General features: G+C 63.6%; 56 protein-coding genes, 2 tRNA genes and 1 pseudogene (1 of these 59 running past the window's edge). 34 read left to right on the top strand and 25 right to left on the bottom strand.

Annotation, left to right across the window (positions count from 1 at the left end):
* A protein-coding gene (dapB, locus tag EG244_RS14755) for a 4-hydroxy-tetrahydrodipicolinate reductase (protein WP_124965796.1) crosses the window boundary here: on the bottom strand, window positions 1–735 show its 5' portion. It extends 75 nt beyond the left edge of the window; 735 of the gene's 810 nt are visible here — the first part of the coding sequence; the start codon lies at window positions 733–735; the stop codon falls past the left edge of the window.
* A gap of 111 nt (window positions 736–846) precedes the next feature.
* Between dapB and rbfA the strand changes: the two genes are divergently transcribed.
* A complete protein-coding gene (gene rbfA / locus EG244_RS14750) occupies window positions 847–1,293 on the top strand; it encodes a 30S ribosome-binding factor RbfA (protein WP_124965794.1) in 447 nt (148 codons plus the stop codon).
* Entirely contained in the window at window positions 1,265–2,041 is a 777-nt protein-coding gene (locus EG244_RS14745) for a phosphodiester glycosidase family protein (protein WP_407644047.1), read from the top strand. Before rbfA ends, EG244_RS14745 begins: the two co-directional genes overlap by 29 nt.
* A 5-nt stretch (window positions 2,042–2,046) precedes the next feature.
* Here the strand turns inward: EG244_RS14745 and dalA are convergent, their stop codons facing one another.
* A complete protein-coding gene (dalA, locus tag EG244_RS14740; protein ID WP_233589028.1) occupies window positions 2,047–2,598 on the bottom strand; it encodes a divisome-associated lipoprotein DalA in 552 nt (183 codons plus the stop codon).
* Between the two features lie 209 nt (window positions 2,599–2,807).
* Between dalA and EG244_RS14735 the strand changes: the two genes are divergently transcribed.
* Window positions 2,808–3,422, top strand: coding sequence for a L,D-transpeptidase (locus EG244_RS14735; protein ID WP_124965790.1), 615 nt, complete (start codon window positions 2,808–2,810; stop codon window positions 3,420–3,422).
* A gap of 144 nt (window positions 3,423–3,566) precedes the next feature.
* Entirely contained in the window at window positions 3,567–3,743 is a 177-nt protein-coding gene (locus tag EG244_RS20695; protein ID WP_164888727.1) for a hypothetical protein, read from the top strand.
* A gap of 97 nt (window positions 3,744–3,840) precedes the next feature.
* Here the strand turns inward: EG244_RS20695 and hemH are convergent, their stop codons facing one another.
* On the bottom strand, window positions 3,841–4,905 hold the full coding sequence (hemH, locus tag EG244_RS14730) for a ferrochelatase (RefSeq protein WP_124965788.1): 1,065 nt from the start codon (window positions 4,903–4,905) through the stop codon (window positions 3,841–3,843).
* 94 nt (window positions 4,906–4,999) lie between these two features.
* A complete protein-coding gene (locus EG244_RS14725; RefSeq protein WP_124965786.1) occupies window positions 5,000–5,839 on the bottom strand; it encodes a methyltransferase domain-containing protein in 840 nt (279 codons plus the stop codon).
* 24 nt (window positions 5,840–5,863) lie between these two features.
* Here EG244_RS14725 and EG244_RS14720 point away from each other — a divergent pair, with 24 nt between their 5' ends.
* The gene (locus EG244_RS14720) at window positions 5,864–6,616 is read left to right on the top strand and encodes a ComF family protein (protein ID WP_124965784.1); all 753 of its coding nucleotides are present in this window, start codon (window positions 5,864–5,866) and stop codon (window positions 6,614–6,616) included.
* An 8-nt stretch (window positions 6,617–6,624) separates the two neighbouring features.
* On the opposite strand, the gene EG244_RS14715 is transcribed toward EG244_RS14720, so the two are convergent.
* The gene (locus tag EG244_RS14715) at window positions 6,625–7,179 is read right to left on the bottom strand and encodes a YqgE/AlgH family protein (RefSeq protein WP_124965783.1); all 555 of its coding nucleotides are present in this window, start codon (window positions 7,177–7,179) and stop codon (window positions 6,625–6,627) included.
* Between the two features lie 126 nt (window positions 7,180–7,305).
* Here EG244_RS14715 and EG244_RS14710 point away from each other — a divergent pair, with 126 nt between their 5' ends.
* Window positions 7,306–8,118 carry a protein-disulfide reductase DsbD domain-containing protein gene (locus EG244_RS14710; RefSeq protein ID WP_124965781.1) on the top strand — a complete coding sequence of 271 codons (813 nt, stop codon included), beginning with the start codon at window positions 7,306–7,308 and terminating at the stop codon, window positions 8,116–8,118.
* 3 nt (window positions 8,119–8,121) lie between these two features.
* On the opposite strand, the gene moaB is transcribed toward EG244_RS14710, so the two are convergent.
* Window positions 8,122–8,649, bottom strand: a complete 528-nt coding sequence (moaB, locus tag EG244_RS14705) for a molybdenum cofactor biosynthesis protein B (RefSeq protein ID WP_124965779.1) — start codon at window positions 8,647–8,649, stop codon at window positions 8,122–8,124.
* Window positions 8,646–9,488: a uracil-DNA glycosylase gene (locus EG244_RS14700; protein WP_124965777.1), complete on the bottom strand. Its 843-nt coding sequence runs from the start codon at window positions 9,486–9,488 to the stop codon at window positions 8,646–8,648. The genes moaB and EG244_RS14700 overlap by 4 nt, the downstream gene beginning before the upstream one ends.
* Before the next feature lie 169 nt (window positions 9,489–9,657).
* Here EG244_RS14700 and EG244_RS14695 point away from each other — a divergent pair, with 169 nt between their 5' ends.
* The 7 genes from EG244_RS14695 (at window position 9,658) to EG244_RS14670 (ending at window position 14,946) form a co-directional block, all read left to right on the top strand.
* Window positions 9,658–10,623, top strand: a complete 966-nt coding sequence (locus EG244_RS14695) for an aspartate carbamoyltransferase catalytic subunit (RefSeq protein ID WP_124965775.1) — start codon at window positions 9,658–9,660, stop codon at window positions 10,621–10,623.
* Window positions 10,616–10,738, top strand: coding sequence for a hypothetical protein (locus tag EG244_RS21315; protein ID WP_267900284.1), 123 nt, complete (start codon window positions 10,616–10,618; stop codon window positions 10,736–10,738). Before EG244_RS14695 ends, EG244_RS21315 begins: the two co-directional genes overlap by 8 nt.
* Complete coding sequence (locus EG244_RS14690) at window positions 10,735–11,178, top strand: hypothetical protein (protein ID WP_233589027.1); 444 nt, start codon at window positions 10,735–10,737, stop codon at window positions 11,176–11,178. The genes EG244_RS21315 and EG244_RS14690 overlap by 4 nt, the downstream gene beginning before the upstream one ends.
* 78 nt (window positions 11,179–11,256) lie before the next feature.
* On the top strand, window positions 11,257–12,534 hold the full coding sequence (gene pyrC, locus EG244_RS14685) for a dihydroorotase (protein ID WP_124965773.1): 1,278 nt from the start codon (window positions 11,257–11,259) through the stop codon (window positions 12,532–12,534).
* Window positions 12,527–13,135, top strand: a complete 609-nt coding sequence (plsY, locus tag EG244_RS14680; protein ID WP_124965771.1) for a glycerol-3-phosphate 1-O-acyltransferase PlsY — start codon at window positions 12,527–12,529, stop codon at window positions 13,133–13,135. The genes pyrC and plsY overlap by 8 nt, the downstream gene beginning before the upstream one ends.
* Window positions 13,136–13,163: 28 nt before the next feature.
* Entirely contained in the window at window positions 13,164–14,054 is an 891-nt protein-coding gene (locus tag EG244_RS14675) for a LysR family transcriptional regulator (protein WP_124965806.1), read from the top strand.
* A gap of 1 nt (window position 14,055) precedes the next feature.
* The gene (locus EG244_RS14670; protein WP_233589026.1) at window positions 14,056–14,946 is read left to right on the top strand and encodes a DMT family transporter; all 891 of its coding nucleotides are present in this window, start codon (window positions 14,056–14,058) and stop codon (window positions 14,944–14,946) included.
* Here EG244_RS14670 and map read toward each other — a convergent pair.
* The 4 genes from map to EG244_RS14650 all read right to left on the bottom strand — a co-directional run bounded on the left by map (window position 14,939) and on the right by EG244_RS14650 (window position 18,851).
* Window positions 14,939–15,763, bottom strand: a complete 825-nt coding sequence (gene map / locus EG244_RS14665) for a type I methionyl aminopeptidase (protein WP_124965770.1) — start codon at window positions 15,761–15,763, stop codon at window positions 14,939–14,941. The genes EG244_RS14670 and map overlap by 8 nt on opposite strands.
* 93 nt (window positions 15,764–15,856) lie before the next feature.
* Window positions 15,857–17,386: a putative bifunctional diguanylate cyclase/phosphodiesterase gene (locus EG244_RS14660; RefSeq protein ID WP_124965768.1), complete on the bottom strand. Its 1,530-nt coding sequence runs from the start codon at window positions 17,384–17,386 to the stop codon at window positions 15,857–15,859.
* Between the two features lie 71 nt (window positions 17,387–17,457).
* On the bottom strand, window positions 17,458–18,348 hold the full coding sequence (gene ttcA / locus EG244_RS14655) for a tRNA 2-thiocytidine(32) synthetase TtcA (protein WP_124965766.1): 891 nt from the start codon (window positions 18,346–18,348) through the stop codon (window positions 17,458–17,460).
* Between the two features lie 77 nt (window positions 18,349–18,425).
* Window positions 18,426–18,851, bottom strand: coding sequence for a type 2 periplasmic-binding domain-containing protein (locus tag EG244_RS14650; protein ID WP_124965764.1), 426 nt, complete (start codon window positions 18,849–18,851; stop codon window positions 18,426–18,428).
* Here EG244_RS14650 and EG244_RS14645 point away from each other — a divergent pair.
* The 3 genes and pseudogenes from EG244_RS14645 to EG244_RS14635 all read left to right on the top strand — a co-directional run bounded on the left by EG244_RS14645 (window position 18,850) and on the right by EG244_RS14635 (window position 22,582).
* A complete protein-coding gene (locus tag EG244_RS14645) occupies window positions 18,850–19,665 on the top strand; it encodes an HAD family hydrolase (RefSeq protein WP_124965762.1) in 816 nt (271 codons plus the stop codon). The genes EG244_RS14650 and EG244_RS14645 overlap by 2 nt on opposite strands.
* Window positions 19,666–20,003: 338 nt before the next feature.
* Window positions 20,004–20,712, top strand: a pseudogene (locus EG244_RS21650) (D-alanyl-D-alanine carboxypeptidase family protein); the annotation flags it as partial.
* A gap of 1,186 nt (window positions 20,713–21,898) precedes the next feature.
* Complete coding sequence (locus EG244_RS14635; RefSeq protein ID WP_124965761.1) at window positions 21,899–22,582, top strand: fumarylacetoacetate hydrolase family protein; 684 nt, start codon at window positions 21,899–21,901, stop codon at window positions 22,580–22,582.
* A 42-nt stretch (window positions 22,583–22,624) separates the two neighbouring features.
* On the opposite strand, the gene EG244_RS14630 is transcribed toward EG244_RS14635, so the two are convergent.
* Window positions 22,625–23,329 (bottom strand): winged helix-turn-helix domain-containing protein, encoded by a 705-nt coding sequence (locus tag EG244_RS14630; protein WP_124965759.1) that lies wholly within the window; start codon window positions 23,327–23,329, stop codon window positions 22,625–22,627.
* Window positions 23,301–23,591 carry a hypothetical protein gene (locus EG244_RS14625; RefSeq protein WP_124965757.1) on the bottom strand — a complete coding sequence of 97 codons (291 nt, stop codon included), beginning with the start codon at window positions 23,589–23,591 and terminating at the stop codon, window positions 23,301–23,303. Before EG244_RS14625 ends, EG244_RS14630 begins: the two co-directional genes overlap by 29 nt.
* A 238-nt stretch (window positions 23,592–23,829) precedes the next feature.
* Between EG244_RS14625 and EG244_RS14620 the strand changes: the two genes are divergently transcribed.
* The 3 genes from EG244_RS14620 to EG244_RS14610 all read left to right on the top strand — a co-directional run bounded on the left by EG244_RS14620 (window position 23,830) and on the right by EG244_RS14610 (window position 26,092).
* On the top strand, window positions 23,830–24,216 hold the full coding sequence (locus tag EG244_RS14620; RefSeq protein ID WP_124965755.1) for a hypothetical protein: 387 nt from the start codon (window positions 23,830–23,832) through the stop codon (window positions 24,214–24,216).
* A 46-nt stretch (window positions 24,217–24,262) separates the two neighbouring features.
* Entirely contained in the window at window positions 24,263–24,901 is a 639-nt protein-coding gene (locus tag EG244_RS14615) for a ribonuclease HII (protein WP_124965753.1), read from the top strand.
* An 87-nt stretch (window positions 24,902–24,988) separates the two neighbouring features.
* Window positions 24,989–26,092: a site-specific DNA-methyltransferase gene (locus tag EG244_RS14610; protein WP_124965751.1), complete on the top strand. Its 1,104-nt coding sequence runs from the start codon at window positions 24,989–24,991 to the stop codon at window positions 26,090–26,092.
* Between the two features lie 128 nt (window positions 26,093–26,220).
* Here the strand turns inward: EG244_RS14610 and EG244_RS14605 are convergent, their stop codons facing one another.
* On the bottom strand, window positions 26,221–27,393 hold the full coding sequence (locus EG244_RS14605) for a MalY/PatB family protein (protein WP_124965749.1): 1,173 nt from the start codon (window positions 27,391–27,393) through the stop codon (window positions 26,221–26,223).
* A gap of 212 nt (window positions 27,394–27,605) precedes the next feature.
* Between EG244_RS14605 and def (EG244_RS14600) the strand changes: the two genes are divergently transcribed.
* From def (EG244_RS14600) to fmt, 4 genes are all read left to right on the top strand, one after another.
* Window positions 27,606–28,124, top strand: a complete 519-nt coding sequence (gene def, locus EG244_RS14600) for a peptide deformylase (RefSeq protein ID WP_124965747.1) — start codon at window positions 27,606–27,608, stop codon at window positions 28,122–28,124.
* 152 nt (window positions 28,125–28,276) lie between these two features.
* On the top strand, window positions 28,277–28,780 hold the full coding sequence (gene def / locus EG244_RS14595; RefSeq protein WP_124965745.1) for a peptide deformylase: 504 nt from the start codon (window positions 28,277–28,279) through the stop codon (window positions 28,778–28,780).
* A 10-nt stretch (window positions 28,781–28,790) separates the two neighbouring features.
* Window positions 28,791–29,288, top strand: coding sequence for a peptide deformylase (gene def / locus EG244_RS14590; RefSeq protein ID WP_124965743.1), 498 nt, complete (start codon window positions 28,791–28,793; stop codon window positions 29,286–29,288).
* Window positions 29,289–29,293: 5 nt separating this feature from the next.
* Window positions 29,294–30,196 (top strand): methionyl-tRNA formyltransferase, encoded by a 903-nt coding sequence (gene fmt / locus EG244_RS14585; protein WP_124965741.1) that lies wholly within the window; start codon window positions 29,294–29,296, stop codon window positions 30,194–30,196.
* Here fmt and EG244_RS14580 read toward each other — a convergent pair.
* The 3 genes from EG244_RS14580 to EG244_RS14570 are packed head-to-tail and all read right to left on the bottom strand — an operon-like array spanning window position 30,193 to window position 34,843.
* The gene (locus EG244_RS14580) at window positions 30,193–32,472 is read right to left on the bottom strand and encodes an aldehyde dehydrogenase family protein (protein ID WP_124965739.1); all 2,280 of its coding nucleotides are present in this window, start codon (window positions 32,470–32,472) and stop codon (window positions 30,193–30,195) included. The two genes, fmt and EG244_RS14580, sit on opposite strands and share 4 nt — an antisense overlap.
* Window positions 32,473–32,481: 9 nt before the next feature.
* The gene (gene deoC, locus EG244_RS14575; RefSeq protein ID WP_124965737.1) at window positions 32,482–33,423 is read right to left on the bottom strand and encodes a deoxyribose-phosphate aldolase; all 942 of its coding nucleotides are present in this window, start codon (window positions 33,421–33,423) and stop codon (window positions 32,482–32,484) included.
* A gap of 19 nt (window positions 33,424–33,442) precedes the next feature.
* The gene (locus EG244_RS14570) at window positions 33,443–34,843 is read right to left on the bottom strand and encodes an aldehyde dehydrogenase family protein (protein WP_124965735.1); all 1,401 of its coding nucleotides are present in this window, start codon (window positions 34,841–34,843) and stop codon (window positions 33,443–33,445) included.
* 97 nt (window positions 34,844–34,940) lie between these two features.
* Between EG244_RS14570 and EG244_RS14565 the strand changes: the two genes are divergently transcribed.
* Entirely contained in the window at window positions 34,941–36,185 is a 1,245-nt protein-coding gene (locus tag EG244_RS14565; RefSeq protein WP_124965733.1) for an aminopeptidase, read from the top strand.
* A 187-nt stretch (window positions 36,186–36,372) separates the two neighbouring features.
* Here the strand turns inward: EG244_RS14565 and EG244_RS14560 are convergent, their stop codons facing one another.
* Entirely contained in the window at window positions 36,373–37,875 is a 1,503-nt protein-coding gene (locus EG244_RS14560) for an AMP-binding protein (RefSeq protein WP_124965731.1), read from the bottom strand.
* A gap of 63 nt (window positions 37,876–37,938) precedes the next feature.
* Window positions 37,939–38,853: a tRNA pseudouridine(55) synthase TruB gene (truB, locus tag EG244_RS14555; RefSeq protein ID WP_124965729.1), complete on the bottom strand. Its 915-nt coding sequence runs from the start codon at window positions 38,851–38,853 to the stop codon at window positions 37,939–37,941.
* A 378-nt stretch (window positions 38,854–39,231) separates the two neighbouring features.
* Between truB and rplS the strand changes: the two genes are divergently transcribed.
* From rplS to EG244_RS14520, 7 genes are all read left to right on the top strand, one after another.
* The gene (gene rplS, locus EG244_RS14550) at window positions 39,232–39,600 is read left to right on the top strand and encodes a 50S ribosomal protein L19 (RefSeq protein WP_124965727.1); all 369 of its coding nucleotides are present in this window, start codon (window positions 39,232–39,234) and stop codon (window positions 39,598–39,600) included.
* 11 nt (window positions 39,601–39,611) lie between these two features.
* A complete protein-coding gene (gene rpmE / locus EG244_RS14545) occupies window positions 39,612–39,833 on the top strand; it encodes a 50S ribosomal protein L31 (protein ID WP_124965725.1) in 222 nt (73 codons plus the stop codon).
* Between the two features lie 181 nt (window positions 39,834–40,014).
* Entirely contained in the window at window positions 40,015–41,253 is a 1,239-nt protein-coding gene (locus EG244_RS14540; RefSeq protein WP_124965723.1) for a glycosyltransferase family 4 protein, read from the top strand.
* Between the two features lie 42 nt (window positions 41,254–41,295).
* Complete coding sequence (locus EG244_RS14535) at window positions 41,296–42,105, top strand: division plane positioning ATPase MipZ (protein ID WP_124965721.1); 810 nt, start codon at window positions 41,296–41,298, stop codon at window positions 42,103–42,105.
* Window positions 42,106–42,225: 120 nt separating this feature from the next.
* A complete protein-coding gene (locus EG244_RS14530) occupies window positions 42,226–43,389 on the top strand; it encodes an acyl-CoA dehydrogenase family protein (RefSeq protein ID WP_124965719.1) in 1,164 nt (387 codons plus the stop codon).
* Window positions 43,390–43,391: 2 nt separating this feature from the next.
* A complete protein-coding gene (locus tag EG244_RS14525; protein ID WP_233589029.1) occupies window positions 43,392–44,480 on the top strand; it encodes a CaiB/BaiF CoA transferase family protein in 1,089 nt (362 codons plus the stop codon).
* A 90-nt stretch (window positions 44,481–44,570) separates the two neighbouring features.
* Window positions 44,571–45,287, top strand: a complete 717-nt coding sequence (locus EG244_RS14520; RefSeq protein ID WP_325050393.1) for an alpha/beta fold hydrolase — start codon at window positions 44,571–44,573, stop codon at window positions 45,285–45,287.
* A gap of 54 nt (window positions 45,288–45,341) precedes the next feature.
* On the opposite strand, the gene infB is transcribed toward EG244_RS14520, so the two are convergent.
* The 6 genes from infB to dapF all read right to left on the bottom strand — a co-directional run bounded on the left by infB (window position 45,342) and on the right by dapF (window position 53,120).
* The gene (infB, locus tag EG244_RS14515) at window positions 45,342–47,882 is read right to left on the bottom strand and encodes a translation initiation factor IF-2 (protein WP_124965714.1); all 2,541 of its coding nucleotides are present in this window, start codon (window positions 47,880–47,882) and stop codon (window positions 45,342–45,344) included.
* Window positions 47,879–48,523 (bottom strand): RNA-binding protein, encoded by a 645-nt coding sequence (locus EG244_RS14510; protein WP_124965712.1) that lies wholly within the window; start codon window positions 48,521–48,523, stop codon window positions 47,879–47,881. The genes infB and EG244_RS14510 overlap by 4 nt, the downstream gene beginning before the upstream one ends.
* A gap of 26 nt (window positions 48,524–48,549) precedes the next feature.
* Window positions 48,550–50,160 carry a transcription termination factor NusA gene (nusA, locus tag EG244_RS14505; protein ID WP_124965710.1) on the bottom strand — a complete coding sequence of 537 codons (1,611 nt, stop codon included), beginning with the start codon at window positions 50,158–50,160 and terminating at the stop codon, window positions 48,550–48,552.
* Window positions 50,161–50,172: 12 nt separating this feature from the next.
* A complete protein-coding gene (rimP, locus tag EG244_RS14500) occupies window positions 50,173–50,802 on the bottom strand; it encodes a ribosome maturation factor RimP (RefSeq protein ID WP_124965708.1) in 630 nt (209 codons plus the stop codon).
* A 216-nt stretch (window positions 50,803–51,018) separates the two neighbouring features.
* The gene (gene mtaB / locus EG244_RS14495; protein WP_124965706.1) at window positions 51,019–52,272 is read right to left on the bottom strand and encodes a tRNA (N(6)-L-threonylcarbamoyladenosine(37)-C(2))-methylthiotransferase MtaB; all 1,254 of its coding nucleotides are present in this window, start codon (window positions 52,270–52,272) and stop codon (window positions 51,019–51,021) included.
* Window positions 52,269–53,120: a diaminopimelate epimerase gene (gene dapF, locus EG244_RS14490; protein WP_233589024.1), complete on the bottom strand. Its 852-nt coding sequence runs from the start codon at window positions 53,118–53,120 to the stop codon at window positions 52,269–52,271. The genes mtaB and dapF overlap by 4 nt, the downstream gene beginning before the upstream one ends.
* A gap of 85 nt (window positions 53,121–53,205) precedes the next feature.
* Here dapF and EG244_RS14485 point away from each other — a divergent pair.
* The 3 genes from EG244_RS14485 to EG244_RS14475 all read left to right on the top strand — a co-directional run bounded on the left by EG244_RS14485 (window position 53,206) and on the right by EG244_RS14475 (window position 54,855).
* Window positions 53,206–53,281, top strand: a tRNA-Lys gene (locus EG244_RS14485).
* A 148-nt stretch (window positions 53,282–53,429) separates the two neighbouring features.
* Window positions 53,430–53,505 (top strand) — tRNA-Lys (locus tag EG244_RS14480).
* A 723-nt stretch (window positions 53,506–54,228) separates the two neighbouring features.
* Window positions 54,229–54,855: a thermonuclease family protein gene (locus tag EG244_RS14475; protein ID WP_124965705.1), complete on the top strand. Its 627-nt coding sequence runs from the start codon at window positions 54,229–54,231 to the stop codon at window positions 54,853–54,855.
* Window positions 54,856–55,058: the final 203 nt, after the last annotated feature.

Genomic DNA, 55,058 nt, shown 5'->3' with positions numbered 1-55,058 from the left:
GCCGCGCGCAAAGACGGCGCGGTCGGTTGCCAGGTGGCGAAGCACGATCCGCTCGCCTTCGGTGGCGAACAGCACATCATGCTCGCCCACGATATCGCCGCCGCGGATGGCGGAAAAGCCGATGTGACCAGCCTCACGCGCCCCGGTGATGCCGTCGCGGCCCCGGTCCGAGACATCTGCAAGAGCGACGCCCCGGCCCTCTGCTGCCGCTTCGCCCAGCATCAGCGCGGTGCCCGAGGGGGCATCGACCTTGTGGCGGTGGTGCGCCTCGATCACTTCGATATCCCAGTCGGTGTCCAGCGCCTGAGCCACCTTCTTCGTCAGCTGCACCAGAAGATTGACCCCGAGGCTCATATTGCCGGCGCGAATGATGGTGGCGTGACGCGCGGCGGCGGCGATCTTTTCCAGATGCTCTGCCTCAAGGCCGGTGGTGCCGATGACATGCACGGCCCGCGCCTGGGCGGCGAGGGCGGCAAATTCAACCGTCGCCGCAGGCGCCGTGAAATCGATCACCGCCTGGGCTTTGGCAAACACCTCAACCGGATCGTCGCTGACCAGAACGCCCGCAGGCTGACCACCCAGGCAGACCCCGATATCCTGACCGACCCAGGGGTGGCCCGCACGCTCCAGGCAGCCCGTCAGACGCAGCTTCTCAGAGGCAAGCGCGAGACCGACCAGCATCCGGCCCATCCGGCCCGAAACCCCTGTGATTACAATTCCCGGCAGATCCGACATGGCACCCTCATCTTCGGCAGCGTCTTTTAACCTGGGCCCCTTCTAAACGTCGCAGGCCGGGGTGCAAAGCCGCCCGTTGCGGCAGAGGCCCAAAGCGCCTATCTGAGAGGCATGGCAAAGAACAGCATCTCTTCGGGCGCCGGCCCCTCTCAACGTCAGCTTCGCGTGGGCGAACTGATCCGCCGCACTCTGTCGGACGTGCTTGCGCGCGCGGATGTGCATGATCCTGACCTGAACCGCCACTCGATCACCGTGGGCGAGGTCAGCCTCTCGAACGATCTGAAGGTGGCGACGGCCTATGTCATGACGCTCGGCGGCAGTGACTCACAGGCGGCGATCACCGCGCTTGCGCGCAACAAGGGCGAATTGCGCCATTTGATCGGCAAGAAACTGACGCTGAAATATGCGCCGGATCTGCGCTTCCGTCTGGACGAAACCTTTGATCGTCTGGATGAAACCCGCCGCCTCTTCGCGGATGAGCGGGTACAGCGCGACCTTGTGGCCCGCGATGACGACGAGGATGCAGGCGATGCGCCTGCCGGGGACAATGATCGCTGAAAAGCTGATCCGGGCGGCGGCGGCTTTGCTGCTGTCGGCCACGGGCGCGTTTGCAATGGATGCGCCCCCCGCCTGCCGTGAGATCCCCTTTGAGGGGATCCGGCACAGCGTCTGCGAAGTGAGGGCGGGGGCCGATCTGCGGCTGTTCCTGCGCGACGAAAGCGGCGCGACCTTAGGCAGTTTCTCGCGAATCGATCAGATCCTGGCCCCTGAGGGTCAGGCTTTGCGCTTTGCGATGAACGCGGGGATGTATCATTCCGACCGCAGCCCGGTGGGGCTGCATATTGAGGGCGGCCGCGAACTTGCGCCCATCGTCACCGCCTCGGGCCCGGGGAATTTCGGCATGACGCCGAACGGGGTCTTTTGCGTGACGCCTGAGGGCAGCTTTCAGATCCGGGAGTCGCGCAGCTTTGCCAAAGAGCGTCCCGACTGCCGCTTTGCCACCCAGTCGGGGCCGTTGCTGCTGATTGAGGGCGCGCTGCACCCGCGTTTTTTGCCTGATTCGACCTCGCGCTATACCCGCAACGGGGTGGGCGTCAGCGCCGATGGCAGTCGCGCATATTTCGTGATTTCCGGCGGGCGGGTGAGTTTTCACCAGTTTGCCCGCTTTTTCCGCGATGCGCTTGGGCTGCAACAGGCGCTCTACTTCGACGGGAATATCTCGCGGCTCTATGCGCCCGATCTCGGGCGCAATGACTTTGGTTTTGCCATGGGTCCGGTGATCGGACTGGTGGAACCCGGCCGCTGAGCGGCTCAGACCACGCCGTAGCCCGCGCCTGCGCCGGTCACGAGGCACCACCAGATTTTGCCGCTGCTTTCCTGGAAGAACGAAAAGCCGATCTCGCGCACATCCGCCTGCATCAGCACGTTGCGGGTGTCAGCATCGGCCATCCAGGCAGCCAGGGTCTCGGTCTCATTTTCATAGGTCTCGGAGATCAGCTCGCCCAGAACCTGGCCGCGATAGCCCACGCGCTGCGCGCGCTGCAGCGGCGATGAGCCGTCCGAGCCGAAGTGCCAGGGCCGGTTCTGCACCGACATATCGCGGGCATGGGTGGCGGCTGCGGCATTGAGTTCTGCACTCAGCTGCACCGGGGCCTGGCCACGCGCCTGGCGCAGAGCATTGACCGAATCAACCATCCGCAGCTGCAGACGCCCCTCATCCGCGGGGCTCAGACGCAGCAGTTGCGGCAGCGGCTTTCCGTCCGGGCCCAGACGCCCGGCACCGCCGCCGCCGATCGTCTGACCGCAGGCGGCAAGCGCAAGCGTGGAGAGAAGCGAGACGAGCAGTTGACGACGCTTTAGCACGAAGACCATCCTCTGAAAGTGGCGCAGGACGCGCACAGGCTGCAGGCCAGTAGCATGAAACGGCCCCTTTCTGTCAATTCCACCCCGTCCGACCCGGCTTTTTCCTGCCTGGAGCGGCGGTTTGACAGCCGTTTGATTTGCGCAGGCGGGGCGGCGGACGTAAAGGAGGTACATTCCGATGTACCGATGTATCTCCCGAAGGAGTGATGATGTCGCGCGATCTGTTTCCCAATCCTGGCCGTCGCCTGTTCCTGGGCTCGGCAGCAGCCGCGGCTGTGACCGGCCTTGCTGCACCGGCCCTGGCGCAGTTTGCAGGTGGCAACAGCACTGAGATGGAATCTGCCGTCAGCGCCTCGCGCCGGCACAATATCTCCAGCTTCCGGATCCTGCAGTGGCAGCCCTATTTTGAGAACCTGAGGAACGGCGCGATCCTCGCGGATCTCACCTCGCGGGCGCTGCACTTCTGGTCCGAGGATCAGTCGGTCTACCGCCTCTATCCGACCTCGGTGCCGCTGAGCTCAGATCTGACCCGCACGGGCCGGACCACCATCACCAAAAAAGACCCCGCGCCAAGCTGGACGCCGACGCCTTCGATGCGCCAGCGCAACCCGGAATGGCCGCCGCATATCAAAGCGGGCGATCCGGATAACCCGATGGGCGTGCGCGCCATGCATCTGAGCTGGACCTACTACCGGATCCACGGCACCCATGACACGCGCAAGATCGGCAGGCGCTCATCCAACGGTTGCATCGGCCTTTACAACGAGCATGTGCTGGAGCTTTATGACCTCTGCAAAGTTGGCACTCAGGTGTTGCTGATTTAACAACGTGGCGGTAATGCCACAGCCGCACAGCTTTCCACCGTTGCGTTTTTTCAGCACCGATGGTTAGGAGTGTAATACGAGGCATAATGTTCGCGTCCGTCGTCCCCTCAATCACCGGGCGGCGGGTTTACCTGGAGGTTTACTATGAAAAAAATCGCTCTCGCAGCAGCTCTGTCGCTCGCAGCTTCGACCGCCTTCGCTGGCGGCCTGGTTGCTCCGGTTGTTGAGCCGGAAGTCGTTAAAGCACAGACCTCGTCGTCCTCGGGCATCCTGGTCCCGCTGCTGCTCCTGGTCGTGATCGCTGCTGCTGCTGCGAAGTAATCTGACCGGATTACGGAAAGGGCGTCCCTCGGGGCGCCCTTTTTGTTTGCCCGAAAGGGTAAAGAAAAAGGCGCCCCCCGGGGCGCCTGTTTCAGTCTCAGGCCACCCAGCCCTGCAGGTTCTCACTGATCACCGCCAGAAGCGCCTCGATATGGGCCGCATCATCGTTGAGGCAGGGGATATAGGTGAAGCTCTCGCCACCGGCGTGAACGAAGGCCTCCCGGATCTCACCCTGGATCTCTTCCAGCGTCTCGATGCAGTCGGACGAAAACGCCGGCGCGATCACGGCGATGTTCTTTTTGCCCTGCTTTGCGAGTTCGGCCACATGCTCAACCGTATAGGGGCGCAGCCATTCTTCGGTGCCGAAGACCGACTGGAAGGAGGTGTTGATATCCTCTTTCGCCCAGCCCAGACGCTCGCGCAGCAGACGCGTGGTCTTGTGGCATTTGCAGAAGTAGGGGTCGCCCTCCATCAGATAGCGTTTGGGCATCCCGTGATAGCTGGCCACCAGAACGTCGGGGCGTTTGGGCAGCGCGGCATAGGCCCGCTCAACCGATTTCGCCAGCGCATCAATATAGGTCGGATGCTCAAAGTAATCCGGCACGGTGCGCGCGGCGGGCTGCCATTTTTCTTCCATCAGCGCGCGGAAGAACTGGTCATTGGCCGTGGCGGTCGTGGCCCCTGCATATTGCGGATAAAGCGGAAAGAAGACGATCTTATCGCAGCCCGCCGCCACCATTTCCCGCACCTTCGATTTCGTCGAAGGATTGCCGTAGCGCATGCAGAAATCGACCATGACGGTATCGCCGTAGCGCGCCTTCAGCCCCTCAGCCACCGCGCTGGTCTGATCGCGGGTGATGGTCATCAGCGGGCTCTCATCTTTCTCTTTGTTCCAGATGAGTTTGTAATTCGCGCCCGAGGTGAAAGGCCGTTTGGTCAGGATAATCAGCTGCAGCAGCGGCTGCCATTTCCACTTCGGATAATCGATGACGCGCTGGTCCGAGAGGAACTCATTGAGATAGCGCCGCATCGACCAGTAATCGGTCTGATCGGGCGTTCCGAGATTGGCCAGCAGCACGCCGACCTTCGCAGGTTTCAGCATGGGGTGATCTGCGGGGGCATGAGCCGGGCGCAGAGTGCCGGTCAGGGACGCATCAGACATGAAAAATTCCTCTGGCAGCAAAGCTTGAGCAGACAGACAATCAGGCATTGCCCGTCAAAAGTTGCCCTTTCAAATAAGGCGAAATCACCGCAGGTCAATCATCGTCGCTGCGACCGATCGCCCCTGGCAGGCGGGGCGGCGCGGCATTCAGAGCCTCAGCAAGACTATGCGCGGCTGATCCGGGCCGCAACGGCTTCTGCTGGCTTTCATGCGGCTTCCAGCCGGTCAGATAGACCATCTCAAAGGTCGCGGCGATGCGGTCTCCTTCGGGGAAGTGCTCGCCATAAAGTGAAGCGGCACGCAGGAAAATCTCCCGGCCGGTGAAGCGGCGGAGGCGATCGTTCAGCGCATTCGCCTCGCCCATGGCGCGCAGATCGCCCATCAGGTGGAAGAGATCGCGATAGGCAACGCGCTGGCTTTGCGAATCCGCCACCGGAAGGGCAAGCCCTGAGCGCTGCAAAAGACCGCCCAGATCGCGGATCTCAGCCATCGGCAGCACCCGCGGCGCCAGACCGCCCCGCACCCCGGCTTCCGCCTGGGCCAGAACGGCGCGCAGTTCGGACAGCGTCTGGCCGCCAAACAACACCGCCATCATCAGCCCGTCCGGCCTGAGCGCCCGCGCGCATTGAATAAGCTGGCCCACCGGATCATTCGACCAATGCAGCGCCAGCGCATGAATCACCAGATCCTGGCTTTCCGGCGCAAGATCCAGAATCTCGCTGTCGGCGATGACCCGCGCGCCTGCGATCCGTCCGGCCCAGACCTCGGGCCAGGGAGAAACAATCGTCACATCCGTAAAGGTTCTTTTAACCTCTGAGAGGCGATCCTGCACTTCATCGGCCACCAGCTCGTGCAAAAACAGCGCCGGGTCGCGGGTCGCGCGGGCACGGTTGCGGGCAAGGGCGGCGGTGTCGGTCAGGATGGGGGCGCTCATAGCGGGCACCTAAGGGGGGGAGGCATGAAAATTCAAGCCCTGCCGGCCCTCAGCGCGGCGATCCGCATGATCTGGCCGGCGCAATGCCTGGTCTGCAGCGATGCCGTTGATGGCGACGGCGGCGTCTGCCCCGCCTGCTGGCCCGATCTGCCGATGATCTCGGGTCTCTGCTGCAGGCTTTGCGGCGCCCCGCTTCCCGGAGCAATGGGGGCGGCAGAGGCCGACTGCGACGACTGCCTGCGCAGCCGCCCGCCCTGGACGGCGGGGCGGGCGGCCTTTCTCTATGAGGGCGCGGCCCGGCAGCTGGTTTTGCAGCTCAAACATGGGGACCGTCCGGATCTGGCCCGAGCCCTGGCCGCAAGGCTTCATCATGCGCTGCGTCCGCTGATACCCCGGGGGCCGATGCTGATCGTTCCGGTGCCGCTGCACCGGCTGCGCTTTCTGAGGCGGCGCTATAATCAGTCTGCCCTGCTGGCCCGGGCGCTCAGCCAGCGCCTCGACTGGCCCTGGTGCCCGGATCTTCTGCTGCGCAGCCGCGCAACGCAGCTTCAGGACGGCCTCAGCCGAAGCGGGCGGCGCGACAATCTGCAAGGCGCCTTCACCCTCAACCCCGCACGGGTGAAAGAGATTTCCCGCGCCCCGGAGGCAAAAATCCTGCTGATCGATGATGTGATGACCACCGGTGCCACCCTTGCAGAGGCGACAAAGGGCCTGCGCAATGGCGGCGCGGGAGAGGTTTTCACCCTGACCCTCGCCCGTGTGGCCCCTGCGGTCTGATCCGCCCCTCAGGCGCGCCCGGCAGAGGCGGAGAGCACCAGAGGATCGATCCCCATGCCCGCCAGAGCCCGCGTCCATTTTCCCGCATCCGCGCTGCTGAAGATCAGATCCGGCGCCGGGTCTCCGACCAGCCAGTCGCTGCGGGCAATCTCGCCCTCCAGCTGACCCTCTCCCCATCCGGCATAGCCCAGCACCATCAGCGCCTCTTTCGGCCCCCCGCCTGCGGCCAGCTCACTCAGAACCGACTGGGTGGTGGTCAGCCCATAGCCGCCCGCCACCATCATGGTGCCATCCGGGTCGCGCCAGTCATCGCTGTGCAGCACGAAGCCGCGTCCGGACTCAACGGGGCCGCCGAACTGCACCGGCACCGGCCGAACCGGGCCACCGTCAGACAGCTTCAGCTGCTTGAGCAGCTCCGCAAACTTCAGCCCCGGCAATGGCTTGTTCAGAATCAGCCCCATGGCCCCCTCTGCAGAATGGCTGCAGATCAGGATCACGCTTTTTTCAAAGCGCGTGTCCCCCATCGCAGGCATGGCAATTAAAATCTTGCCGCTCAGGTCCATAGCGGGTGTCCTTTGACTGATCCTGCGACAGGTTGGCCCCGCCAGGCGTTGCATGCAAGCCACCCTCGCGCAGGCATCGCCTTATTGTGACTTTGATTTCGCAAAAAGCGGCGTCACAAGCGGAGGATGTTTCGCAAACTCCGCACCCTGATCTGTCTGACCGCGATGGCGCTGTCCACCGCCCTGCCCGCCAGGGCGCAAAGCCTTGGGGATATCCTTGAGGCAGAGCTGCTGCCCGGCTGGCAAACGGAAAGCGGTGCGCATATGGCCGCAATCCGGCTGACCCTGGCCTCCGGGTGGAAAACCTATTGGCGCAGCCCCGGTGATGCGGGCATCCCGCCCGAAATCTCCTGGACCGGCTCAGAGAACCTCCAGGGCGTGAAACTGTTGTGGCCCACGCCGGAAGTCTTTCACTTCAATGGCATGCAAAGCATCGGCTATAGCCGGGAGGTGATTTTGCCGGTGGAGATTTTCCCCCGCGATGCCTCGCGCCCGGTGCATCTGGAGACCGCGCTTGATCTGGGCGTCTGCCGCGACATCTGCGTGCCCGCCCGGGTGCATCTGGCCTCAACGCTCAGCGGGGCGGGCAAACCGGATCCGGCGATCCGCCGCGCGCTTGGCGCGCAGCCTGTCAACGCCCGGGCCCTTGGCCTCAGCGCCACCCGCTGCCGCCTGGAGCCGACGCGCCGCGGCATGAAACTGGCGGTTGATCTGAGCATGCCGCCGATGGGGGCTGACGAAATCGTGGTCATCGAGACCAGCGATGGCAATACCTGGGTCTCAGAGGCGCGCAGCCAGCGGCGCGGCGGCGTTCTTCACGCCGAAGCCGATCTGGCAAGCCTTGATGGCCGCCCGCTCAGCTTTGATCGCTCGGGCCTGCGGGTGACGGTTCTCGCAGGCGGTAAAGCGGCTGAAGCGCGGGGCTGTCAGGGCGGCTGAGGCTTACTTCCGCCGCTTATGCTCTTCCAGGCGCGGGAAAATTTCCACGAAGTTGCAGGGCATGTGGCGGTAGTCGAGCTGCTTCACCAGGATCTCATCCCAGGCATCGCGACAGGCCCCCGGGCTTCCCGGCAGCGCGAAGAGATAGGTCCCGCCTGCAACACCCCCACAGGCGCGGCTCTGGACCGCCGAGGTGCCGATTTTCTGCATCGAAATAATGGTAAAGACCGTGCCAAAGGCATCGATCTCTTTTTCATAAACATCGCGGTGCGCCTCAACCGTCACATCGCGCCCGGTCAGCCCGGTGCCGCCGGTTGAGATAATCACATCAATCTCCGGATCGGCCACCCAGGCGCGCAGCTGTGCGGCGATCTCAGTGCGGTCATCGGGCAGGATATGGCGCGCGGCCAGCAGATGGCCCGCCGCTTCAATCCGCGCCACCAGGGTATCGCCCGAGCGGTCTTCGGCCAGCGAGCGGCTGTCCGAGACGGTCAGCACGGCGATACGGACAGGGATAAATTCGCGGCTCATGGGGTCAACCTTGCCTTCAGCGACAGCAGATCCTCCCAGGATCCGCGTTTGAGATATGTGTTCTGCAGCAGCATCAAAGGCGGCAGCGAGACCAGCGCCGGGCGGCCCATCACCTCTGTCCAGCTGCCCCGCAGGCTCAGCAGACCGGATTTCCCAAGCAAAGCCTGAACAACCATCTGCCCGGTCAGCACGACCAGATCCGGGGCAGCCAGCTCAATATGGCGGCGCAGAAAGGGCACCATCATAGCCGATACGCCCGGATCCTGCGCCCGCGCCCCAAGGACCGGCCAGGGGATGAAGGGCGCCACATAGACCGCGCTTTGCAGATCAGGGCTTTGCGTGCTGAGCCCGATAGCCCCCAGCATTTTCGCAAAGAGCCCCGCCGAGGGTCCGGCGAAAATCTGCCCCGCACGATCCTCAGCCGAGCCGGGCGGATCGGTGATCCACATGACCCGCGCGCCCGCAGCCCCCTCAGAGAAAAGGAAATTCCGCGCGCCGCGCTTCAGATCGGAATGCGGGAAATTCTGCATCGCCTCAGCGAGGGCCGCGAGATCGGGCGCTGCCGCGGCACTGCGGCGGGCCTCAACCTCAGGATCGACCTTCACCACCACCGGCGGCTCAGCCCGCAGAGGCGCTGCCCCGCGCCGCTCTGCCCCCGCGGGCGCAGCCGGGGCCTCTGCCGCGCGGGCGGCGGCGGCTTCCTTTTGCGCCTCAAAAGCGGCGAAACGGTCGAGCGGTGCCTCTTCCATACATTCATCGACGCCTGCATCGGCCTGAAGGGCCAGCAGCGCTTCGATCACCCGCGGATCAAGGGTTGAGAGGTCAGCATCAAAACTCATGCGCTGACCCTATGACAAATCCCCCCTCTGGGGAACATGGGCTTTGCGGTCGCGCGCTGAGAAATCGCGCAGAAATCTCTGTCACCAGGCCGCGATCAGACCCTGCGCCGCCTTGCCGCGATCAAAGCCGCGCCCTATAAGCAGCCCATTCCGGACAAGGAGGCCCCCGATGTCGTTCCGTCAGCGCCATCTCCTCGGCATCGAGCCGCTGTCACCCCAGGAAATCCTGACCATTCTGGACCTTGCAGATCGTTACGTCGATCTGAACCGGCGCACGGTGAAGCGCACGGATGTCCTGGAAGGGCTGACCCAGATCAATATGTTCTTTGAGAACTCCACCCGCACGCAAAGCAGCTTTGAGCTGGCGGGCAAGCGCCTTGGCGCGGATGTCATGAATATGTCGATGCAGACCTCCAGCGTGAAGAAGGGCGAGACGCTGATCGACACCGCCCTGACGCTGAACGCCATGCACCCGGATCTGCTGGTCGTGCGCCACCCGAATTCCGGCGCGGTGAACCTGCTGGCTTCCAAAGTGGAATGCGCGGTGCTGAACGCCGGAGACGGCCGCCATGAGCATCCGACCCAGGCGCTGCTTGATGCGCTGACGATCCGCCGCAAAAAGGGCCGCATTCAGCGCCTGACCGTGGCGATCTGCGGCGACATCGCCCATAGCCGCGTGGCGCGCTCGAACCTGATCCTGCTGGGCAAGATGGAAAACCGCATCCGTCTGATCGGCCCGCCGACCCTGATGCCCGCGGGCTTCAAAGAATTCGGCGCAGAAGTCTATGAAGACATGAACGAGGGTCTGAAAGACGCCGATGTCGTCATGATGCTGCGCCTTCAGAAAGAGCGTATGGACGGCGGCTTCATTCCGTCAGAGCGCGAATATTTCCACCGCTACGGCCTTGATGCAGCGAAGCTGTCGCACGCCCGGCCCGATGCCATCGTCATGCACCCCGGCCCGATGAACCGCGGCGTTGAGATCGACGGCGAGATCGCCGACGACATCAACCGCTCGGTCATCCAGGAGCAGGTTGAAATGGGCGTCGCGGTCCGCATGGCCTGTATGGATCTGCTGGCGCAGAACCTGCGCGCCGAACGCGGCCGCGCTTTGAATGGCGAGACCTATGCCTGAGGACAAAAAGCCAAAGCGCAAAAAGTCTGACGCGGCCATGTCGGGCATGGTCGCCACCGGGGTCCTGGTGGTGATCGCGCTGCTGACCGTGGTTTTCGTGGTGATCGGCGGATGAGCGCGGCCGATCCCTTTCGCGGGCTCGACCCCGAGGCGGGAGAGCGCGTGCTGGCGGAATTTCGCCCCGATAAGGCCGCCTATTGGCGCAGTCATCTGGTGATTGCGGTCGCAGGCGGCGTGATTGCGGGTCTGGTGCTGATCGTTATGGCCAACCCCGACCCCTGGGTCGGCCCGGTTGCGGCCTTTGCGGCGCTGGCTCTGCGCGGCTGGTATCTGCAGTCTGAGGTGCTGGGCATGACCTGGACGCTGACCGATAGGCGGCTGATCCTGCCCGGGGGCCGCGTGTTCCGGCTGAACCGCATCACGAAGGTGCGGAAGTTTCTCAGCGATGTTCAGATCATCACGCTTGATGGTGACAAACATCTGATCCGCTATCCGGCGGATGCGGGGGCTGTGGTCGCCGCGATTGAGACCGCCCGCACAGGCCGCCGCCCATGAGCCGGATCTCCGGCTCTGACCTAAGATATCCGTGGGCTGAGGCCCTGCGCTCTGGCGCTTCATCCAAAGAGGCTCGCAATGACTCTGCATTTTCATAACGCCCGCCTGATCTGCCCGGAAAGCGGCACCGACCGGATCGGCAGCCTGACGGTTCTGGATGGCCGCATCATCGCCCGCGACGCCGAGGCACCCGAGGGGGCCGAGCTTATCGACTGCGGCGGCAAATGCCTCGGCCCGGGGATTGTCGACTGGGGCGTGAAAATCGGCGAGCCAGGCGAGCGTCACAAGGAAAGCTTCCGCTCCGCCGGTCTGGCGGCTGCGGCGGGGGGTGTCACCACGATCATCGCGCGCCCGGACACCGAGGCCTCAATCGACACGCCCGAGACGCTGGAGTTCGTGACCCGCCGTGCCCGCGAATCCAGCCCCGTCCGCATCCGTCACATGGGCGCGCTGACCAAGGGCCGTCAGGGCCGCGAGATGACCGAGATCGGCTTCCTGCAGGATGCCGGGGCGGTGGCTTTCACCGATACCGACCATGTCATCAGCGACGCCAAAGTGCTGTCGCGCGCCTTCACCTATGCCCGCTCGCTCGGCGCGCTGGTGGTTAGCCACCCGCAGGAGCCTGCGCTCTCGAAAGGCGCATCCGCCACTTCGGGCAAATTCGCTTCGCTGCGCGGCATTCCGGCGGTCTCGCCCCAGGCCGAGCGCATGGGGCTGGAGCGCGACCTCGCCCTCGTGGAGATGACGGGCGTGCGCTATCACGCCGATCAGATCACTTCGGCCCTCAGCCTGCCCGCGCTGGAGCGTGCCAAGGCAAACGGCCTGAATGTGACGGCCGGTGTCTCAGTCCACCATGTCACGCTGAATGAATATGACGTCGGCGACTACCGCACCTTCTTCAAACTGACCCCGCCGCTGCGCTCAGAGGAAGATCGCATGGCGGTCTGCGATGCGCTGTCCTCGGGCCTGATCGATGTGCTCTGCTCAATGCACACGCCGCAGGACGAAGAAAGCAAGCGCCTGCCCTTTGAGGAGGCCGCCGCCGGGGCCGTCGCGCTGGAGACCTTCCTGCCCGCCGCGCTGCGCCTTTATCATGCGGGCGTGATGGATCTGCCGGGCCTCTTCCGCGCCATGGCGCTGAACCCGGCCCGCCGCCTGGGCCTTGAGGCCGGGACCATCGCCATTGGCGCGCCTGCGGATCTGGTTCTGTTTGACCCGGATGCGCCTTTCGTGCTCGATCGGTTTACACTGCGCTCAAAATCCAAGAACACCCCCTTCGACGGCGCGCGGATGGAGGGAAAGGTGCTCGGCACCTGGGTTGGCGGCACCTGCGTCTTCGGGGACCTGAATGCCTGAGATTATCACCTCCTTCCCCCTGCTGGCGCTGACGGCGGCCCTGGCCTATCTGCTGGGCTCGGTGCCCTTCGGGATCGTTATGGCGCGGCTTTTTGGTCTGGGCGATCTGCGCAAAATCGGCTCGGGCAATATCGGCGCGACCAATGTGCTGCGCACCGGCAATAAGCCCGCGGCTTTTCTGACGCTGGTGTTTGATGCCGGAAAAGCAGGCATCGCGGTGCTGATCGCACGGGCGCTGGTGGGCGAAGATGCGGCGCAACTGGCGGGGCTTGCGGCTTTTGTCGGCCATCTTTTCCCGATCTTTCTGGGCTTTAAGGGCGGCAAAGGCGTGGCCACCTTCCTTGGCACGCTGCTGGCGCTGGCCTGGCCGGTGGGGCTTGCGGCCTGCGGGATCTGGCTTCTGACGGCTGCGATCACGCGGATCTCTTCGCTTTCGGCGCTGGTGGCGGCGGTGCTCTCGCCGCTGGTGGCCTGGAGCTTCGGGCATGGCGAAATGGTCGCCCTGATGGTGCTGCTGGCCGTGGTCATTCTCGAGCGGCACAAGGCCAATATCTCCCGCATCCTGAGCGGCACCGAGCCGAAAATCGGTAAAAAATCCTGAGTATCAAGGAGCAACGGGCGTGAACGGGCTGAGCAACTGGGACGAAATCCGCACCGCCTGGCAGGTGGCCCGCCTTGGCACCGTGTCGGGCGCGGCTGAAATCTTAGGCGTTCACCACGCCACGGTCATCCGCCATATCGACGCTTTGGAAAAACAGCTCGGCACCAAGCTGTTTCAGCGCCATGCCCGCGGCTATACCCCGACCGAAGCCGGACGCGATCTGCTGAAGGTCGCCGATACCGCCGCCGATCAGTTCAGCCAGCTCGCAGGCCGTCTGCGCGGCCAGGGCGAGACGGTGGCCGGAGAGCTGGTCATTACATCCGTCGGCGGAATGGCGAAATTTCTGGTCCCGGCCCTGACCTCATTTCAGAGGCTTTATCCCCAGATTTCAATTCGTTGCCTGACGGATCACCGGCTCTTCCGCCTGGAATATGGCGAGGCTCATGTCGCGATCCGGGCGGGCAATGCTCCCGATGATCCCGATAATGTCGTCCAGCCCTTTGGCAGCCTGCCCTATGCGCTTTATGCCAGCCGCAGCTATGTCGAGACCTATGGCCGCCCCGGGAGCCCCGAGGATTACCTCAGCCACCGCTTTGTCGGCGGCGAGGGCGATCAGCTGCGCGCGCCCTTTTTCCGCTGGCTCGATGCCAATGTGCCGGCCCAGGCCATCACCTTCCGCGGCACCGAACCTGCCGTTACCGCTGAGGCTGTCCGCGCGGGTCTGGGCATCGGCTTTTATATCGTCAATGAGGCGCTGCGCGAGCCGGATCTGGTTGAGATCCTGCCTGCGCGCCCCGAATGGGCCGCCCCGCTCTGGCTGGTCACCCATGTCGATTTGCACCGCACCGCCAAAGTGCAGGCCTTTCTCAGCCATTTGAAGTCCTGCGCCCTCGACTGGCAGGACCGGAGCAAAGCCTGACATGCTGAGCGTACCGCTGAGAGGCCACCTTGCGATGCTGGCCTTTTCGGCCCTGGTCGCAGGCTCCTTCACCCTCGGGGCGCGGGTGGCCAATCTGGTTGACCCCGCCGCTCTGACGCTGCTGCGGTTTCTGCTGGCCCTTGTGGTGACCAGCCTTGTGCTGGCGGTGACGCGAACGGACTTCCGCAGTGCGCTGCAAAACGGCTGGCGCTGGCTTTTGCCCGGCGCGATCTATGCCGGATATTTTGTCCTGATGTTTGAGGGACTTAAGACGGCAACCCCGCTGTCGTCGGCGGCGGTCTTTACCCTGTCTCCCATCCTGTCGGCAGGCTTTGGCTGGGTTCTTTTACGCCAGCGCATGACCGGGCGTATGGGTTTTGCTCTGGCTATTGGGGCGGTCGGTGCGTTGTGGGTGATCTTTCGCGGCGAGATCGCGGCCGCCCTGCGGCTTGAGATCGGGCGCGGCGAAGCGATCTATTTCGTGGGCTGCCTGATGCATGCTGCCCTTCCCGCCCTGATGCGGCGGATGTCGCGCGGTGAGCCGCCGATGCTGGCAACCACCATGATGCTGCTGGGCGGGCTGGTGATCCTGACGCCCTGGGCGCTGCCGAAGGTGCTGGCAACGGACTGGGCCGCGATGCCGGGGATTGTCTGGGCAACGCTTGGCTATACCGCGGTCTGCACCACCGCCATCACCGCGGCGCTGATGCAATATGCCAGCCAGCGGCTGCCAGGGGCCAAGGTCATGGCCTATACCTATCTGGTGCCTGGCTGGGTGATCGCCTGGGAGCTGGCCTTCAAAGCAGAAGCGCCGCCCGGCCTGGTGGCGGGCGGCGTTGCGATTACCGTTCTGGCATTGCTGCTTTTGCTGAAGGACGAGCGCGTCAGCTGAAGGCCTGGGCAAAAAGCCCGGCCGGCGAAAGGGTGAAGATCTCGACGCCGGTCTCCGTCACACCCACCGAATGCTCATATTGCGCCGAGAGCGACTTATCGCGGGTCACAGCGGTCCAGCCGTCGGCCAGCTCTTTGGTTTCCGGGCGGCCCAGGTTCACCATCGGCTCAATGGTGAAGAACATCCCCGGCTCCAGCACAGGGCCGCTGCCGGCCTTGCCATAATGCAGCACGTTCGGCGGCGCGTGGAACACCTGACCCAGACCATGGCCGCAAAAGTCCCGCACCACACTCATGCGTTTGCTTTCGACCAGGGCCTGGATTGCATGACCGATGTCGCCAAAAGTATTGCCGGGTTTGACCGCAGCGATACCCGCCATCAGGCTGTAGTGGGTCACCTCAATCAGGCGACGGGTTTTGACCGACAGATCGCCTGCGACATACATACGGCTGGTGTCACCGAACCAGCCATCCACAATCACCGTGACGTCGATATTCAGAATATCGCCTGTCTTCAATACCTTGGCACCCGGAACGCCGTGGCAGACCACATGGTTCAGCGAAATGCAGGAAGCATGCATATAGGGCGCACGCCCCGGGGGGGTATAACCGATGGTCGCGCTTTTGGCGCCCTTTGCGGTGACGCGGCCGGCGATGAAATCGTCCAGCTCCAGCGTGGTCACGCCGGGTTTTACCAGCGGGCCGACTTCATCCAGGATCTCGGCTGCAACCCGACCGGCTTCGCGCATCCCCGCAAAGTCTGAGCTGTCGTAGATCCTGATTCCCTCGCGTGTGACGCGGCCGCGTGTCTCGTCCATCGGTCCTGCCTGGCTGATTACCTGGGCCCTTAGATAGTCTCTGACGCCGCCTTTGGCCATAGCAGCGACCGGACCCGATAATCTGCCGCAGCATCAGCCAGGTGCATTTCCCGCCTTCCAGGTCACCTTCGGGCGCGCCATATGGCTGCGTATCCAATCCGAGGTTGCTTCGAAGGGCATGGGGCGGGCGATACCAAAGCCCTGGACATGACCGCAACCGAGTTGCGACAGCAGCGCAAGTTCTGAAGGCGTCTCGACTCCTTCAGCCAGGGTATCGAGGCCGAGTTGTTCGGCCATCGACAGGATTGCGGTCAGCACCCGCTGCGCCTCGCGGTCCTGCTCCACCCGTGAGATATACGAGCGGTCGATCTTCAGGCGGTGAACCCCGAAGCGGCGGATATTGGTGATGGAGGCATGGCCGGTGCCGAAATCGTCCAGATCAATCCGACAGCCCAGGCGGGCAAGCTCGGTGATGTTGCGCACGATGACATCGGCCTCACCCATGCTCATCACCGTCTCAAGGACTTCGACTGAAAGGCGATCGGGGGTCAGATCAAAGCGGTCCAACTCCCACTTCAGCTTGTCGGCAAGACGGGGGTTTCTCAATTCATCGGACGAGAAGTTCACCCCCACGCCCGGCACCCGCAGCCCGGCGGTATCCCAGCGGGACAGCGCGACCAGGGCGTTGAAAACCATCACTTCCGACAGCCGCTCTGACAGGCCGGAATCGCCGATGGCCGGCAAAAATTCCGCGGGCGGGATCACCCCGCGCTCCGGGTGCTGCCAGCGGGCCAGGGCCTCAAAGCCGGTGATCTCGCCGGTGTCTGCGGAAATCTGCGGCTGGAACCAGGCCCGGATCTGTCCGGCATCAAGGGCTTCCTCAAGCTCTGCGCGGCGGGCGTCACGCTCGGCCCTTTTGCGGGCCATGCCGGGGGCGAAGGCGCGCAGCGCGCCGGGACCATTGCGCAATGCCTCATCTGCGGAAACCTGCGCGCAGTCCAGCAGCTCCGCCCCGCTGCCACGCTGCACTCTGGCGCCCATGCAAAATCCGGCAGAGCAGGTCGCCAGAATGCGTGCGCCACCAAAGGTCACAGGTTCCGCCACCAGAGCCTGAAGCCGGGACGACAGCTGTACCATGGCCTCCAGATCCAGCCGCCGTGAGGGGGAAAGCGAAATGGCAAAGCCGCCGCCTTCGAGGCGCAGAACCCGGTCCCCCTGACGCAGCGCCGAGACCAGCCGTTCGCCCATGCTGCGGATCACCTCTGTCTGGGTGGAGCGGCCATAGCGATCGAGAAGCGTGCCTGCATCATCGAACTGCAGCACGATGCAGCCCGTCCCCATGCCCTGGCTTTCCGCCTGCATCAGCCGGCTGTCGAGTTCCGCCAGAAAGCGGTCCCGGGAATAGGGCTCCGCCGGGTCAGACTGCCTTGCACTGTCGGGTTGTCGCCAGGCGCCGGTCGCCACCGCCAGCAGCAACAGCGCCAGCACAGCCACGACCAGCCCGCGTTCCCCCGCAACCCAGAACCCGGCCAGTGCCAGGACCGGTCCCCCCATCACCAGAAAGGGTGCCCCCGTGCGGGCCCTGATCCAGTCCCGCCATTGTCCGGAAAGTCCCGCAGCCATCCGCACCTCCGCCCTGCGCGCCGGACCATCCGGGGCAGCAGGAACGTTAGGGTAACAGCCTGAGTCAAATCTTAATCGCGGGCGCGCAGATCGGGGATATTATCATCAATCTGATCGATCTCCCCGGTCTCCCCCTCACGCCGCGCCAGACCCAGGAAGTCAAAGAGCGCCGGATCGGGCAGATGCGAGGGCCGCGTGTTCATCAGCGCTTTGAACATGATGTTGCGACGGCCTGGGGTGCGGCGCTCCCACTCATTCAGGATACTTTTCACCTGCATCCGCTGAAGCCCGTCCTGGCTGCCACAAAGATCGCAGGGGATGATCGGATAGTTCATCTGCCGCGAGAACTTCTCGCAATCCGCCTCAGCCACAAAAGCCAGCGGACGGTAGACGAAGAGATCACCCTCTTCGTTCAGAAGCTTCGGCGGCATGGTCGCCAGACGCCCGCCGTGGAACAGGTTCATGAAGAAAGTTTCAAGGATATCATCGCGATGATGGCCAAGGACCACGGCCGTACAGCCCTCTTCGCGGGCAATGCGGTACAGGTTGCCGCGCCGCAGACGCGAGCAGAGCGCGCAATAAGTCCGCCCCTGGGGCACCTTATCGACCACGATGGAATAGGTGTCCTTATACTCAACGCGGTGCGGCACACCCATCTTTTCCAGAAACTCCGGCAGCACCGTCGAGGGAAAGCCCGGCTGCCCCTGATCGAGGTTGCAGGCCAGCAGCTCGACCGGCAGAAGGCCGCGCCATTTCAGCTCATGCAGGATGGCCAGCATGGCATAGCTGTCCTTGCCCCCCGACAGGCAGACCAGCCATTTGCCCCCCGGCTCGATCATCCCATAGGTCTCAATCGCCGTGCGGACCTCCTGCACAAGGCGCTTGCGCAGCTTGCGGAATTCCGTCGATTTCGGCGCACCTTTGAACAGCGCATGGATGTCGTCTGGGGTTTCGTCCAGCATTTTCGGGCCTCCGGGAGATGGCGGGGATATGCCAGAAAGCCGCCCGCCTGCCCAGAGCGAATCAAAAGCAGGGGGGCTCAATGCGCCCCGAAACCGGCCGCGACGATCACATCCCAGGCCTCCGGCGTCAGCAGAAAGTCGAGGAAGTCGCGGGCCGCCGCATTCTCCGCCGCGCGCTGCATCAAAACACCGTCGCGCGGGTTCACCGCCTCCTCGGTGCCGCTGCGGCCCATGGCATAGGTCACGCGACCGGGGGCCAGCGCCGCGCCGCTGGCAATCAGGCGATCGGCCAGGGCGGTATCGGGCCCGAGGATCAGATCGGCCTCTGCCCGCTCAAGCGCGGCAGGCTGCAGCGCGAGAACGCGAAAATCGGCTGCGCCAAGCCGCTGCGCCAGTTCGGTGGCAACGGGGGCGAAATCGGGATCCGTTGCCACGATCACCTCTGCCCCGGCGGGAAGCGTGAGGGAGAGAGACAACAGAGCGGCGGCACAAAGCAGTTTCATGGCAGTCTCCACAGATCTGCGCAGCTGTCCTGAAGCCGCCCGCCGGGTCAAGCCGCAACGGGCCTTGCGCAGGCTGCGCCGCCAGGGCAGCACTGCGACAGCAAAGGAGCGCACCCTGACCCTGACCACCCTTGGCTTTGATGCCGATGACACGCTTTGGCACAATGAAAGCTTCTTTCGCCGCACGGGAGAAGAGATTTTGCGCCTGCTTGAGCCCTGGGTCCCGCGCGGGGATCTGGCGCTCGCGCTGCTGGCGGCCGAGCGGCGCAACATTCCGCTTTATGGCTATGGGGTGAAGGGATTTACCCTGTCGATGATGGAAACGGCGATCACGCTCAGCGACGGGCGCGTTCCGGCGCAGGTGCTGGGCGAAGTGATGGCGGCGGGGCGGGATCTGCTGGCCCATCCGCTGGAGCTGCTGCCTCAGGTCCGCGAGACCCTGGAGAGCCTGGCCGGAGCGCACCGCCTTTTGCTGATCACCAAGGGCGATCTGATCCACCAGGAGCGCAAGCTGGCCGCCTCAGGTCTGGCCGGGCTGTTTGACGGGGTTGAGATCCTCTCTGAGAAGGACAGCGCCGCCTATGCCCGGATTTTCGCGCGCCACGGAGCCGCGCCGCGCCAGGCGCTGATGGTCGGAAATTCGATGAAGTCCGATGTCCTGCCAGCGCTGGAAGCCGGGGCCTGGGGCGTCTTTGTGCCACATGGCACGCCCTGGGAGCTGGAACATGCCGAGGCCCCCGAAGGACACCCGCGTTACCGCGAAATCGCAAGTATAGATAGACTTCCTGAACTTATCTGCAATCTGCGATTGTGAAGGCGCGAATCACGTAAAATTGCGCGACACCTGGCCTGGGGCGCAGGTCTGGTAGCAGGGTTAAAAATCCCTACCAAATAAGGCTTTGGCAATCCCCCGCCGACCCGATTTCCATTGTGAATCCGGGGTTTCCACAATGCCGACCCCTGTGTTAGCCTTTTCGGAGTACCCGGCACTAAGACCGGTGACGAGGCAGTACAAGGACAGGTGCAGTGATCGGGTCAGGGACACTCCGGCCGGGCTTTTTTGCCCGAAAATTCGCCGCCGCAGCGGTGGTCTTTCTGGCTCTTCTCTGTGCGCCATTTTTTGCCTTTGCTGCGCCCTATGCCGCGCTTGTCATGGATGCCCGCACCGGTCAGGTGATCTATGAGCAAAACGCCGACACCCGGGTGCATCCGGCCTCGCTGACCAAGATGCTCACGCTTTATATCACCTTTGATGCGATCCGCCGTGGCGAGATCCGTCTGGACGATATGGTCACCATCACCTCTCATGCCGCCTCGCAGCCACCCTCGCGGCTGGGGCTGCGCTCAGGGCAGCGCATCTCGGTGCGTCACCTGATCCGCGCGGCAGCGATTAAATCGGCCAATGACGCGGCCTCTGCACTCGGCGATCACATCAGCGGCAATGAGCGCGCCTTCGCAGCAAGGATGAACCGCACGGCGAAAGCGCTCGGGATGCACCGCTCCAGCTTTCGCAACGCCCACGGGCTGACCGCGGAAGGCCACCTCTCGACGGCAAGGGATATGACGCTGCTGGGCCGGCGTCTTTTTTATGATTTCCCCCAGCATTACCCGATGTTCTCGCGGCTGCAGGAAGATGCGGGCGTGGCGCGGGTCAATAACACCAACCGCCGCTTCCTTGAGGGCTATCGCGGCGCGGACGGGATCAAAACCGGCTATACCAATGCGGCCGGCTTTAACCTGACGGCTTCGGCAGAGCGCAACGGCAAGCGTCTGGTCGCCACGGTGATGGGCGGCGTCTCGACGGCGCACCGCAACAAAAAGATGGCCGAACTGATGGATGTGGGCTTCGGCGCGGCCCCGAACCGGGTGCGCAGCGTGCCGCCGCCGCCCGTCTCGCTGGCTGCGATCGCCGATGAGTCTGACAATGCGCCAGGCGGGGCCGGAAAAACGATCCGCCTGCAGACGGCGCGCGCCACCTCGCCGCGCCCGGCACCGCGGCCTGCAGAACTTACCCCGGCTCCGGAAATGCTGGCAGAGCTGACCAGCGGTGTGGCCGATGTGCTGGCCGCGCTGACGACGGAACCGGAACCCGCCGCAGCCCCCGCTGCCCTGCCCTTCGCGGTGGCAGATCTTGAACCGCCGCCGCCGCGCCCTGACGCCGTGGCCGCGGAACCCGCGCAGGAAACTCCGGTGACCGAAGTGGCAGATGCCGCGCAAGCCGTTGAGACGATGTTGAGCGATGTTCCCCTGACGCAGCCGCGCGCGCGCCCCGCGGCGCCCGATGTGGCTGCGGTTGCCGAAGCATCACCCGCACCGACCCCGGCACCTGAAGGCGTGGCCGCGGCTCTCGCGCTGGCCAATGCCGCGCCCCTCCCTGAGGCCGCGCCCGCAGAGATCACCCCGGCCGTGGTTCAGCTGGCCGAAGCCGCCCCCGAAGCAACCACCCTGCCGTTCCAGGTGGTGGATGAGGCGGGGCGTGAAGTCAGCCCCGCACCGCAGGACCCGCAGGCTGCCAGCCTTGTCGCCGCAGCCCTGCCCGCCAGCGTTGCCGAACTGGCCGAGGCCGATCTGCCCGAAGATATGCCGGTGCCGCCCGCAGATGACGACAATGTCCCGCTGGCTCAGGGCTTTACCGGCAAGCTTGTGGTTCCCGCCCTCAGCGGCGAACGCCCCCGCGCCCGGCCCGGTGAAATCGTGATGACCATGGCCCGGGCCGAGACCACCGAGGCGCTGCCCTCCAATGTTCAGCGCACCTCTGCCACGACTGAGACCCGGGAAGTCGTCTCGCGCGTCTCGACCTCAGGCGGGCGTCACTGGGCAATTACCTTAGGCAAATTCAACACCCGCGGCACCGCCGAGCGCGCGCTTTTGCAGACTGCGCTGTCTGAAACCCGCGCTCTGGAAGGCGCTTTGCGTAAAATTAACCAAAAAGGCGGTGGCTGGGAGGCCACATTTGCCGGGCTGACACGCGATCAGGCCGATCTGGCCTGTCGCCGCCTCCAGGCCCGTGCCATCAATTGCTTCACACTTGGCCCGTGAGGAATTTGATGACCTTCGTATTTGCCCCCCCTGCCCCCGCTTCGGTTCCCGTCAAAGGCAGCGCTGACCGCTTTCCGGTCCGCCGCATCTTCTGCGTGGGGCGCAATTACGAAGAGCATGCCAAAGAGATGGGCGCGGATACCAAAGAGCCGCCGTTCTTCTTCACCAAATCCGCCGACAGCCTGGTGACCGGCAATGCCGCGATCCCCTATCCTTCTGCGACCGCGGATCTGCACCATGAAGCGGAACTCGTCGTCGCACTTGGGCAGGGCGGCAGCCATGTCAGCGTTGAAGCGGCCTCCGATCTGATCTGGGGCTTTGCCCCCGGCAATGATCTGACCCGCCGCGACATGCAGGCCCAGGCCAAGCAGCAGCGCCGCCCCTGGGATATGAGCAAGGGGTTTGACCGCTCGGCCGTCTGCGGCGACATCACCCCCGTCGCTGACTGCGGTGCGATGTCAAAGGGCCGCATTCTGTGCACCGTTGACGGTCAGATCCGTCAGGACGGTGATCTGGCCGATATGATCTGGGATGTGCCCCATGTCATTGCTTATCTCTCGACCCTGGTTGAACTGCAGCCGGGCGATCTGATCTTCACCGGCACCCCCGCAGGCGTAGGCGCCGTGGCACGGGGCGAAACCGTTCGGGTGGAGATTGAGGGCCTGGGCGCAGTGGAAACCAAAGTCGGCTGATCCTGCCCTCTGCCTCAGAAGCCGCCCCCCGGGGCGGCTTTTTCATTGCATCCGGATCACAGAGCGATCGGCACTCAGCATATAACCTTTGCGCGTCACCGTTTTGACCAGCAGTTCACTGACCAGCTGATTGCCAAGCGCATCCCGCAGCCGCTTGACCCGCGTGGCCCCCGCGGCCTCCTCACAATCCACGGCATTTCTGCCGGTGATCATCGCCTCAATCTCAGCGCCGCTCAGGATCTCATCATCCATCCGCGCCTCCGCCAGAACCGCAAGCGTCTCAATCGCCGCCTCGGTCAGCGGAAATTCCATCGCATTCAGCGTCACCGTCCGCTCGGCCCGCGAGATCACCAGCGACGAGACCTGCAGCCCCGCCTGCCGCATCTCCCGCAGCCGCCGGTTCAGCGAGACGATGCTCAGCAGCGCCACGAGAGCCACCCCCAGCAGCGCCGCTGAAAAGACCAGCAGCACAAAGATCACCGCACGGTAGCTGACCAGAACCTCCGCAAAAGAGGTGCCCGACTGCGCCAGAATCTCCAGAAGCCGGATCTCGGTCTCGCCCGTCAGGGCGGTATTCTCCACAAACAGCCGCTCAACGCCGGCGTTAAAGGCATTGGCATCGGGCAGGTTCAAAAACAGCAGCACGGCCGCCGTCAGCAGGATCAGCACAACGGCGATGACCCCCGCCACCACCACCCGTGAGCCCTGGCGCAGCGCCTCAGAAGCGGAGGAACCATCCACCGGCATTGGCCTTCCTTTCTGCAAGTCCGCCCTCATCGAAGAAAGACATCACCTGCAGCAATGTCCAGCCCGCCCCGCTCAGACGGCGGCGGATCTCAGCCTCGGCCGCGCCGCCCCGGCAGGCCGCAGCGGGCAGCTGCATCACCCCGTAATGCAGCCGCAGCGGATCATCCTGCTTGGCCTTATAATCGGCAAAGCAGCCCGCTGCCGCCGGTCCGGCAATCAGCAGGGCCGCCACAAAGGCGCAAAGCAGTCCGGCGCGCGGCATAGGGGTCTCCCTCAGAGAGGCGGGGCAGCAGTCCGCCAAAGCATGAAGGGCGCGGCAAAGTTATGCAATATCACGGCGCTCCCCGGGCCTGTTATCCCATAACACGCCGCCTTTCAGGGCTTTGACATCCCATAACAGCCCGCTGATTTTGCCTGACATCCGCCGCTCCGGCATCACACAGGGACACCGGCCGGATCTGCCGCCCCCTGGCAGACCGGCCCTTTGACCGGAGCCTGACATGAAACACCTGCGCTTTCCCAAACGCCTCACCGCCCTCTTCAGCACGCTGGCCCTGGCGCTGGCCGTGACCGGCACCACAGCCACGCCGCTGCGCGCCAATGATGACTTTGCCCGCCTCCTGGCAGGCGTGGCGGCGGTCGCCATCATCGGCACGGCCCTCAACAAAGCCGACCGCCACGACGACCGCCGCCGCTATGCCGCGCCGCCACCGCCCCCGCCGCGCTGGCACCACCGGGCCGCCCCGCCGCGCCATGTTTACCGCGCGCCCCCGCCGCCGCCGCGCTACCACGCCCATCCGCCGCGCCCGCAGGTGCATCACCGCCCACCGCACCACGCGCCCCGCCAGGGTCACTCCGGCCCGCCCCGCGGCGCTTTGATCCGCTGATCGGATTTTTCTTGCCGCCCCGCATCCGGGGCGGCATCACAGAGGCATGACAAAACCTGCTCCCGATTTTTCCTTTGAAACTGCTGCCGCCGCCCGCGGCGCCCGCCTGATCTGCGGCGTCGATGAGGTGGGCCGCGGCCCGCTCTGCGGCCCCGTCACGGCGGCCGCCGTGATCCTTGACCCGACCTGCATCCCGGAGGGTCTGGGCGACAGCAAAACCCTGACCGCCGCGCGCCGCCTGGCCCTCGCCGCCCGGATCCACGCCACAGCCGAGGTGGCCATCGCCCATGCCAGTGTTGAAGAGATTGACGAGATCAATATCCTCCAGGCCTCACATCTCGCCATGCAACGCGCGATTGCAGCCCTGCCCCGTGCCCCCGATCACGCCCTGATCGACGGCAACCGCCTGCCAAAGGGGCTGACCTGCACCGCCGAAGCCGTGGTCAAAGGCGACGCCCGGGTGCTTTCGATCGCCGCCGCCTCCATCGTCGCCAAGGTCGCCCGCGATGCCCTGATGGAGTCACTTTCGCAACAGTTTCCCGGCTACGGATGGGAGCGGAACGCAGGTTATCCCACAAAAGATCACCTCGCCGCCCTGCTTTCCTTAGGGGTGACTCCCGCGCATAGGCGGTCGTTTAAGCCGGTCCACAATATCTTGTGCCAAGCCCCATCCCCAAAGGCTTGATTCAAAAAACAATTTGACCGCCCCCCTGCTTTGCCCGAAATTGGACCCACAATAACGCGCAAAAATGCGCGAACCTGAGGCAGAGTAATGGCTATTAAAACCAAGGCAACGGAAGCGCCCGCGCTTCCGCTGAATGACATATTGTCTGGTGATTGCATTGAGGTGATGCGCTCCCTTCCGGATGCATCCATCGATCTGATCTTCGCAGACCCGCCCTATAACCTTCAACTGAAGGGCGAGCTTCATCGCCCCGACAACTCGAAGGTCGATGCGGTCGACGATCACTGGGATCAGTTCTCCAGCTTCGCCGCTTACGACACATTCACCCGCGCCTGGCTGGCCGAAGCCCGCCGCCTGCTGAAGCCCAATGGCGCCATCTGGGTCATCGGTTCCTACCACAATATCTTCCGCGTCGGAGCCTCCATGCAGGATGCAGGCTTCTGGCTGCTGAACGATGTGGTCTGGCGCAAATCGAACCCGATGCCGAACTTCCGCGGCAAGCGCTTCACCAATGCCCATGAGACGATGATCTGGGCGTCAAAGTCGGAAAACTCGCGCTATACCTTCAACTACGACGCCCTCAAGGCGCTGAACGAAGGCACCCAGATGCGCTCCGACTGGCTGCTGCCGCTCTGCACCGGCCATGAGCGTCTGAAAGACGCCAATGGCGAAAAGGCCCATCCGACGCAGAAGCCGGAATCGCTGCTGCACCGCGTGCTGATCGGCTCGACCAATCCGGGCGATGTGGTGCTCGATCCCTTCTTCGGCACCGGCACCACCGGCGCGGTGGCCAAAATGCTCGGCCGCAATTTCATCGGCATCGAGCGCGAGGAAGCCTACCGCAAAGTGGCCGCCAAACGCATCGCCCGCGTGCGCACCTTTGACGCCTCGGCGCTTGAAACCGCAGGCTCCAAACGCGCCGAGCCGCGCATCCCCTTCGGCCACCTGGTTGAGCGCGGCCTGCTGCGCCCGGGCGAGGTCCTGGTCTCGCCGCGCGGCACCACCGCAAAAATCCGCGCCGACGGCACCCTCGCCGGTGACAGCGTCGCAGGCTCCATCCATCAGGTCGGCGCCGCCTATGAAAAAGCCCCGAGCTGCAACGGCTGGACCTATTGGCACTTCCGCCGGGACGGCAAAACCATCCCGATCGACAGCCTGCGCCAGCAGGTCCGGGCCGAGATGAACAACTGAGACGAAAATACCCGCGCCCCTGACCCTGGCGCGGGTTTTGCCTTTGGCTTTTTCAAAATACTCCGGGGGGCTTTGGCCCTGGCCAAAGCGGGGGCAGAGCCCCCTCTTCCTGCCCACCAGAGCAGAGCTTACTGCAGATCCGCAAAGGCTTTCTTCAGCCGCTCCACCGCCTCAACCACCCGCGCGCGCGGCGTGGCAAGGTTAAAGCGCAGATAGCTCTCACCGCCCAGACCAAAGCTGTCGCCATGGTTGGCGGCAATCCCGGCCTCTTTTTCAACGCGGGCTTTGAACTCCGCAGGCGCCATGCCGGTGCCCGAAAAATCGACCCAGGCGAGATAAGTCGCCTCCAGAGCCATTGAGGCCAGACCCGGAATGGCATTGACACCCTCGTCAAAGAGCTTCCGGTTGCCGTCGATATAGGCCACCAGCTCATCCACCCAGGCCGCCCCCTCAGGGCTGTAGGCCGCTTCGGCCATCATAAAGCCAAAGGTATTGCCGGAGATCCCAAGGGCATTCATCACCCCCTGCACTTTGGCCCGCAGCTTTGCATCCGGCACAATGATATTGCCGGTATGCGAGCCCGCGATATTGAAGGTCTTGGTGGTGGCCGTCATCATCACCAGACGATCAAGGATCTCCGGCGCGGCATTGGGCATGACGGTATGTTTGGCGCCGCCGAAGACCAGATCATGGTGGATCTCATCCGAAACCAGCACCAGGTCGTGGCGTTTGCAGAACTCTGCCACCCGGGTCAGGTCGTCCGGGCTCCAGACCCTTCCGCCGGGGTTATGCGGCGAGCAGAGGATCATCATCTTCACGCCGGGGTCCATCATGGCTTCCCAGGCGTCAAAATCCATCTCATAGCGACCATCGACCGTGGCAAGCGGCAGCTCCACCAGGCGACGGTCAGAGGCTTTGATGACCCGCCCGAAGGCATGATAGACCGGTGCCATCACGGCCACGCCGTCGCCTTTTTCGGTGAAGGCCTGCACGCAAAGGGCCGTTCCATTGACCAGACCATGCGAGGTCAGAATGGCCTCGGGCGCGACCTCCCAGTTATGGCGGGTTTTCATCCACCAGCAGATCGCCGCAAGATAAGAGCTGTCGTCGCCGTAATAGCCGTAAACGCCGTGGCCCGTCATGTTTTCAAGCGCGTTTTGCACGCAGGCCGGGGGACGGAAGTCCATATCCGCCACCCACATGGCGATGCCACTGTCGGCCGGAACCTGATAGATCTTATCCATCATATCCCATTTGACGGAATGCGTGCCACGACGATCGATGATCTCATCAAAGCTCATGCTGTCTCACCCGATGCTGCTCCGGAACAATATCCGCGCAAAATGTGTCATATCAGGAAAGTTTACCGGATTATTAAATACAGCCGGAACGACAATCCTCATGATCCGCAGGTTAGCGGGCAGTCCTTCCCTCGGCAAGTCCCCGGACGGGGGCGGCGCGGCAAATTCGCCCTCATCTTGCAGGAAAGCCCGTGATCGCCTAGATCAGCGGCATGACGCTTCGCAACATCCTCATCCATCCCGATCCGCGGCTGAAAAAGCCCTGTGCCCCCGTCACCCGCTTTGACGCGGAGTTGGCAAAGCTTGGCCAGGACATGCTCGAGACCATGTATGACGCCCCCGGCGTCGGTCTTGCCGGCCCGCAGATCGGCGTGATGAGCCGTATCATCACCATGGACTGCACCAAAGATCCCGAGCCGCGCCGCCCGATGATCCTGGTGAACCCGGAAGTGATTTCCAGTTCCGACGAGACCAGCACCTATGAGGAAGGCTGCCTCTCCATCCCCGAGCAATATGCCGAAGTCACCCGCCCGGCGGTCGTGACCGTGCGCTGGCAGGATGTGAGCGGAGCCGTTCAGGAAGAGACCTTTGAGGGGCTCTGGGCGACCTGCGTGCAGCATGAGATCGACCATCTGAACGGGAAGCTCTTTATCGATTATCTGGGGCCGATGAAGCGGCAGATGATCACGCGGCGGATGGAAAAGCTGAAACGCGAGATCGCGCGGGGCTGAGGGCGGATCCGGGCGCTTTTTCAGGCGGCCCTGGTCCCAGGCTGGCAGCGCCGGGGCGCTGCCCCGGACCCCGGAGTATTTTGAAAAGCCAAAGCCGGGCTGGGGCAGGACGCTCCTCTCGACGCAGGGCTGGGGCGGTGCTATGCGAAGCCATGGCCATTCTGAACATTCTGCAGTTTCCCGATCCGCGTCTGCGTCGCATTTGTCTGCCGGTCCCGGAGATCAGTGATGAGATCCGCAGGCTTGCGGCGGATATGCTGGAGACCATGTATGACGCACCCGGCCGGGGTCTGGCAGGGCCGCAGGTCGGCGCGCTTTTGCGGATCTTTGTGATGGATGTGACCTGGCGGGAGGGCGAAGCCCGGCCCTTCGTCTGCATTAATCCGGAGATCCTGGCGTTTTCTGATGAGACGGCCGTCTTTACGGAGGGCTGTCTGTCGATCCCTGAGGTGCCGGGTGAGGTGACGCGGCCTGCGGAGATTGTGCTGGCCTGGACCGATCTGAACGGCCAGCGGCAGCAAAAGCGCATGAGCGGCCTGGAAGCCGTCTGTGCGCAGCATGAATTTGACCATCTGAACGGCCGGCTCTGCATTGATCTGATGTCTGAGCCCGCGCGCTTTGCGGCCAGCCCCCGGCTTCAGGCCATGACTTTGTGAAGGAGAGCTCATGCTCCGCCCCTTTCTGCCCTATCCCGATAAACGCCTGAAAACCGCCGCTGCGCCGGTGACGGAGATCACCGATGAGATCCGCGCCATCTGGGCCGATATGGTTGAGACCATGGATGCCATGCCGGGCGTCGGTCTGGCCGGTCCGCAGATCGGGGTGATGATGCAGCTGGCGGTCGTTGACTGCTCAGACGAGCGCGGTCAGGCCGTTCTGATGGCCAATCCGGAGGTGCTGCATGCCTCGGGCCAGATGCGCGAGCATGAGGAAGCGAGCCCCAATCTGCCGGGTGTTGCGGCGGTGATCTCGCGTCCCCGTGCGGTGACGGTGCGGTTTCTGAACGAAAAAGGTGAGGTGGAGGAGCGCGATTTTGTGCATCTCTGGGCCACCTCGGTGCAGCATCAGATCGATCACCTGCAGGGTAAGCTGTATTTTGACCGCCTGAGCCCGTTGAAGCGGAAGATGCTGCTTGGGAAAGCGGCCAAGCTGAACCGGAGGTAAGTCCGATGCGGGTTGTTTTCATGGGAACGCCGGAGTTCTCGGTTCCGGCGCTGAAGGCCCTGGCGGCGGAGCATGAGATTGTGGCGGTCTATTCGCAGCCGCCGCGGCCTGCCGGGCGCGGGCAGCAGCTGCGCCCTTCGCCCGTACAGGCGGCCGCTGAGGCGCTTGGGATTGCCGTGCGCCATCCCGTTTCGCTGAAAACTGCGGAAGCCCAGGCAGAGTTCGCAGCGCTTGGTGCGGATGTGGCGGTTGTGGTGGCCTATGGGCTTTTGTTGCCCCAGGCCGTGCTGGATGCGCCGAAATTCGGCTGTCTGAACATCCATGCCTCGCTTTTGCCGCGCTGGCGCGGGGCGGCACCGATCCACCGCGCCATCATGGAGGGCGATGCTGAGACCGGGATCTGCATCATGCAGATGGAGGCGGGTCTTGATACCGGTCCGGTTCTGCTGCGCCAGGCCACGGAGATCGGCGGCGGGGAGACGACCCAGGATCTTCATGACCATTTGTCGCTGCTGGGTGCTAAGATGATCGTGACCGCTCTGGCGCAGCTGCCGGATCTGGTGGCAGAGGTGCAGCCTGATGAGGGCGTTACCTATGCCAGAAAGATCGACAAAGCTGAGGCGCGCATTGACTGGTCGCTTTCTGCCGATGTGGTGGCGCGGCGCATTCGCGGCCTCTCGCCCTTTCCCGGCGCCTGGTGCGAGATGGGGGGCGAGCGGCTGAAGGCGCTGCGCGCGGTGGCGGTTGAGGGTCAGGGCGCCCCCGGGGAGATCCTGCCCGGCGAGGGTCTGACCGTCGCCTGCGGCCGCGGTGCGGTTCGCCTGGGCCAGGTGCAGCGGGAGGGCAAGAAGGCCCTGCCCGCTGTTGAGGCTCTGCGCGGGGTGACCCTGCCCGAGCGGCTGACTTAAGCGCCGAAGGGCAGCCAGATCGTTCGGGTCCGGCTGGCCCTTCGCATCAGATCTGCGGGTGCGGACCAGAAGGCGGGGTGACCCCCATCGGTGACGACCGGCTTCAGGCCTGCGGCGGCGAGCGTTTCAACACGGGCGCTTCCGGCGGCGGTGCCGCAATACCAAAGCGCGCTGACCTCTTCATGCAGGGCCAGCACCTCTGACAGCGGCAGATGCGGGCCGGTCACGATGTTCAGCGCCCCCGCAGGCAGATCCGAAACGGCAAAGACCTGCGCCAGTTTTGCCCCCACATGCGGCGCGGTTTCAGAGGGCACGCAGATCACGCGGTTCCCCATTGCCAGCGCCGGGGCGACCATGGTGATCAGCCCCAGAAGGGGTGCCTCGGGCGGACAGAGGATCGCCAGGACGCCCTGCGGCTCTGCCCGCTCCAGGGTAAGAAACCCCGGCTTCGTGTCGCGAACCGCGCCTGCAGCTTTATCCGCGGCAGAGGCGGCAGCCAGGATGCGGCTGAGGGCAGCCCTGACTTCCTGATCGGAGGTCAGCTCCGCAAATTCCGCCTGCCGCTGCTGCAGGTTCTCCGCGAAGAACCAGAGCACCTGTGCCCGCTGATGGCCGCTCATGGCAGACCAGGCAGCGGCCTTCACCGCCGCCTCAACTGCGTTGCGGATATCTTTGCGACTGCCCGAGGCAACCGGCGGGCCGCCCCCGATCGCCGCCGACAACCCATTGTCTGCGCGCGTAAATTTCCCTCCGATCCAATGCCTGAGGGTCATATCAAGCGCCTGCCCCTGCGGGGGTGCGACCGGATCTGGCAACCAGTGAGAGGGCTGCTCTTCACGCAGAGCGCCGGGTGGGGACGGATGCGTCAGCCAGGTCTCCATTCCCCGGCGCCCCCCTTCGGGGGCCGGGCCGGGGCCATCGAAAGCCGCGCCCGCATCAAGCTGGTGGGTGCAATTCACCCAGACCACTGCCGCCTTTACCCGCAGCGCAAGATCCGTGGCGCGGGTGATATTTTCGCTCCAGATTGAGGCGGATTGTGCCCTGCGGCTGTGGCTGGCAAGCTGCACGGCCTCATCTGCGGTGCGGAAGGTCGTCAGAACAGCGATCGGGCCAGAGCAGCCCTGCGCAGCGGCCCCTGTGATCAGGCCTGGTGCCAGGAAGTTCCCCTCAGGGGCGCTGCCCTGATGCAGATCGGCCCCCGCCGCTGTCGCGCGGGCAATCTGGTCACGCGCCCTGGTGCAACAGGCCTCAGAGGCCAGCGCGCCCAGATCGGTGCCTTTCTCCAAAGGATCGCCCGTCACCAGCCGCGCCATCCGCGCCTTCAGCCGCGCGGTGAAGGTCCCGGCCAGCCCTTCCTGAACCAGCAGGCGGGCCCCGGTGCAGCCCATCCCGCCCTGATTGAGCCAAAGGCCATCCACCACGCCCTCCACGGCGGCATCGGGATCAGCATCCCCGAGCACGATAAAAGTCGATGTCCCGCTCACCGACAGCGTCACCGCCTTGCCCTGGCCTGCGGTCGCCTCCCGGATTTTACGGCCTGTGGGGACAGATCCCGTGACAGACACCATGCGCACCCCGGGCTGAGCCACGAGCAGGGCGCCCGTCTCATCATCCCCCTGCAGGATGGTCAGAACGCCGGGCGGCAAGCCGATTTCCAGCGTCAGTTCCGCCAGCAGAACCGCGCTCAGCGGCGTCAGATGAGAGGGTTTCAGCACCACCACACTCCCCGCCGCAAGCGCGGGCGCGATTTTCCGGACCGCCGTCAACAATGGCGCGTGCCAGGGGATAAGCCCCGCGCAGATGCCATGGGGCACCAGGGTCGGAAAAGCCTCATCGCGCTGCATGGCCCACCCGGCGTGATGATAAAAACACCGGGCTGCCAGAGGGATATCGCCCTCGCGCAGCTCACGCATCGGTCTGCCGCCGTTCAGCACTTCGACCTCGGCAAAAAGACGCTCGCGTTTTTGCAGCCCCCGCGCCAGGGCGTAAAGATGGCGGGCCCGCGCCTCACAGCCCAGCGCTTCCCACAGCGGCTGAGCCTGCCGGGCTGCCGCAAGGGCTGCGGAAACCTCAGCCGCGCGCGCCAGGGGAACCCGGGCGATCTCCCGGGTGGTGGCGGGGTTCAGGACCGGGCGCAGATCGCCCCCTTCAGGAAAGTCGCCACCGATGAAATGACGCGCAATGGCGCGCTTTTCGATCCATGCCGTCCCCTCAGCAAGGCTTTCGCGCGCAGAGCCATAGTCCATCTTCGCCATGATCTCAGAGATCCCCGTCATAGCGCCCCCTCAGGCCGGTTGATGGTGCTGAAAGGCCGCGTAACGACCTGTCACATAATGAGAAAGCTGGCGCTCTATATCGGCCAGAAGCGAGCTTGCTCCGATGCGGAAAAGATCGGGCCGCAGCCAGGGCAGGCCCAGTTCTTCCTTCATCAGCACCTGCCAGTTCAGCGCATCTTTGGCCGTGCGCAGCCCGCCCGCAGGCTTGAAACCGACGATCTGCCCGGTCTGCGCCTGGTAATCCCTGATCGCCCGCAGCATGACCAGCGAAACCGGCAGGGTGGCATTGGCCTCTTCTTTACCGGTTGAGGTTTTAATGAAATCCGCCCCCGCCTGCATCGCCACCATAGAGGAGTGATAGACCGATGTGAGAGAGCGCAGATCCCCGGTTGCCAGGATGACCTTCAGATGGGCCGCGCCGCAGGCCGCGCGCATCTGTGCGATCTCGTCGTAGAGCGCCGCCCAGTTGCCGGTCAGCGCCAGTTCGCGGGTGATGACGATATCGATCTCTGCCGCGCCCTGATCCACCGCATAGCGGATCTCGGCCAGCCGCAGCGGCAAGGGCGTCAGCCCCGCCGGAAAGCCCGTCGCGACCGAGGCCACCGGAATGCCCGAGCCCTCCAGCGCCTTCACCGCATGGGGGACCATGGTGGGAAAGACACAGACCGCCCCCACCGTCACGGCAACCCCCAGCGCCTCAGAGAGGTCCGGGCCGAGGGGGTCACGCGCCTTGGCACAAAGGCGCTGCACCCGGCCTGCGGTATCATCCCCCGCCAGGGTCGTCAGATCCAGGCAGCGCACCGCATTCACAAGCCAGGCCGCCTGATGAAGGCCCTTCAGCGCGCGGCGCGATGGGATCGCCGCACCCGCGCGCCCGGCCGCCGGGCGGTTGATCTCGCGCGAAAGAAAAAGTGACGGCTCAAAGGCCATTCCCTGGTTGCGCTCGGCCATGCTCTCCCCCCGTTCTCTCTTATGACTTCGTCGCAGCCCCGCCGCCGATCAGTCGCTTTGCCCAGCGGATCAGCCGCAGCCTCTGCCCCGTCCAGGGCGGAAAGATCATCCTCAGCGGCGAGAAGCGGTTTTGCAAAATCGCCCGCTGGTGCGAGAAGGCGAGAAAGCCCCATTCGCCATGCGCGGCCCCATGGCCCGAGTGGTTCACCCCCCCGAAGGGCAGCCCCTCATGGCTGTAATGCAGCACCGTCAGGTTCACCCCCACCCCGCCCGAGGAGGTGCTGGTGATGACCTGATCGATGAAGTCGCGATCCTTTTCAAAGACATAAAGCGCCAGGGGCTTCGGGCGGGCATTGATGCGCGCCAGCACCGCCGCAGGATCACGGAAGGGGATGACCGGCAGGATCGGGCCGAAGATCTCTTCCTGCTCAAGGCGCATCTGCGGGGTCAGGGCACTCACCAGGGCAGGCGCCATCTGCGTCCCCGCGCTGCTGCCCTGGCGCAGCACCTTTGCGCCCCCCTCCTCTGCCTCCTGCAACAGGCTCTCCAGTCGCGCGGCATGGCGGGGCGAGACGATGCGGGCCATGGGTGCCCCCTCCAGCGCCCGGGCCATACGCGCGCGCAACAGCGGAAGGAACGCCTCGCGCACAGCCTCATGCACAAAGAGATGGTCGGGGGCGATGCAGGTCTGCCCGGAATTGGTCAGCTTGCCAAAGGTGATCCAGTCTGCAGCCTGCGCAAGATCCGCCCCTGGCCCCACAATGACCGGGGATTTGCCGCCAAGTTCCAGCGTGACCGTGCTCAGATGCTTTGCCGCTGCCGTCATGACGATACGGCCCACCTCGGGCGAGCCGGTGAAGAAGATATGATCAAAGGGCAGCGCCAGCAGTTCGGTGGACGTCTCCACCCCGCCCTCAATCACCGCCACCAGATCAGGATCAAAGGCCGCGGCGATGATCTTCGCGATCACCCCTGAGGTGGCGGGCGTCAGCTCAGAGGGTTTCACCACCGCGCTGTTGCCCGCCGCCAGACAGGAGACCAGCGGCCCCAGCGCAAGGTTCAGCGGGTAGTTCCAGGGCGCGATGATCAGACAGACCCCGCGCGGCTCACGCCGGATCCGGGCGGAGGTGCCAAAGCTCGTGAGGGTCGGCCCGACCCGACGGTCCCGCGCCCAGGATTTCACCTTGCGCTGCGCCAGACGGATCTCGCTGAGCACCGGCAGGATCTCCGTGAGCAGCACCTCAGCCTCAGGCTTGCCGAAATCCTCGGCCAGCGCCGCAATGATCTGCCCCTCATGGTCCAGGACTGCACGCCTGAGCGCCTCAAGCGCCTGCGCCCGTGCGGGGGCATCAAAGCTCAGGCGGCGCTCAGGCACCAGGCGGCGCTGCGCATCAAAGATCGTCAAGGCACTCTGGCTCATAGGGTCCTCCGTTCTTTGTGCAGCCTGCGCGAGGGCGGCGCGTCTTGCAACAGGGCGCGAAGCGGGCCACTTTCAGCGCAAACAGAAAGGTGCTGACATGAGCCTCACCCCTCCCTCTCTCAATGAAGAGCGTCTTGACCGCCTGGCCCGCGTGGCCGTGAAGGTCGGTCTGAACCTGCAACAGGGCCAGGACCTGATCCTGACCGCGCCGGTCTCGGCCGCGCCCCTGGTGCGCCGCATTGCCGCCCATGCCTATCAGGCGGGCGCGGGTCTGGTGACGCCGATCTACGGCGATGAAGAGGTCACTCTGGCGCGCTATCAGCATGGTCAGGACCACAGCTTTGACCGCGCCACCGGCTGGCTCTTTGACGGTATGGCCCAGGCCTATAAGGCGGGCACTGCGCGGATGGCGATCGTGGGCGACAACCCGATGCTGCTGAGCGAACAGGACCCGGCCAAAGTGGCCCGTGCCTCGCGCGCCAATGCCCTGGCCTATAAGCCGGCCCAGGCGCCCATCGTGAACTTCGACATCAACTGGACCATCGTCGCCTGGCCGGGCCTGGCCTGGGCGCAGCAGGTTTTCCCCGATCTGCCGCCCGAAGAAGCCCAGGCCGCTCTCGCCGATGCGATTTTTAAAGCGAGCCGCATTGATGGCGAGGACCCGGTCGCTGACTGGACCGCCCATAGCGCACGCCTGGCGGAACGCTCGGCCTGGCTGAACGGCAACCGCTTCTCGGCGCTGCAGTTCACCGGCCCCGGCACCGATCTGAAGGTCGGTCTGGCCGATGGGCACGAATGGCACGGCGGTGCCTCAACCGCAAAGAACGGCGCGGAGTGCAACGCCAATATCCCCACCGAAGAGGTCTTCACCACGCCCCATGCGATGCGGGTCGAGGGTTGGGTCTCGGCCACCAAGCCGCTCTCGCATCAGGGCAGCCTGATCGACGGCATCCGCGTGAAGTTTGAAGACGGTAAGATCGTAGAGGCCCATGCCACCAAAGGCGAAGGCGTGCTGCAAAAGCTGATCGAAAGCGATGAGGGCGCGCGGCGTCTGGGCGAAGTGGCGCTGGTGCCGCATTCCTCGCCGATCTCGCAGTCGGGGCTTTTGTTCTACAACACCCTCTTTGACGAAAACGCCGCCAGCCATATCGCGCTTGGCCAGTGCTATTCGAAATGCTTCGTCGGCGGGGCTGATCTGACGGAGGATCAGGTGAAAGCCCGGGGCGGCAACTCGTCAATCATCCACGTCGACTGGATGATCGGCTCGGGTCAGGTGGATGTGGATGGCATCAATGCCGATGGCAGCCGCACTCCGGTGATGCGCAAGGGCGAATGGGCCTGAGATCTGCGGAGAAAGAACAAAAGGGGCCGGTGATCCGGCCCCTTTTTCGTAAATTTCCCTTTGTTTTCGGTCAGGGCCGCTTTTGCCGGATCAGAACAAAGCGAGACCCCTGGTCCTGCGGCAAATCCCAATAAAACAAGGGAAACCGCTCCGGGTGGGGGAACACCCGTTCCGGAACAAACCAGGATCACGGCGCAGAGAGGCTCTGCAGACGCTCGCGCAGCTCGGTCTTGAGGATCTTGCCGTAGTTGTTCTTCGGCAGCTCCGTCACGAAATGCCACTCCTTGGGCCGCTTAAACCGCGCGATGCGGGCGGCAAGATGGGCGTCCAGCTCTGCCGCGCCAGGACCATCGGCCACCACGAAAGCGACGATATTCTCGCCCCATTCCGGGTCCGGCCTGCCGATGACCGAGACCTCAACCACCTGCGGATGGGTGAGAAGCGCCTCCTCCACCTCACGCGGGTAGACATTGGTGCCGCCGGTGATGATCACGTCTTTTGAGCGGTCATGCAGCGTCAGATAGCCCGCGCCATCCATGGCCCCCATATCGCCGGTGCGCAGCCAGCCGTCGCGGATTGTCTCGGAGGTGGCTTTCTCGTTTTGCCAGTAGCCCGCCATGACGGGGGCGCCTTTCACCAGGATCTCACCGATCTCTCCCGGCGGCAGGCTCTGCCCCGCCTCATCCGCGATCCGCACCTGAACTGAGGTAAAGGCCCGCCCGACCGAGCCGAGGCGCTTTTCCCACTCCGGGTGACCGCGCTCCGCCACCTCTGCCCGGCTGAGGGTGGTGATGGTCATCGGGCATTCGCCCTGGCCGTAGATCTGAATGAAGATCTCGCCAAAAACCTCTCCGGCCTCGGTGATATCGGCCAGATACATCGGCCCGCCGCCATAGATCACACTGCGCAGCCCCTGGCCTGTGCGCCCGCTGGCGCGGGCATAAGCGGTCATCCGTTTGACCATGGTGGGGGCGGCGAACATATGAACCCGGCCCAGCGCCTCAGCCAGATCAAAGATCTCAGCAGGCTCAAAGCCGCCGCTTTCGGGCACGCAATGCGCGGCCCCCCGCACCACATGCGGCAGGCAGTAAAAGCCCGCACCATGCGACATGGGGGCGGCATAAAGCGCCACATCCTCAGCGAAGACCTGATCGACATCCGCCAGATAATCCGAGGTGGCCGCCACCAGATTGGCGGCCGTCAGGATCACGCCCTTGGGCCGCCCGGTGGTGCCGGAGGTGTAAAAGAGCCAGCAGGGATCCTGGAGGCCCATCTCATGCGGCTCAGGCCTGCCGGGCTGCGAGAGCATCTCTGCCCAGGCACTGCCGCCCGGCGCAATCTGCGGCAGGCCCCGCGACAGCCCCGCAGTCTCCGGCGCGATCACCAGTTTTGCGCCCGCGTTTTCCGTGATCCAGTCGGCCTCTGCGCCATGCAGCTTGGCGTTGACCGGCACGGCCACGGCCCCTGCCCACCAGATGCCGAATTCGGCCACCAGATAATCGGGGCAGTTCTTCATAAAGAGCGCGACCCGGTCCCCCGGCGCGATGCCGCGCCGCGTCAGCCCTTCGCCGAAGGCCGCCGCCTGATCGCGGAATGCCGCATAATCCGCAAGGCAGTTGCGGCCCAGAAACAGGGCCGGAGCGGCTGGCGTCAGATCCGCCGTCCGCTTCAGCCAGAGTGCCGGATTCATGATGTCCCCCCTGAGATCCTCCGCGCTGAGGTTAAGCGCGGCAAAGCTTCGGGGGGAAGCGTTTTAACGCGCGGGCGGCAGCACGAAAACGCGGGCCGGGTGCAGCTCGCCGCTTTGATAGCGGCCAACCGCGATGGCGCGGCCCTCAAAGGCGGCCCAGGCCTCGGTGCCCCAGGGCAGATTGGCCAGCACCATGCCAGGATTGCCGTGACCCAGACGCACCGCCCCTTCGGGGGTGGCCTCAACGCGCGGCAGGCCCGTCAGACCCGCCTCAATCGGCAGCAGGCGGGCTTCAAGCTCGGGCGTGCGCGACAGACGCTCAATCTCATCGGGTGAGATGCCGTCTTCGGCGCGGAAGGGGCCCGACCAGACCCGGCGCAGCCAGGCCACGTGGCCAAGGCAGCCCAGCACTTCGCCCAGATCCCGCGCGATCGAGCGGACATAGCCGCCCTTGCCGCAGATCATCTCAAGCTCAACCTGATCGGCCGAGGGGCGCGAGATAACTTCAAGCTTTTCAACAAAGAGCGGGCGGGCCGCGAGTTCCATCTGCTCGCCTTCGCGGGCCAGATCATAGGCGCGCTCGCCATCCACACGCACCGCCGAGAACTGCGGCGGAACCTGTTGGATATCACCGCGGAACTGCGCGAGTGCCGCCTCAATCTCAGCATCCGAGGGGCGGCTGTCGCGGGTAGCGATCACTTCGCCTTCGGCATCATCGGTATTGGTGGCGGCGCCAAGGTTCACCACAAAGCGGTAGCATTTGGCGGCATCGGTAATATAGGGCACGGTCTTCGTGGCCTCACCCAGCGCAATGGCCAGAACCCCGGTCGCCGCCGGATCCAGCGTGCCCGCATGGCCCGCCTTTTGCGCATTCAGCGCCCAGCGCACCTTGCCCACCACCGCGGTTGAGGTCACGCCCGCAGGCTTATCCACCACCAGCCATCCCGAGATCGGATTGCCCTTGCGCCCGCGTGCCATGTCGTTCCCCTTTTTCCGCAAGCCCGCCCGATAACTTCCCGCCCCCCGCACGTCAACTGCGCGCGGGCTGCGGCGCGAGCGATCGCCCTTGTTTTCCTGGCGCTGCGGGCACCGCATTCGCTTGACCCGCGCCAGGATAGCGCCTATAGCCCCGGGGTTCACCGGGGAATCTCCCGAGTGAATCCTGAACGCATGGCCGATGCCGTCTGACTTCTTCTTCAGACAGCGGCCGAAGCGCCGGGTCAAACAGTATCGCGGCCACACTCCGGCGGGCGCTTTGAGAGGTCCTCTCAAATCGCGAACCCGGACGAAGACCAGGAGTTCCTGGCCCGACATCCCTTCGCGGAAATACCGCGGGCAAACACAGGAGACAGGCGCATGAACCTTATTGCGCAGCTCGAGGCGGAACAGATCGCCGCTCTCGGCAAGACCATCCCGGATTTCAAAGCCGGCGACACCATCCGTGTCGGCTACAAAGTGACCGAGGGCAGCCGCTCGCGCGTTCAGAACTACGAAGGCGTCTGCATCGCCCGTAAAGGCGGCGCAACCATCGCTGCTGCGTTCACCGTGCGTAAAATCTCGTTCGGCGAAGGCGTTGAGCGCGTATTCCCGCTCTACTCGACCAACATCGACTCGATCGAAGTTGTCCGTCGTGGCCGCGTCCGTCGCGCGAAACTCTACTACCTCCGTTCGCGTCGCGGCAAATCGGCCCGTATCGCTGAAATCACCACCAACCGCGCGAAGTAAGGATCTGAGAGATGAAAGACGGTATCCACCCCGACTACCACTCGATCACCATCAAAATGACCGATGGTTCGACCTATCAGACCTTCTCGACCTACGGCAAAGAGGGTGACACCCTCGCGCTCGACATCGACCCGCTTGCTCACCCGGCATGGACCGGCGGCAATTCGCGTCTGATGGACACCGGCGGCCGCGTGTCGAAGTTCAAAAACAAATACGCAGGCCTCGGCTTCTGAGCCTGAGACCCGTTGTTTTCGGAAAGGCGCAGCTTTTGCTGCGCCTTTTTGTTTGCGCGGGGTCACAGGACTGTCCGGGTTGAACGAAAGCCACAGCCGCTGCGCATACGCTGTGCGCGGATTGACAAGGCAGGCCGGCCTCCGCCACCGTGCGCGGGAACTATGGCGGAAAGGTCGCCCGATGCGGATCATCCTGGTGGCAGAACACGCCTCGCTGCGCATGGGGGGTGAGGCGGCGCTGCCGATACACTACTTCCGCTGGCTGACTGAGCGCGGCATCGACACGCAGATGGTCACCCACGCCCGAACCCGTGACGAACTGGCGGCGCTTTTTCCCGATCACACCGCGCGGATACATTTTCTGCCCGATACCGCGCTGAACCGGCTGTGCCGGCAGATCGGGCAGCATCTGCCCCAGCGGATCGGCCATTTCTCGGTGGGCTATCTCAGCCGCCATGTGACCCAGAGGGCCGCGCGCCGCAAGGCGCGGGCGCTGATCGCGCAGACCGAAGGTCCGGTGCTGGTTCATCAGCCCATCCCCGTCTCCCCGCGTGAGCCCTCATTGCTTTATGATATGGGCGCTCCGGTGGTGATCGGGCCGATGAATGGCAATATATCCTGGGCCCCTGGCTTTCGGGCCGGAGGCCGTGAGGCGCCAGACAGCCTGATGATGGCTCTGTGGCACCCGCTGCGGGGGCTGATCCATCGCCTCGCCCCCGGCAAGCTCCGCGCCGCGCTGCTGCTGAGTGCCAATGCCCGCACCACCACCGCCCTGACCGATACCGGCACCCGCGCCCGGATTGTCGAGATCGTCGAGAACGGGATAGACACATCGCTGTGGCGGCCCGCCCCCATGAGCGGCGGCACCGCCGAATTCCTGTTCATGGGCCGGCTCGTCAGTTTTAAGGGCGCACAATATCTGCCCGATATCCTGGCGCAGATGAAAAATCGCACGGCCCGGATCGGCATCATCGGGGACGGGCCAATGGAGGAGGCCATCCGCGCCCGGGCAAAAGAGCTTGGGGTCTCCGGGCGCATCACCTTCTACGGATTTCTCAGCCAGACAGACTGCTCCACCCACCTGGCCCGCGCCCGCGCGCTGATCCTGCCCAGCCTCGCGGAAGCCGGCGGCGCCGTGGTGATGGAGGCCATGGCCTGCGCGCGCCCTGCCATTGCGGCCGATCATGGCGGTCCGGCAGATTACATCGTCCCCGGAACCGGCTGGCTGGTTCCCATCCCCTCGCCCGAAGCGCTGATCGAGGGCTTTGCCGAACGGATGGACCAGCTTGCCGACGATCCGGCCCTGGCGGAGACCACCGGGAAGACGGCCCGCGCCCATGCCCTGCGTCACTACGACTGGAACAGCAAAATAGACACTGTCCTGGGCCTTTATCAAAGCTGCCTGCTTGCGGAAAAGTGATGCAGGCTTTAGCCGCGATGTAAGAACTTCGGAGAGAGGCACATGGCGCATATCATCGCGGTCGGCAACGAAAAGGGCGGCTCGGGCAAATCCACCACCTGTATGCATGTGGCGACGGCTCTGGTGCGGGCAGGCTTTCGGGTCGGTGCGGTGGACCTCGACCTGCGCCAGCGCAGTTTCGGGCGCTATATCGAAAACCGCATGGCCTATCTGCAGCAGACCGGGCTGGAGCTGCCGACCCCCATTCTGCGCGATCTGCCCGAAGTGGCCGCAGGCGCATTGCAGCCGGGCGAGAATGCCACCGATCACCGCCTGTCGTCGGTGGTGGCTGAACTCGACCAGCTTTGTGACTTCATCCTGATCGACTGCCCCGGCAGCCACACCCGGCTGAGTCAGCTGGCGCATTCGCTGGCCGATACGCTGATCACCCCGATGAACGACAGCTTTGTCGATTTCGATCTGCTGGCGCGGATTGAGCCGGAGACCGGCAAGATCAAAGGCCCCTCGATCTATGCCGAGATGGTCTGGCAGGCGCGGCAGCTGCGTGCCCAGGCCGGGCTGAAGCCGATCGACTGGATCGTGCTCCGGAACCGCCTTGGCGCGCAGCAGATGCACAACAAAAAGAAGGTCGGCAAAGCGCTGGAGGATCTTTCGCGCCGCATCGGCTTCCGGGTGATCCCGGGCTTCTCCGAGCGGGTGATTTTCCGCGAACTTTTCCCGCGCGGGCTGACGCTGCTGGATCTGAAGGATGTCGGCGTCGAAAGCCTCAGCATCTCCAACGTCGCCGCCCGCCAGGAGCTGCGCGATCTGATGAAAGAGCTGCGCCTGCCCGGGTTTGAGCTGAATTTCTGATCGGCCAGGTTGCGAAGGGTGCCATAACTTCAGGCGATATCTGTCAGAAGATACAGCTATTTGACTTATAGCGCCCCCCCCGCCCACTCTCTCGGCAGACTGAGCTGCCAAGAGAGATCAATGACCCGCGCTGCTGACGAAACCTTCCAGGACATCCGCGATGCCGTTCGCGCGCTCTGCGCGGAATTTCCGGCCGAATATCACCGCAAAGTGGATGAGGCGCGGGGCTACCCCGAGGATTTCGTTGCAGCCCTGACCAAAGCCGGCTGGATGGCCGCCCTGATCCCTGAGGCTTATGGCGGCTCGGGCCTTGGGCTGACCGAAGCCTCGGTCATCATGGAAGAGATCAACCGCGCGGGCGGCAATTCCGGTGCCTGCCACGGGCAGATGTATAATATGAACACCCTGATCCGCCACGGATCAGAGGCGCAGCGCCAGCACTATCTGCCGAAAATCGCCAGCGGTGAGTTGCGCCTGCAAAGCATGGCGGTGACCGAGCCCACCACCGGCACCGATACCACCAAAATCAAAACCACCGCCGTCAGACGTGGCGACCGCTACGTGATTAACGGGCAGAAGGTTTTCATCAGCCGCATTCAGCATTCCGATCTGATGATCCTGCTGGCGCGGACCACGCCGCTGGCGGAGGTGAAGAAGAAATCTGAGGGCCTGTCGATCTTTCTGGTCGATGTGAAAGAGGCGATGAAGTCGGGCATGGTGATCCGGCCCATCCTCAATATGGTCAATCATGAGACCAATGAGGTCTTCTTTGATGAGCTGGAAATCCCCGCCGACAATCTGATCGGCGAAGAGGGCCAGGGCTTTAAATATATCCTCACCGGGTTGAACGCCGAGCGCACGCTGATCGCGGCGGAATGCATCGGGGACGGCTATTGGTTCACCGATAAAGTCACGGGCTACGCGAAAGAGCGCGTGGTCTTTGGCCGCCCCATCGGCCAGAACCAGGGCGTGCAGTTCCCCATCGCCGAAGCCTTCATCGAGATCGAGGCCGCCAACCTCATGCGCTATGAGGCCTGCCGCCGCTATGATGCCGGTCTCGACTGCGGGGCCCAGGCCAATATGGCGAAGTATCTGGCCGCCAAAGCCTCCTGGGAGGCGGCGAATGCCTGCATCCAGTTCCACGGCGGTTTCGGCTTTGCCTGCGAATATGACGTCGAGCGCAAATTCCGCGAGACCCGGCTGTACCAGGTCGCGCCGATTTCCACCAACCTCATCCTGTCCTATGTGGCCGAACATATCCTGGGCCTGCCAAGGAGCTTCTGATGGTGCTGCCGCTTGAAGGGCTGACGGTCGTTGCGATTGAGCAGGCGGTAGCGGCCCCCTTTGCCACCTCGCGGCTGGCCGATGCCGGGGCGCGGGTGATCCGCATTGAGCGGCCTGAGGGCGACTTCGCCCGTGGCTATGACCGCGCAGCAAAAGGGCAGTCGAGCTATTTCGTCTGGCTGAACCGCGGCAAAGAGGTGGTGATCGCCGATCTGACCAAAGAGGCCGACCGCCAGGTTCTGCGCGACCTGCTGCGCACCGCCGATGTCCTGGTGCAGAACCTGAAACCTGGCGCGCTTGGCCGTCTGGGGTTCACTGCGGAGGAGCTGGCCAGGCTCAATCCGCGGCTGATTTCCTGCGCGATCAGCGGCTATGGCGACAGCGGTCCCATGGCCTCGCGCAAGGCCTATGACCTGCTGATCCAGGCCGAATCCGGCCTGGCCTCTCTGACCGGGGGGCCGGAGGCTCCGGCCAGGGTGGGCATCTCGGTGGTGGATATTGCCACCGGGGCCACCGCCCATGCCGCGATCCTTGAGGCGCTGATCCGGCGCGGCCTCACCGGACAGGGCAGCGCAATCACCATCTCGATGTTTGACGTGATGGCGGACTGGCTGACCGTGCCGCTTCTGAACGCTGAGGCGGGCCAGGTGCCGAGGCGCAACGGGCTGCGCCACCCCTCCATCGCGCCCTATGGGGTGTTTGAGTGCCGCTGCGGCGGGCAGATCCTGCTGTCAGTGCAAAACGACCGCGAATGGCGCAACCTGGCGCGGGAGCTTCTGGGCGATGCTGCCCTGGGCCAGGACGCGCGCTTTGCGACGAACCTGGCGCGGGTGGAGAACCGGGCCGGGACCGACCGCCAGGTCGCCCTGGCCCTGGCCGCCCTGAGCGCCGAAGAGGCCGCAGAGGTCCTGGCGCGCGCCGATGTGGCCTTTGCGGGGGTGAATGATATGGCAGCCCTCTCGCGCCATCCGCATCTGCGCCGGATCACGGTTGAAACACCCGCAGGCCCGGTCAGCTATCCCGCGCCCGCGCCCCGTGTCACCGGCGAAGAGCGCCGCTACGGCCCGGTCCCTGCCCTGCCCGTCCGCTGAACCGCCAGGTTCGCCGCGCGCCGACACCGGCTGGTGGCACCCGGCCGCAGAGCTTATCTTCTGCGCGACCCCCTTCCTGAGGACGATCCCATGCCGCGCCCCCGCCTGATCCTGATCCCCGGCACCCTGAATGACGAAGGGCTCTGGCGCGATCAACTGGCGCCGCTGTCGCTGGTCGCGGATGTCAGCGTCGCCGATATCACCAAAGGCGAGAGCCTGGAGGCCCTGGCCCGCCAGGTCCTGGCCCTGCACAGCGGCCCCTTCCTTGTGGCGGGATTTTCGCTCGGCGGTCTCGTCGCGCAGGAGGTCTTCCGCCGCGCGCCAGACCGCGTCCTGGGGCTTGGGCTTCTCGATACCACCATGCTGCCCGATACCCCCGCGGGACAGGCAAAGCGCGATGCCATGATCAAAGCCGCCTCCTCAGGCGCGCGCTTCATTGGCATGGGAGAGCGCCTGCTGGCGGGCTATCTTGCGCCGCAGAACCTGGCGCGCGGCGACATCGGCGCGAGGATCCAGGAGATGACGCTACGCCTTGGAGCAGAGGTTTTCATCCGCCAGAGCCGGCTCGATCGCCCCGACAACCGGGACCTGCTGAAAACCGTGACCTGCCCGACGCTTATTCTTTGTGGCGAGGAAGACCGCATCACGCCGATGGCGCTGCATGAAGAGATGGCGCGGCTGATCCCCCACGCCAGGTTCCTGCGGGTGAAAGACGCGGGCCATATGACCCCGATGGAACAGCCCGAGGGGGTGACCTCAGCCCTGGTTGCCCTGGTGGCAGAGGTCACCCGCCAGGACGCCGTTTAAAACAGAAAAAGGCGGGTCCGAAGACCCGCCTTTTCAATTTCGCTGATCCTGCGATCAGGCGAGGCTGCGTTCCACAGTCTCGCGCTCGAAGATCTCGATGACGTCGCCGGCACGAATGTCTTCGTAACGCTCGAACGCCATGCCGCATTCCTGGCCCGACTGCACTTCTTTGACTTCGTCTTTGAAGCGCTTGAGGGTCTTGAGCGTGCCTTCGTGGATAACCACGTTGTCGCGCAGAAGGCGGACGCCTGCCGAACGACGGGCCACGCCCTCGGTCACCAGACAGCCTGCAACATTGCCGGCGCCGGTGATCTTGAAGACTTCCTTGATCTGCGCATAGCCGATGAAATGCTCGCGCACTTCGGCTTTGAGCAGGCCCGAGGCTGCCTTTTTGATGTCGTCGAGCAGATCGTAGATGATCGAGTAGTAACGGATCTCGACACCCTTCTGCTGCGCCGAGGACCGGGCCATTGCGTTTGCACGCACGTTGAACGCCAGGATCGGAGCTTTGGAGGCATCTGCCAGACCAACATCCGAGTCGGTGATCGCGCCGACACCGTAGTGCAGGATGCGAACGCGGACTTCGTCGTTGCCGACTTTTTCCAGCGCCTGAACGATGGCTTCTGCCGAACCCTGAACGTCTGCCTTCACGATGACCGGAAGCTCAGCCACGTTCAGATCGGCTTTGGCTTTCGCCATCAGCTGTTCCAGCGTGGTTGCAGCACCGGCAGCGGCGCGTTTGTCCTTGGTGGTCTGCTCACGGTAGTCAGCAATCTCACGGGCCTGCGCTTCGGTCGGAACAACGTTGAGAACGTCACCCGCCGAGGGCGTGCCATTGAGACCCAGCACTTCAACCGGGGTCGAGGGACCGGCTTCGGTGATGGTTTCGCCTTTGTCGTTCAGCAGCGCACGAACCTTGCCCCACTTGTGGCCGACGACGAAGATGTCGCCTTTGCGCAGGGTGCCGTTCTGAACCAGAACGGTGGCAACCGGGCCACGGCCGACGTCGAGTTTGGCTTCGACCACAGCACCCATACCGTCACGGTTCGGGTTGGCTTTCAGCTCAAGGATCTCAGCCTGCAGCGAAACGGCTTCGAGCAGCTTGTCGATGCCCATGCCGGTATGCGCCGAGACTTCGACGTCCTGAACGTCACCGGACATGGCTTCCACAACGATCTCGTGCTGCAGAAGGTCCGTGCGGACCTTGGTCGCATTGGCCGAATGCTTGTCCATCTTGTTGATGGCCACGATGATCGGAACGCCCGCCGCTTTCGCGTGGTGGATCGCTTCGATGGTCTGCGGCATGACCGCATCATCCGCTGCAACAACCAGGATCACGATGTCGGTGACATTCGCACCACGGGCCCGCATCGACGTAAACGCCGCGTGACCAGGGGTGTCGAGGAAGGTCACCAGCTGACCCGAAGGCGTTTTCACCTGGTAAGCACCGATGTGCTGGGTGATGCCGCCTGCCTCGCCGGTGACGACGTTGGCTTTGCGGATACGGTCCAGCAGCGAGGTTTTACCATGGTCAACGTGACCCATGATGGTGACAACCGGAGCGCGCGGCTGCAGGTTTTCTTCACCGTCAACAACGGTGTCGATGACCTGTTCCACGTCCGAATCCGAGACGCGCACGGCTTTGTGGCCGAATTCTTCGATCACAAGCTCTGCGGTATCCGCGTCGATGGGCTGGTTCATGCTGACCATCATGCCCATCTTCATCAGGGACTTGACGACATCGGCGGCGCGTTCGGCCATCCGGTTTGCCAGTTCCTGAACGACGATGGTTTCCGGAAGCTGCACGTCACGGACCTGTTTTTCAGCTTTCTGGCCGAAACCCAGGGCTTTCTGACGGGCTTTTTCCTGCTTCCGCTTCATCGCAGCCAGCGAGCGCTGACGGCCGCTGTCTTCCGAGGTTGCGTTCGACAGGGTCAGCTTGCCTGCACGGCGACCTTCGTCACCGGTACGGGCACGGTTGTTGCCACGCTCTTCGCGTTCACGCTCGGCCTTGCGCTGCACGGTGTTTGCCGGTGCGGTGCGGTTCGGGGTCGGGCGCTGTTCATCCGCCGGCGAACCGGGGGTCGCGGTTGCAGCAGCAACACGCGCGGGGGCATTGGCGGCGCGACGGGCAATCTCTGCCTCGCGCTTCGCTTTTGCTTCCTCTTCCGCTTTCAGGCGGGCTTCTTCTTCCAGCTTGCGCGCAGCAGCTTCCACGCGCTCACGCTCTTCGCGTTCGCGGGCTTCAAGCTCATCACGCTTGCGCTGGCGTTCTTCGTCGCGTGCCTTCTCATCGGCAGCGCGCTGCAGAGCCTCATCCGCCTCGCGCGCTTTTGCAGCGCGCAGAGCCGTGAGACGACGCTCCATCTCAGCATCGGAGATGCCGGCCGGGCGCTTCGAGGGATCCCCGAAAGATTGCGAGGAGCCGCCGGCACCACCGGCACCACCAGGCTTTTGGGGGACCACAACGCGTTTGCGTTTGACCTCCACAGCAACGGACTTCGTGCGGCCGTGGCTGAAGCTTTGCTTCACCTGGCCCGGACCACGCGTCCCGCCACCCAGCCCGAGGGGTTTTTTGCCGTCAGTATCGCTCATGCGTCTTCGTTTCCTTCCCGGCGGTCCCGCCGCCGACCTGCCTGCGGCTGCACATTTCGCAGCCCCGCAAGCCTTGCCGCTTCGTCTACAACACGTTCGTTGAGTCCACCAGCCGCAAGCGCGCCGTGTATGACACGTTCACGGCCGAAAGCCAAACCCAATTCATCTGCGGTCAGACAGCCGATATAGGCATCCATTCCGCTCGGGGGACGAAGGCGGGATTTCTCACGCTCCGACCCGTCACTGGCCTGGATCAGGATTTCAGCCTGCCCTTTTTCCAGCCAGTCCTTCACCTTTGACAGCCCCGCCACCGCATGGCCCGCTTTGCGCGCCATTGCGAGGAGATCTGCCACTCGTCGTGCCAGGCCCTGTTCAATCAGATCGATGAGATCGGCAGGAACAGTGACCTGAGTGCGGGCAGCACGGGAGAAAAGGCCCTTGCTGATCGCTTTTTCAAGAGCTGCACGCTCAGATGCGACATAAAATCCGCGACCAGGCAGTTTTCCGAGCAGATCCGGGCACAGCTCACCGCCGGGACCCGCCACAAAACGGATCAATCCGGCCTTCGGCTGGACCTCCCCCGTCGCAATACATTTGCGCTCGGGGTCGTCCTGCATCTTCTCTTTACCACCACGGGTCATTTTACGTCACATAGCGAAGCCTGAAATCAGGCTTCGTCCTCTTCGGTTTCTTCTACGTCTTCGTCGGCAGTTTCCAGCTCAGTCGGATCCACCCAGCCCAGCATGACGCGTGCGGTCATGATGAGGGTCTGCGCTTCCTCAAGGTTCATGTCGAACTGCTCAAGGATGCCCACGTCTTTTTTGCGCTGGCCATTTTCCATGGTCCAGCCACCGGCCAGTTCCCAGTCAGCACAGGTCGCGAAGTCTTCGAGCGACTTGATGCCGTCGTTGCCAAGCGCTTCCAGCATCTGGGGCGTCAGGCCTTCGAAGTTGATCAGGCTGTCTTCGACGCCGGCGTTACGCGCGGTTTCAAGTGCCTTGCGGGCCTGCTCTTCGATGTAGTCGCGGGCACGGGCCTGCAGCTCACCTGCGGTGCCTTCGTCAAAGCCGTCAATACCAACCAGCTCATCGAGATCGACATAGGCGACTTCTTCGAGGTTGGTGAAGCCTTCCGAGACCAGCAGCTGCGCCATCATCTCATCGACATCCAGCGTGTCCATGAAGAGTTTGGTGCGTTCTGCGAACTCAGCCTGACGACGGGCCGATTCATCGGCTTCGGTCATGATGTCGATGTCGAGCGCGGTCAGCTGCGAGGCCAGACGCACGTTCTGACCACGACGGCCGATGGCGAGCGAGAGCTGCTCATCGGGCACCACGACTTCGATTTTCTGGGCGTCTTCGTCAAAGACCACTTTCGACACTTCCGCCGGTTGCAGCGCGTTCACCAGGAAGGTGGCAACATCTGCGTTCCACGGAATAATGTCGATTTTCTCGCCCTGAAGCTCGTTCACCACGGCCTGAACGCGCGAGCCGCGCATACCAACGCAGGCGCCGACCGGATCGATCGAGTTGTCATAGGAGATCACAGCGATCTTGGCGCGCGAACCCGGATCACGGGCCACAGCTTTGATCTCAATAATGCCGTCGTAGATTTCCGGCACTTCCATTTTGAAGAGCGCCGACATGAACTCCGGTGCGGTCCGCGACAGGAAGACCTGCGGGCCACGGGCTTCGCGGCGCACGTCTTTGACGAAAGCACGGATGCGGTCGCCAATCCGGTAGCTTTCGCGGCCGATCTTGTCGTTGCGGCGCAGGATGCCTTCGCCACGGCCGATGTCGACGATGACATTGCCGTATTCTTCGCGCTTGACGGTGCCGTTGATGATGGTGCCCTGGCGGTCTTTGAACTCTTCATACTGACGGTCGCGCTCTGCTTCGCGGACCTTCTGAAGGATCACCTGCTTCGCCGACTGCGCGGCGATGCGACCGAGTTCAACCGGCGGCACTTCGTCGATAACTTCGTCACCGAACTGCGGATCTGCCAGATAGGACTTCGCCTGCTTGACGGTCAGCTGTGCGTGATAGTTCTCGACCGCGTCATCTTCGACCACGGTGCGGATACGTGCGAAAGTGGCGCGACCGGTTTTGCGGTCGATCTTCACACGGATATCCATATCCGCGCCATACCGCGACTTGGCCGCACGGGCGAGACTGTCTTCCATGGCCTGGATCACCAGGTCCGGGTCGATCATCTTCTCACGCGCGACCGCCTCAGCGGTTTGCAGAAGTTCAAGCTGGTTGGCAGAGGTAATGGCCATTGCGGGCTCCTGTCAGTGCCGGGTCGGTGCCGGGGTTTCTTCCCCGTCATCATCTTCGTGATCTTCCGTCTCGATATCTTCGAAGCCGGATTCGTCGACGTCCGCGCCATCGAAGGCACCGGATTCTTTACGCTGGCGCAGCATCTCTGCGATCAGCTCATCGGTGAGGATGAGTTTCGCATCGGAGAGCCATTCAAACTGCAGGCCAATGGTGACCTCTTCACCACCCTCATCGAGGGTGATGAGAACTTCATCGCCCTCCGTGCCGGCGATGTTGCCTTTGAAGCGGCGGCGGCCATCGATGAGTTCCGTGGTTTCCACCCGGGCCTCATAGCCGTTCCACATATCAAAGTCCTTCAGGCGCGTCAGCGGCCGGTCGATGCCGGGCGAAGAGACCTCAAGGGTGTAGTTATCTTCAATCGGATCGTCGACATCGAGAACCGCCGAGACTGCGGTCGAGATCTTCGCGCAGTCATCCACGTTAATGCCGCCTTCCGGGCGGTCCGCCATAATCTGCAGGATACGCGTCTTGCCGCCCATAAGGCGGATGCGCACCAGCTCATACCCCAGATCCTCAATGGCTGGGGTCACCAGGGCGGCGAGGCGCTGGTCAATGGTGGTCTTGGCAATCAGGTCAGACATGGGGAACCCCCAAAAACAAAAAACGGGCCATAGCGGCCCGTGTGCATATTCCGGTGGGCCATCAGGTTTGGACCCCGATGACGCCGCTGTTGAAGGGGATATAGAGGCTCGCAGCCTTTATTGCAAGGGAAACCCCGGGCCGGTGAGGTTTTAGTTTTCAGCCCCGGGGGCTTTGCGCCCCCGGACCCCCGCAGAGTATTTCGAAAAAGCCAAAGCTCAGCCGGCGGTGAGGGTGGTGTCCGAGCGCCCGGTGATCACAGAGGTGACGATCTGCCCCTCGGGCTGAGGGGTTGTGAAGCGCACTTCGGTGAATTGCCCGGTACGGCCAAGCAGCGGGGATTCCATCAGGATCTGGTGGGTGACGCCCTGCTGAGACGCAAGATGCATCGCAAGCGCCTGATCGCCTTTGGCACGCAGGCGGGCGGCGCGGTCCTTGATGAAGGGGCCTTTGACCTGGGGCATCCGCGCGGCGGGCGTGCCTTTGCGCGGGCTGTAGGGGAAGACATGCAGGAAGGTCAGCCCGCAGTCATCGACGAGGCGGAGCGAATTTTCGAACATCTCCTCCGTCTCTGTCGGGAAGCCGGCGATGATATCGGCGCCGAAAACGATGTCCGGGCGGAGCAGGCGGGCCTCTTGGCAAAAGCGGATCGCATCGTCGCGCAGGTGGCGGCGCTTCATGCGCTTCAAAATCATGTTATCGCCGTGCTGGAGCGAGAGATGCAGGTGGGGCATCAGCCGCGGCTCGGTGGCGATGGCCTGCATGAGGTTCTCATCCGCCTCAATCGAGTCGATGGAGGAGATGCGCAGCCGCGGCAGATCGGGGATCAACTTCAGGATGCGCATGACCAGATCGCCAAGGCGCGGCTCGCCCGGCAGATCGGCACCCCAGGAGGTGAGATCGACGCCGGTGAGGACGACTTCAAGGAAGCCGCGGTCGACCAGGCGTTTGATCTGATCAATGACCACGCCTGCCGGGACCGAGCGGGAATTGCCACGACCAAAGGGGATGATGCAGAAGGTGCAGCGGTGATCGCAGCCGTTCTGGACCTGGACATAGGCACGGTGACGGCCAAAGCCGTCGATCAAATGGCCTGCGGTTTCTTTCACGGACATGATGTCATCGACCTGAACCCGCTCGGTCTCGCCGATCAGATCGGGGACCATGGCGTTCCAGGTCGAGGCCTGCATCTTTTCGGTATTGCCGATGACGCGGGTGACCTCTGGCATATTCGCGAAGGTCTCAGGCTCTGTCTGGGCGGCGCAGCCGGTGACGATGATCGGCGCGTCGGGGTTCTCGCGGCGGATGCGGCGAATTTCCTGGCGGGCTTTACGCACGGCCTCGGCGGTCACGGCGCAGGTATTGACCACATGCGCGCCTTTAACCCCGGCCTGTTCGGCGAGCTCTTTCATCGCCTCAGACTCATAGGCGTTCAGCCGGCAGCCAAGGGTATGAAAGACAGGAACGCTCATGACAGAAAGTCCGGAGTAAAGGTTGCGGTAAAGACATGTGCCGTAGGGGCTGTCATCCAGACCCCGTCGTCGCGCCAGTCGATGCCGATCTGACCGCCATCGACATAAACGGTTACGCGCCGCTCCGTAAGGCCACGTCGTGCCGCAGCCACGGCCGCCGCGCAGGAACAGGTCCCGGAGGCCAGGGTGATGCCCGCGCCGCGCTCCCAGATCTTCAGGCGGATCGCATCGCGGCTGAGAATCTGCACGAATTCGACATTGGTGCGCTGCGGGTAGAAGGGATGATGCTCAAACTGCGCGCCCCGGGTGGCGAGATCGACGGCTTCCGCATCATCCACAAAAAAGGTCAGATGCGGATTGCCCATGCCGGTGGCGACGGGATCGCCGGGAATATCGAGGTGCAGCGTGTCCATGGCCTGACTGAGAGGGATCTCCTGCCACTCAGTGAGGGGAGCGCCCATATTAACACGGGTCAGCCCGCCCCCGGCGTCCTCGCAGGCGAGAAAGCCGCGCTCGGTCCGCAGGTTGAAGCTTTTGAGGCCGGTTTCATTCAGAAGATGGCGCGCGATGCAGCGGGTGGCATTGCCGCAGGCCCCGGAGAGAGAGCCGTCGTAGTTCCAGAAGGTCAGACGGGCCAGAGCCTCCTCATCGGGATCGATGGTGGCCAGCTGGTCAAAGCCCACGCCGGTATGACGGTCGCCGATCGCCCGAACCAGGGCGGTCGTCAGCTCAGGGCCGCCCTGACGGCGGTCAATCACCACGAAATCGTTGCCGAGTCCGTGCATCTTCATGAAGGTGAAGGGGGCGGGTGCGCTGTTTTCCATGGGGCGCATATAGGGCCATCGCATTTTTTTCACCAGTGGTGAGGAATTTTCCTTTTTGCGGGTTGACCCCACCTGACCCCGACTATAGATCACCCCTCACCGAAACGGTGGGCCCGTAGCTCAGTTGGTAGAGCAACTGACTTTTAATCAGTGGGTCACAGGTTCGAATCCTGTCGGGCTCACCACTTAATACAAAAAGCCGCAGCATTTTTGCTGCGGCTTTTGTCATTTTACGTGGAACCTTTTTTCCGGCCTGCACGTTTGTCGCAGGGAAAAAGTTGAAGCAGTACTTGACCTTAGCTGACACAAGCTGTAGATCAATACTTACAAAGTGGGCCCGTAGCTCAGTTGGTAGAGCAACTGACTTTTAATCAGTGGGTCACAGGTTCGAATCCTGTCGGGCTCACCACTTTACAAAAAGCCGCAGCGTTATCGCTGCGGCTTTTGTCGTTTCTGCCCTGCGCGATCTTCGCTGATTTTGGCTGAAAAGCGGGCAATGCTTCCTAAAAACAAATGTGAATCCCTCAGTCAGAAAAGGTATGTTTTATTTTTATGGTCATAATTTATTGTTTTTGATTATTTAATTGGATTCTAAGTATAGGGTTCTGTTGAGGGTTTAGCTGAAAATTGCAGCGCTTTGGCCCAGATAAGTGAGGGTCTGAAGGGACGCTTTAATCCCACCAACGTCCTCAGTTTGTTGAGGCAGACGTGACAGCCTCAACGGGCATCTAATGGGGCGATTGTCGTGGAGATCGGCCGATATATTGGGCCGCCGACCCTTGGTCGTGGCCTGCTCAACTCATCGTCCTGTCAAAGCCGGTTTTGGAGAATTGAGAAAAGGCGCGACGCAGCTTTGGCATTGAAATGCTGTGCTTTTCCAAAGAGCCGATTAGAGATAGCTCTATGCCCAACCCGGGACATGCGCGAGTTTATCTCTGATGGAAGCACTTACAGGAGCGCATACCATGTAGTCATAAATCATAATTTATGACTACATAATGAAATTCATCTTTACAAATAAGTGATATTTCGCGACGTGACAAACACACTCAGACGTCATGAGTTGGAAATTTATTAAGTATTATCAGTCCTTTGACTGGCCTCGGCCTCTTGCCGCGCGATAAGCGGGGGCATGAAAAAGCTTAAACGTTTCCTGAACCGCCGCCTTCGGGCCGGACCGCTGATATGGGCGGCTGCATTTGGGGCCGCCGGGCTCTTCTTTGCCCTTCCCGATCTCAAAATATCCGCAGACCTCGACAAGGCTATCGCCGCGCTGCAAAGCCGCGCCGCTCAGGAGTTGCAGAAGCACCTTCCTGAGGCCCTTCAGCCGGCATCGTCAGGATTGCAGGGTATCGCCACGGTGATCGACGGCGATACCATCGACATTCAGAAGCAACGCATTCGTCTGCATGCCATTGATGCGCCCGAATCCGCGCAGCGCTGCTGGAAAGGCGCCTCTGAGTGGCGCTGCGGGCAAACCGCAACCCTTGCTTTGAAAAATAAAATCGACCGCCATCCGGTCCGCTGCGAACAGATCAACCGCGACCGCTATGGCCGCATCGTGGCGCGCTGCTTTCTCGGTGAAACCAACCTGAATGCCTGGCTGGTCGAGGAAGGCCATGCTGTTGCTGCGCCGCAATACGGCAAAGACTACATTGCGCATGAAGCGCGCGCACAGGCGGCCCGGCGTGGCATCTGGGCGGGTGAGTTCATTGTGCCCTCTGATTGGCGCAAGGGCGTTCGCCAGCCGCAGGGGTGAGCGCAAGGGCGAAGTGGCAACAAGGCATAAGGCGCAATAGCGCAGGCATGACAGCTTCAGGCGTCGCGCTCGCTATGGTCCACGGACCATGTATGGATGGCGCCCGCGTGACAAGGGGTTTGTGATTTCGGCATCTGGTCGGGTGCGGCCATGGATTCGGCGTCTGATCTGTGGGGCGTCCCACGCGCCCTGATGACTGTTCG

It is taken from the genome of Falsigemmobacter faecalis, from assembly GCF_003863335.1.
Taxonomy (GTDB): Bacteria; Pseudomonadota; Alphaproteobacteria; order Rhodobacterales; family Rhodobacteraceae; genus Wagnerdoeblera; species Wagnerdoeblera faecalis.
This window is presented reverse-complemented; position numbering and strand designations above follow the sequence as displayed.

Bases quoted from the DNA above. Each gene is read 5' to 3' on its own strand.
- rbfA (WP_124965794.1), top strand. From the start codon at position 847: ATGGCAAAGAACAGCATCTCTTCGGGCGCCGGCCCCTCTCAACGTCAG.
- EG244_RS14745 (WP_407644047.1), top strand. From the start codon at position 1,265: ATGCGCCTGCCGGGGACAATGATCGCTGAAAAGCTGATCCGGGCGGCG.
- EG244_RS14735 (WP_124965790.1), top strand. From the start codon at position 2,808: ATGTCGCGCGATCTGTTTCCCAATCCTGGCCGTCGCCTGTTCCTGGGC.
- EG244_RS20695 (WP_164888727.1), top strand. From the start codon at position 3,567: ATGAAAAAAATCGCTCTCGCAGCAGCTCTGTCGCTCGCAGCTTCGACC.
- hemH (WP_124965788.1), bottom strand. From the start codon at position 4,905: ATGTCTGATGCGTCCCTGACCGGCACTCTGCGCCCGGCTCATGCCCCC.
- EG244_RS14725 (WP_124965786.1), bottom strand. From the start codon at position 5,839: ATGAGCGCCCCCATCCTGACCGACACCGCCGCCCTTGCCCGCAACCGT.
- EG244_RS14720 (WP_124965784.1), top strand. From the start codon at position 5,864: ATGAAAATTCAAGCCCTGCCGGCCCTCAGCGCGGCGATCCGCATGATC.
- EG244_RS14715 (WP_124965783.1), bottom strand. From the start codon at position 7,179: ATGGACCTGAGCGGCAAGATTTTAATTGCCATGCCTGCGATGGGGGAC.
- EG244_RS14710 (WP_124965781.1), top strand. From the start codon at position 7,306: ATGTTTCGCAAACTCCGCACCCTGATCTGTCTGACCGCGATGGCGCTG.
- moaB (WP_124965779.1), bottom strand. From the start codon at position 8,649: ATGAGCCGCGAATTTATCCCTGTCCGTATCGCCGTGCTGACCGTCTCG.
- EG244_RS14700 (WP_124965777.1), bottom strand. From the start codon at position 9,488: ATGAGTTTTGATGCTGACCTCTCAACCCTTGATCCGCGGGTGATCGAA.
- EG244_RS14695 (WP_124965775.1), top strand. From the start codon at position 9,658: ATGTCGTTCCGTCAGCGCCATCTCCTCGGCATCGAGCCGCTGTCACCC.
- EG244_RS21315 (WP_267900284.1), top strand. From the start codon at position 10,616: ATGCCTGAGGACAAAAAGCCAAAGCGCAAAAAGTCTGACGCGGCCATG.
- EG244_RS14690 (WP_233589027.1), top strand. From the start codon at position 10,735: ATGAGCGCGGCCGATCCCTTTCGCGGGCTCGACCCCGAGGCGGGAGAG.
- pyrC (WP_124965773.1), top strand. From the start codon at position 11,257: ATGACTCTGCATTTTCATAACGCCCGCCTGATCTGCCCGGAAAGCGGC.
- plsY (WP_124965771.1), top strand. From the start codon at position 12,527: ATGCCTGAGATTATCACCTCCTTCCCCCTGCTGGCGCTGACGGCGGCC.
- EG244_RS14670 (WP_233589026.1), top strand. From the start codon at position 14,056: ATGCTGAGCGTACCGCTGAGAGGCCACCTTGCGATGCTGGCCTTTTCG.
- map (WP_124965770.1), bottom strand. From the start codon at position 15,763: ATGGACGAGACACGCGGCCGCGTCACACGCGAGGGAATCAGGATCTAC.
- EG244_RS14660 (WP_124965768.1), bottom strand. From the start codon at position 17,386: ATGGCTGCGGGACTTTCCGGACAATGGCGGGACTGGATCAGGGCCCGC.
- ttcA (WP_124965766.1), bottom strand. From the start codon at position 18,348: ATGCTGGACGAAACCCCAGACGACATCCATGCGCTGTTCAAAGGTGCG.
- EG244_RS14645 (WP_124965762.1), top strand. From the start codon at position 18,850: ATGGCAGTCTCCACAGATCTGCGCAGCTGTCCTGAAGCCGCCCGCCGG.
- EG244_RS14650 (WP_124965764.1), bottom strand. From the start codon at position 18,851: ATGAAACTGCTTTGTGCCGCCGCTCTGTTGTCTCTCTCCCTCACGCTT.
- EG244_RS14635 (WP_124965761.1), top strand. From the start codon at position 21,899: ATGACCTTCGTATTTGCCCCCCCTGCCCCCGCTTCGGTTCCCGTCAAA.
- EG244_RS14630 (WP_124965759.1), bottom strand. From the start codon at position 23,329: ATGCCGGTGGATGGTTCCTCCGCTTCTGAGGCGCTGCGCCAGGGCTCA.
- EG244_RS14625 (WP_124965757.1), bottom strand. From the start codon at position 23,591: ATGCCGCGCGCCGGACTGCTTTGCGCCTTTGTGGCGGCCCTGCTGATT.
- EG244_RS14620 (WP_124965755.1), top strand. From the start codon at position 23,830: ATGAAACACCTGCGCTTTCCCAAACGCCTCACCGCCCTCTTCAGCACG.
- EG244_RS14615 (WP_124965753.1), top strand. From the start codon at position 24,263: ATGACAAAACCTGCTCCCGATTTTTCCTTTGAAACTGCTGCCGCCGCC.
- EG244_RS14610 (WP_124965751.1), top strand. From the start codon at position 24,989: ATGGCTATTAAAACCAAGGCAACGGAAGCGCCCGCGCTTCCGCTGAAT.
- EG244_RS14605 (WP_124965749.1), bottom strand. From the start codon at position 27,393: ATGAGCTTTGATGAGATCATCGATCGTCGTGGCACGCATTCCGTCAAA.
- def (WP_124965747.1), top strand. From the start codon at position 27,606: ATGACGCTTCGCAACATCCTCATCCATCCCGATCCGCGGCTGAAAAAG.
- def (WP_124965745.1), top strand. From the start codon at position 28,277: ATGGCCATTCTGAACATTCTGCAGTTTCCCGATCCGCGTCTGCGTCGC.
- def (WP_124965743.1), top strand. From the start codon at position 28,791: ATGCTCCGCCCCTTTCTGCCCTATCCCGATAAACGCCTGAAAACCGCC.
- fmt (WP_124965741.1), top strand. From the start codon at position 29,294: ATGCGGGTTGTTTTCATGGGAACGCCGGAGTTCTCGGTTCCGGCGCTG.
- EG244_RS14580 (WP_124965739.1), bottom strand. From the start codon at position 32,472: ATGACGGGGATCTCTGAGATCATGGCGAAGATGGACTATGGCTCTGCG.
- deoC (WP_124965737.1), bottom strand. From the start codon at position 33,423: ATGGCCGAGCGCAACCAGGGAATGGCCTTTGAGCCGTCACTTTTTCTT.
- EG244_RS14570 (WP_124965735.1), bottom strand. From the start codon at position 34,843: ATGAGCCAGAGTGCCTTGACGATCTTTGATGCGCAGCGCCGCCTGGTG.
- EG244_RS14565 (WP_124965733.1), top strand. From the start codon at position 34,941: ATGAGCCTCACCCCTCCCTCTCTCAATGAAGAGCGTCTTGACCGCCTG.
- EG244_RS14560 (WP_124965731.1), bottom strand. From the start codon at position 37,875: ATGAATCCGGCACTCTGGCTGAAGCGGACGGCGGATCTGACGCCAGCC.
- truB (WP_124965729.1), bottom strand. From the start codon at position 38,853: ATGGCACGCGGGCGCAAGGGCAATCCGATCTCGGGATGGCTGGTGGTG.
- rplS (WP_124965727.1), top strand. From the start codon at position 39,232: ATGAACCTTATTGCGCAGCTCGAGGCGGAACAGATCGCCGCTCTCGGC.
- rpmE (WP_124965725.1), top strand. From the start codon at position 39,612: ATGAAAGACGGTATCCACCCCGACTACCACTCGATCACCATCAAAATG.
- EG244_RS14540 (WP_124965723.1), top strand. From the start codon at position 40,015: ATGCGGATCATCCTGGTGGCAGAACACGCCTCGCTGCGCATGGGGGGT.
- EG244_RS14535 (WP_124965721.1), top strand. From the start codon at position 41,296: ATGGCGCATATCATCGCGGTCGGCAACGAAAAGGGCGGCTCGGGCAAA.
- EG244_RS14530 (WP_124965719.1), top strand. From the start codon at position 42,226: ATGACCCGCGCTGCTGACGAAACCTTCCAGGACATCCGCGATGCCGTT.
- EG244_RS14520 (WP_325050393.1), top strand. From the start codon at position 44,571: ATGCCGCGCCCCCGCCTGATCCTGATCCCCGGCACCCTGAATGACGAA.
- infB (WP_124965714.1), bottom strand. From the start codon at position 47,882: ATGAGCGATACTGACGGCAAAAAACCCCTCGGGCTGGGTGGCGGGACG.
- EG244_RS14510 (WP_124965712.1), bottom strand. From the start codon at position 48,523: ATGACCCGTGGTGGTAAAGAGAAGATGCAGGACGACCCCGAGCGCAAA.
- nusA (WP_124965710.1), bottom strand. From the start codon at position 50,160: ATGGCCATTACCTCTGCCAACCAGCTTGAACTTCTGCAAACCGCTGAG.
- rimP (WP_124965708.1), bottom strand. From the start codon at position 50,802: ATGTCTGACCTGATTGCCAAGACCACCATTGACCAGCGCCTCGCCGCC.
- mtaB (WP_124965706.1), bottom strand. From the start codon at position 52,272: ATGAGCGTTCCTGTCTTTCATACCCTTGGCTGCCGGCTGAACGCCTAT.
- dapF (WP_233589024.1), bottom strand. From the start codon at position 53,120: ATGCGATGGCCCTATATGCGCCCCATGGAAAACAGCGCACCCGCCCCC.
- EG244_RS14475 (WP_124965705.1), top strand. From the start codon at position 54,229: ATGAAAAAGCTTAAACGTTTCCTGAACCGCCGCCTTCGGGCCGGACCG.